Consider the following 57,671-nt stretch of genomic DNA (forward strand, 5'->3'; position numbering starts at 1 on the left):
CTTAATATAATCATTTGCTAATTCTTCTACTGGTTTTGAAACTTTTGGAACGCCATTTAAACATTTTTCATACAATGTATTAAGAATCTGAACACCTTTATCACTTTTATTTTGTTCCTCCATAATAATCTCCTTTTAAATATATTTAGCAATCTTTATTCTGAGTGTTGATAAAAAGTTTTAGCATTACTAAATTGACTGATATAAAATTTTACTACCTGATTCTTTTATTTTTGAAACAATATTTTTCATTTTCCATATTTTCTCCATTATTATCGCTTTCTACTCGTTATATACTTCATTGTTGAATCATTGAAATAGTTTCTTTGATATCTTTACGAAGTGAACGTTGTACTAAAAATCTTTTTAAAGGGCGATATTTTGGAACTCCTAAAACTTCCCAGTGATTTTTCAAAAGAAATCTTGCAATTATACGAACATTTTCTTGAACATTGTTCTCTGATAAACAAGGTATTGATGTACCCTCAATTAAAGAAATGTTAGTTATTCTATTGCAATAATTAATAGCAGTTTTTGTGAAATTATCAAAATTATATTCTTTACCTTTAGGTGAGCAGTTCGTACATAACAAATCTTTAGAACGTTTTTTTGGAGTGTACCTTAAGGTTGTTCTTAAAGTATAAACATCTTCCAATTTTATTTTCTCTTTTGAAGCTACTTTAAACAGCTCTTGCCGCCACTCAGACTTAGTATCCAAAGCATCCTGTAAAGTTGCATTTGTAGTAACTAAATCAATGATTGAGCCCATGACAATTGTTAAGAAAGCAACAATGAGACCATCAAAAATTACATTATCTTTATTTGTCTCAAAAAAATTTTGAATCCATTCCAACAATATACACACTCCTAAACACTTTTTTATCAAAATCATATAAAAACATAGACCCTAACCAGTTCAAAAAAGAATCATGTTCTTCTAACTTCTTTCTTGCCTGTTCAAGTTTTTATATGTATCAATTCTGCAATATTCCATACACCTCGTTCTTTTGGGTTATTATAAAAAATATTAAACTCTTTTAAGTGTCCTTCAGCTGTGTGAATTTCATTTTTGTAAGCCATAACAAAACTTCCACTACTACTTTCATAGCTTATTGAAGCCTCATCATCTGTTATGTCCATTCTCTTTCTTACTTCTGAATAAATATCAGCAATGAATAATTTGTCTGGATTGGTAGATTTCACAGTATCGAGTAATACATTTTCAATATTCATGTTTTACTAATTAGTATTTCTTTTACCATAATTGATTGCCTCTTTTCATTTCCTTATCCCAAAGTTTTTTATTCATTTAATAATTCAATTTTCCCATCTAATGGTTGACCATTATTTATTTTCTCAGATAGGTCATCAATAAAAACACGTCTATTCTTTTTGTTATAGAACTTCACACCCATTAATTTTACGGATTCATTTTCACCTATTATTTCAATATTAGTACCATTAATCGCCTCTAACATTTCCTCTTTCCAAGCATCTTCTCTAACTCTATCTTCTCCTTTTGGCTCAATATAAATTTGATAGACAAAGTCCTCATCGGATAAATAAAGAATAAAGTCGGGCATGAAACCTCTTGGTCCATTAAATTCAGTTAATTTGAATCGAGTTGCTTTTTCATCATTTCGAATAAGGTAAATATCTTTGTACTTTACTTGCAATTGGTCTATAAAGTTTCCTAAAAGACCTACCAAATCATACTCCAGATTATTCATGATAGCGTTAGTATAAACAAACCAATCTTTTCCTTTCATAGAATGACTGTCAATTCTTTGAGTAATATGTTGCCCTGTTTCAAATTTTGGCACAACAACTTCATAATCTTTCAGAGTTTGATTGATTGCTACAGGTTTAAATACTTTTAGGCCTATTTCTTTTTTATAATTTCGCCGGATTTTTTCCTCACAAAAAGCCAAAAATTTGTCAACTATCTCTAACTTTTCTTCTGCAAGTAAATCGGACACATTTTGTTCTTTAGGTAAGGATACAGTAATTGAAACACCCTTAAAGTATTGCTCACTACTCAGTAATTCAGTTGTCGATTTTAACATGGGTAAGTATTCCTTCAAATTAGAAAAACGATAAAATGGATTTCGTTGAATGGCTTTCTTGAAATAGCGTTTATCTACATTTAAAGCTTGCTCATGACGTTCAATTTTTTGAACTTGTTCTTTTTCTTGAAATTCCACCTCAAATGTATTTCCTATATATTCCGTTATCCATTCCTTGGAAATAGTAAATTTATCTAACGAAGAGTAATCATCGGGAGTAGTTGGCCGACTCTCATTGACGAATAATTGGCCTTGTGTAAATACTTTTGTGTTCTTAAAACTATTCTTAATTTTTGTAGATAATAAGCGAACTGTTTCATCATTTGCTGTAATCAAGTTGACAGCGTTCATAGACTTCTCAAGATTTGCTAAATACCCTTTTTCATTTATAGTATGGTAATGAAGTGTTTCCAAAAATCTCAAATCATTATTGGTATTGTCAAATCTTCTTGTATAACTACGTTTTTGCTCATATTCATAAGGATAATATCTTGCGCCACGACCAACTAATTGTGCTTCACTATCAGTAGCATTTCTCGTTGTACCAGCACCTTCTGAAATGCGTACAATGTCATAAAGATTGAGTACATCCCAACCTTCATTTAATTTCGCAACTGCAAAAATCACTCGTATAGGATTGTTTGCATTTTCTAAACTGTTTAGCAATACGGCATTATCCACACTTAGCATATTTTTTTCGTTAGCATTTAAAATATTTCGAGGTTCAAAATCCTCTTGTATTTCTCGAATGATTGAATCTAAATCTTCTTTTAAATAATAAGTAAAAACAATGTCCAAAGTAGAATTTGGAACCACACTTGCTTTTCGTTGCTTGATATAGCGCGTTAGTTCTTCAACTGAAAAAGATTCAACAATCCCGTTAAATTCTTGTTGTTTCGATTCTGAAACTTTAATTTTGCTTGACTTAAACATGACAATCGGCTTGAAATAATTGATGCCATTTTCTCGTGCAATTAATTTTCTAAATTGACTCAACAAAATGGCATCTTTTATTTTCATTTCGTCACTATCCGTTGCTTGTAAACGCAAAACATTTTTGGAATATCCATCTGTCATAAACTGACCTAAGTCGTATTTATAGATGATTTTATCCGTATATTTTCCCGAAATTGTTTTATCATCCATATTAATTGTTGCAGAAAATTCTAAGAGTTTATTATTACTTCGCAAATACAGTATTTTATTGATGGTATGCTCCCAAGAAGTTTCTTCTTGTTGTTCTTTTTTCGTGAAAGCATTAAAGTGATGAGCCTCATCACCTAAAATGATAATATCTTCATCCTCTAAGCTTTCTAAAGAAATTCCATTTTCTTTTGGATTGTTTAAATCACCATGAAGTTTTTGAATAGTAGATAATTTTAGATAAATTGTATGTTTATCTTTCACCGCTGGAAAATTTTCTACGGATTGAATAACTATTCTTTCTCCATCAATAAAAAGCCCGTTGGGATTAAAAAGATATTTCTCGGAGCTACTGTTTAGCATGTTTTCTTGAGTTTTTTTGATAATGGCATCTGTATTTACAAGAAAAATAAAATTTTGATACCCTAATTCTTTATATAAATACAGAATTAGACTTGCCATCACCATTGTTTTTCCAGAGCCAGTTGCCATATTAAATAAAAGATGCTTCCGTTGATATCCCGCATCACTAATCCCAATTGAATAGCGGTCATCTTGCATAAATTGAAATCTTCTAAATGCTTCATCTTGATAAAATCTTAGGTCATCTTTTAAATTTGTTTTTACATAATCAGGCACTTCATGGGGATTCATAGTATAGGAAATGGTTCTCATTTCCGCATCTAACCATTCATAAAGGCGTTCTTTTGCCATTATGCATCACCTCTATCTTCATAAAAACTATAGTTAAAATTTTTTTCATTTTCAGAAATAGTAATGTCTTCATCTTCGATTTCAGAGAAATTCACATATAACTGATTTTTATCCAAGGCCTTTTTGAAAATTTCTTTTTGTTCTTCAAAACTTAAGTCATTAAAAGAAATTGAATCTTCCACTTCATCTCGTTCTTTTAGTAATTCACTTGTTAGCTTTTCCTTATCTAATTGAAAATTTAAATCAGCATTATTGTCTAATTCATTCCACAATTCAATTAAATCTTCTTTAGTAGTAGTTTGGTCTATTTTATCCATATATATTTGGTTTAGTTCCATTAGTTCAGCATATACAAATGAACCTCCACCTTGCCAATTAACATCTTTAGAAATCCCACCCTGTTCACCATCAATCACTTTTTGAAGTCGAGGAATTGAAACAGTATTAATGTATTCCATCTGTTCAATACCAATAAATTTTCTATTCATTTTCATTGCTACAGAAGCTGTAGTTCCAGAGCCTAAATGAAAATCCAAAACTAAATCATTGATATTTGAACCTATTTCAATAATATTTTTTATAAGATTTTCTGGCTTAGGAAAACTAAATACTTTACCTTTAAATAGGATTTGCATCTCTTCAGTTCCTCTTCGGTTTGAATATTTCGACTCTTGCCAAATAGTTCGAGGAATTTGCTTTTGGGGGCGCATTTTTTGAGCTATCCTATAATGGCCATCTTTTTTCAACTGTCCTACCAATTCTGTATCGCCAATTTCTTGTACTTTATTTTTCCCCCATCTCCAAACAAATTGTGTTCCATCAGTTTGGGACAAAGGTGGAAATACTTCAATAGAATGAATATCATCTTTAGCACAGGATACGCTTCTATACCCGCTGTCATCATCTTCTGTAGAAATATACATTGGATAATATAAATTAGGACGATTTTCTTTGTTAAATGCTGAATTACTATTGAATAAAGGATGTAAATAGTAACTACTGATAGAATCATTCAATTTAAATTTTTCTTTACTTACTTCCAACGAATAAGTAATTGACTTTTCAATTTTTTTTCCATAAACATGAATGTAATCATGCGTTTGGGCAAATGCCCCATAGTCTCGTCCATTGGGAGTAGAGGTATTTATTATTGTACCTAGGTATGCAGAATTAAAAATTGAGTCCATCAAGATTTTAAGCTCTGCGAATTCATTTCTATCAATACTTACAAATATCACTCCATCATCTGATAAAAGTTCTTTAGCTACTTCAAGCCTATTTTTCATGAAAGTTAACCAACTAGAATGATTAAATCTATCGTTATATCCAAAAGAATCACTACCTGTATTATATGGCGGGTCAATATAAATTAATTTTACTTTTCCTGAATATCTCTCTTTTAATGAATGTAGAGCTAATAAATTATTTCCTTTTATAATCAAGTTGTCTTCATCATTAAAAGAATCTATTTCATGTTCACCATCAGAATCATACCGTTTTGCATTCACAAATGCTTTTGGGGCCAATAGAGTATCAATCTCATCACGGGCAATCACTTCATTATAAAAAACTTCATCTTTACCTACATCTTCTTTAGTCATTCCACCTTCAAGAACACAATCTTTATAAGGAAAGTCTAAAACTACATCAGTATTATATTGTAAATATCTTCCTTCACTCGTTAATCCAATTGTATTAGAGTATTTAGTATAGCTATCCGCCCAATAATCTTTATATCGTAATAAATCGATAAACTCTTGGACTTTAAAAATGAGAACGTCACCAGCTTGTATAGTGTAAATCTCTTTTATTTTTTTATTTTTTAAGAGAGAAGCAATCAACATAGCATCGTATCGTTTTAAATCTTCTATAACAATAGTTCGTTGTAATTCTTCTCCATTCCAATACTGAGGAAATTCTTTTAAAATATCTTTAATTTGCTTCATCAATTTAGTATCCATAAAGTTCAAAATCTCCTTTTATATTCTAATTCTCATTTTATCAGTTTTTTACATTTTGAACAGGATAATTCTAAATCTTAAATCAGGACTAATTCCTATACCTTATAGTAAATTTACTTATAATTTTCTCAAATCCACATATAGAAAAAGACCACATGAAGTGGTCAAAATTTGAACGCTTTCCTCTATTGGATATTCTTTTCTCTAATTAGATAACATCTTACTTTAGTACTACTGGTTTCTTTCTTTAAAATATCTGCGAAGTGTTCTTTCCGAAACACCAAGTTCTAATGCTATTTCTCTTTGAGTCATTTTGCCTGTTTTCCATATTTCGTAAGCTTTTTCAACTTGTTTATCTGATATTTTTTGAGGTCTTCCGACTTTTTCTAATGTAGTTTGCAAACTTTTTGAAATGTTCTTATTTTTAATAACTGATTTATAGCAATCTAACAATTCCTCCCCTGCGATTTGACTATAAATGACTTTAATCTCTTTGTTCATTTCTTCCATTTTCTTGCCTCCTATATAAACCTTATATCCACAGATTTTATATAAATCATGAGGACATAAAGCTAATTTTTTATCACCTCTAACATCACCTCTACTATCATCTTTTTTTAAAATTCTTGATGACATTTAAGAAATCAAATCTAAAAAGTTTATGGGAAATGCTATTTTTAAATGTGATTTTGTTTAGTTTTCGTTGCACACCTCTTTACATAATTAATAAAATAAAAGGACAAATCGTTGCCCTTTTATTTTTTTAATCCGCAACTATTTGTCCTCTTTTAACACTTTAATTAATAGCTGAATTAAAAAAGAATTGACTTCATTTTGTTCAGATAACTTGTTTACTATGTAGTTTATTTTATGTTTATCTGTTTTAGTTAATTTCATTTCGCTCCCTCCTAAAATTTTATAAATGGTACCATGTAATCCATGTCTAACATCTTTCTAAACAATAAAATTGTTTGATGATTGAAATCATTTTGACTAGTTTCATCTAATTGGTAATCGCTATCTTGCATCAATTCTATTAATGCTCGCATGATTTCTTTTTCTTTATTCGTCATATCCTCCCTCCTATGATTATTATCTTATCTTGTTGATTGAACTCAATATCTTAAATTTGGTTGTTTATATGTATATAGAAATTTTGGTTTAATTTTTATGTTTAATTAAGTTCAAAATAAGTATAGCATCATATTTATAATCATGTTCGATTTTATTATCATCTTGTATCGTTATTTTATTTGTGTAAGAATAGCACGAACCTTGAGATTTCATTTCATGTATTATCACTGATTTTAAAATATAGAAAGTCAATAATTTCAGCTAGTTTCATTGTAATGCTTTTGTTAAAAAATTTTTAACAGCGCCAGTATCGCGAAAAAGCAGTTATTTAATTTTTCTATTTTTAGAAATGTTTTTAGATTTAATTCTTCACTGCAAGTTGTGTTGAAATAAATTTATAGAAACACCTGTCGCCACCTGTCGCGTTGTGTGAGATTTTAAATTTAATTTGACACAATTATACCTTTTGATGACAAAAGAGCTTAAAACGCCTCCCAGAAGTTTTGATGAAAATAAAAAAAGGTAGCAAGCTTAATCAGCTTTGCTACCTCATCGAATCTATTTTAGATTTATTAGTTTAAAGAATTTACAGCATTTTTTAATGCTTCTGTTGCTTCATCAACTTGTGATTGAGTTGCATTATTATTGTCGTTCACTGCTTTTGCATCTGCAACTGCTAGCATCAAGTTACTCCAGCTGTCGGCTGTATAATTCTCTTCTGACAAGCTGATTGCGATATTATAAGCTTCGACTAAATCAGTTTTATTAATTGTTACTTCACTGCTCTCTGTCGACTCTGTACTTGACTCGCTTGTTTCTGTTGACTCTGCTTCTGTTGAAGTGGTGCTTTCGCTCGTTGTTTCTGCTGTATCGCTTTCTTGCGTTTCTTCCGTTACGCTTGCAGGTGCTTCAACTTGGGCTGAACGAGTTGTTGTTGGTACATCTAAGTCATAGTTCCATACCCCTTGGAATACATAGGTTAAACCGTATGTTCCATTTCCTAAGTCGTAAATTGCTACACCTACACCACCACTAGTTGTATCTTCACTTACACCTAAGTAAGCATTATGCCCAGATGATGCAATCCAACTGTCTAACATCGCTTGTGCTAACGTATCCAAGTTGTTGTTAATATATTCTAATGAATAACCAGTTGTGAATTTACCAATGTTTTCACCATTCGCTGAACCGTTATAACCTAAGTCAGACAAGGCTGTTCTAATTGAACGTCCATCAGGTCGGATATGTTCATATAACGTTTCAATTTCCACTGCACGTGTATTTACAGCTTGTTGAATTTTACTATCTGTTGCTAAAGTAAACGTATTGAAGTTTGATACTCGGTAAGAGTTAATCAAGCTAAACAATTTAGTTGAGATGGCACTTTGCATCGTTCCGATTTGACCAGTTAAGTCTTCAGAAGTTGATTTGTAATTAAACGTAATTGTTTTATTTCCATCTACCGTTACTGTTTGAGTTGCATCACCGACTAATTCATAACCGTCAAAGGTTTCAGAATTTGCTGTATATGACGTTCCTTCATCAACTTTTACACTTGATTGTTTTAATACTGTATTATCGTCAGTATTTAAGTGAACTACTTTAACAGTATATTGAGTTACTGGTGTTGCGTTTTTAGTATAGTTAAACGTAATTGTTTTATTTCCATTTACTGTCACTGTTTGAGTAGAATTACCGCTTAAAGTGTAACCATCGAATGTTTTAGAGTTGGCTGTATATGAAGTTCCTTCATCAACTTTTTCTGATGTTGTTCCCAATACAGTTCCATCACTTCCTACATGTTTTACTGTTACAGTGTATTGAGTTACTGGTGTTGCGTTTTTAGTATAAGTAAACGTAATTGTTTTATTTCCATTTACGGTTACTGTTTGAGTAGCATTTCCACTTAAAGTGTAACCATCGAAAGTTTTAGCATTCGCTGTATAAGAAGTTCCTTCACTTACTTTCTCAGTTGATGTTCCTAACACAACTCCATCGCTACTTACATGATTTACTGTTACGTTATATTGAGTTACTGGTGTTGCGTTTTTAGTATAGTTAAACGTAATTGTTTTGTTTCCGTCTACTGTTACTGTTTGAGTTGCATCACCACTTAAAGTATAACCATCAAAAGTTTGAGCGTTAGCTGTATAAGAAGTTCCTTCATCAACTTTTTCTGACGTTGTTCCTAATACAGTTCCATCGCTACCCACATGTTTTACTGTTACAGTGTATTGAGTTACTGGTGTTGGCACAACTTCTTTTTCTTTGTAGTTAAATGATACAGATGAGGTTGTTCCAAAACTTACTGTAGAAGTTCCTTCACCATCTAAAACATACGTTTTACCGTTGGCAGTGATTTCTAAATCCGCATTGACTTCTTCAGTTGTTCCTACTTGACTACTTACTGTAGTTGTTTTTAATACCGTATCTCCAACTTTTGATTGAATTGCGACTGCACGAATATCTTTTGCATACGTGAACGTTACCGTTGTATCCTTACCGAACTCAGCATCTTTTGTTTCGCTATCCGCTAACTTAAATCCTAAGCCATCAATTGTTAAAGTTTTTTCTGCTGTTAAAGTTGCAGAAGTTCCTTCTTCACCGCTCACTTGACGAGTTGATAACGTATTGCCATCAGCATCCACATAATTTACAGTGATTGTTTTAGTTTCTGCTACATCTTTTTTAACTAAACTTTGAACCGCATTATTTAAAGAAATTGCTGAGTTAATCACAGTTGATTGACGAGAGTTTTCATCCGCATAAACTGCTTTGGCATCGATTAAAGCATTTGTCATTGCTAAGTAAGATTCCGCAGTATAACCATCTGCTTCGATTGCTTCTGCATTTGCGATTGCCATTTCTAATGAAGATTTATTTACTTCGTCACCCTTTGCAATCGTCAATCCATTAACCGCATTTTGTAAGTTTTTAACAGCTGTATCAACATCTGCTTGTGTTGAATTTTTATTATTTAAAACAGTTAAACCAGCACCTGATGCATCTACTACTTTCATATAAGAAGCTAAAGTATAATCACCTTGCCAAGACTCATACCAAGTATCTACTAATGCTTGTAAAACTGATTTGTCTACCGCTACTGGTACAACAGGGTCTACTGGTTTTTCAGGATTTACTGGTTTTTCAGGTGTTACTGGTTTTGTAGGTGTTACACTTCCACCACTTGTTGAACTATCTGTCGTTCCACTTGTTGAACTATTGTTTGTAGTTGATGCTGTAGAGCTAGATGCATTATTTGTAGTTGTTTGAGTTTCAGTACTGTTTGAATTGATTGTTGCATTGTTAGTCGATGTACTAGAATTGTTAACCGAATCTTGTGAAGTACCGACATCAGCATTGGCATTTACTTTTTGTTCGTCTGTAACTGTACCTCCACCAATTTCCGTTCCGTCTGATGAGGTGATGGTTACTTGATTACCATCCCATGAAATTGTGGTGCCTACGCTGAGGGTATACTGTTGTCCATTCACAAATCCATTATCATATAATAATTGCATTGGGTCGGCAATATTAATAGCCATTCCAATGTTCCAAACTGTATCACCTTCAGCCATGGTTAGCGATGTTTGACCTTCACTAATTCTGCTAGAGATATTTTCTACTGAATTTGCAGTCCATTCAGCCGCCGAAGCTGGTTCGCTAAACCCTATTACACCTAAACCTAATGCAACAGTCATACCTGCAACTACCCAACGTTTTTTGGCTTTATACATGCGTTTTGTAGTTTTAACTTCCCCACGCATCATTTCTTTTTGCTTGTTTGTTTTACTCATTTTTCCACTCCTGTTATTTTTTATATTTTCACAAATAATGTGTAAGTACCTTATATAGAATTATAATTCCAATTATTATCAATAAAATCGGTAACCAAAACTGTAAAATGAACAAAAAAATTGCTATAAGCACTCCAATTCCCAAAAACCAGCCTAGACAGCCACAGCCACTGGGCTCATCAGGAACTTTTATCATCTCAACAAAAACCCTTCCTGTTTCTTGTAACACCCCTTTTCACTCCTCTCATAACGTCATGAAGATAATTATCATTTCATGCTTATTCTTTCCGTACTTATTTCTCTATAAATCAGTTGTTTTATAGAAATCGAAAAAAAGGGCAAAAAAAGAAGCTCATAAGAATTGGGACCCAACTCTAACAAGCTTTAAGAACTGTCTATATTTTTTTATGTAATAACTCTATAAAACAACTGATTTATGCACTATTGGTACACGATGACCGCTAACATGTTTATTTTAACATCTTATTCTAATTCTTCAACAACTTTTTACCTTCTTCGCTGAATATTTGCTTGTCTCAAGTATTTGTATGCTGTTGAAGATTTAATTTTGCAACGTCGCGCTATCTCATCAACCGTAAGTGAGTTCAATTGGTACAATCGAATTAATTTGTTGAATTGAGATTGCGAAATTTTTGGTCTTCCTAATTTTTTCCCCTTCATTTTCGCACGTTCCAAACCAATTAAAACTCTTTCTCGAGTATTATTAACTTCATATTCATTAAAACTTGACAGAATTTGAAAAAACATCATTCCTCCAATACTACTTGTATCAATATTTTCTACAATACTAACATAGTTTACACCCGCATCAATTAAATCATCTATGTAAGTAATTAATGTTCTGAATCTTCTTGAGAATCTATCATTTTTAAAAACAATTAGATAAACTTGATTATTTTCATCCTCAGCTAAATCAAATACACATTTCAACATTTTTTTAAATTCGGGTCGATTATCATTTCTCCCTGAGCCATTTTCACTAAAAATATAATCGCAATTGCGTTCTTTCATCATTGCTATTTGATTTTCTAACGACATTTCTTGCTTATCATCAGTGGAAACTCGACAATATCCCACCTTGATTATTTTCCTTTCTATTTTCTTTTTCTTAGTCATCTATTGAAACCTCCCTTTATTGATACCTTATATTAAACGTTTCAATAAAAGGATAGTTTCAATAATCGTTGTTCGATTTAATTTGTCACAATTGCCTATCCATTCAAATAATTTTGAAAAAAAAGCAAAGTTATCATTTTAATTAACTACTCTTCATAGTTCCAAACAACTATGGAGAATTTTATGGGTACTACTTATATTTTAGAAGCTTTTCAATCTTCATTATGTTTCAATCTTTGTTCGGATATTATTGTATTTATTGATTAGTGTTAATAGTTCTTTTTGGTTTAATCCGTCCTCTAACAATTGTTTTTCTTTAGACATTTCAGTTAATTGCTTTCTTTGATTCATCTCTAACATTAGATTTTCAAGCTTTTCATAATTTAAATCAAATCTCTTTAGTTCTTTCTCAATGTTTTCCTTAGTAGCTTTCCTCTTCAATTGTGAGAGAGCTTGCTTACTATCTCCAATTATTCCAATCAAATTTTTGTTTTGTCCTCTGTATTTCTTTATATACTGATACTTTGCTAATTTGATTAAGCAATTCTTTATTGTTTTGAAGTATTTCTCAAATTTAACGTTTATATAATACTCCTCGGATTTAAAAGTATTTAACTGTTCTGCTTCTTCATTAGTTATTCCTAACATTGAAATAATTTTATCTTTTGCAGGCATGATATAATAGTTACCTTTTTTTCGCTGGTTTTCATAGTTTTTAACAATTGAATCTAATTCGTAATCTTCTAAAGCAGGTTTTAACAATTTGTTGATTTCGTAAATATTTTGATAACCTTGTTGCATTATTCTAAGAAATACATTTCGTTTGCCTTCGATGTTAAAATCCCTCATCTTTAACCATTCTAATAGTGCTTTGACACGATTAATAGTTAAGCTCCATTCTTGCGTGTTATTAGCAGTTTTTTTACTAGTTTTTTCTTCCGTTTTTGATTTTTCATTTTTTCCGTTTATAGAATAAATATCTTTCCAATACTTTTTCCATTCTAGTTCTTTTTTCAAATAAAAGTCAGTAATGTTATAAGAATTATGTGGTTGGTACTTAACGATTGAACTCATACACACATCTTTGCCATTCCTTTTATTATTAACAGTAAATGGTAAACGAAGATATTTTTCTTCAGAGGTTGCGTTACTATCAGCACTTAAATCATTGCTGATGTATTCAATAATCCGCTTCCATTTTTTTAGAAAAGAAATTTTGTAGTTTTTGCCTAATATAATAAAAGGACGGAGCTTCCAAATGATGTGGTAACCATGGCCACTATTAATTATAAAAGAGGGCTCAGGCAAACCTTTTTCGGCTATTCTTTCTTCTAGTTCTTCAGCAGTTAAATCATCCTCATCTACATCTGCCCACAAACAATTCAAAATAGCGGTGTTATCTTTGCTCTTACTTGTTGCAGTAAGCTTAAAAATGTTTGGCGTATAGTAGATGTTCTCTAAGTTGTTACTGAACTCATTTTTTAAATAATCTTGGAATGTTCCCTTTTTTAGTAGTTCTGCAATATTAATATTTACTTGGATTAGTTCTTCTTTGAATTGTATATTTTTTGCTAAATAAATTTTATGTCTGTCAATCCCATCATATAAGTCAGCAAAGAATGTAGAGATTACTTTAGTTACCTTTTTTTGGTCTATCAGCGTTTCAGTAGTATAGTTTTGGGCAAGTTGATTCATTTCGTCGATTAACTGCAAAATATTATTTGCCCGAAATGGTTCGTTAGTTAGTATTTTATCTGTGTTTGAGTAATCTCGTTTTGGTAAAATATCTGGTTGATAATCTTCATCGTGTTTTGCAGGGTCAACTATAAATTTATCTGGAATTTTATTATTCCCCGTAATTATTTTCATATAGTCCTCATGACTCAATTCTCCTTTATCCATTGTTATCCTAATCACTTCCTTTCTGTCTAGATATTCGTATTATCAAAATTTTGCTTATCAGAATCTAATGACTAACACTACGTGTTTAGTTGCTATATATAAAATACTTATATCAAAATGTTGACTCAGTTTGATATGTAATCTAAGTATTTTTAAGTTTAAATCCAACTTTCATGTGTATCATTGATGATAAAATTTTTAAAATAATTATTGTTGATAAATTTAATTTGAAATACAACGTGTCGCAACCAGTAGCCTTCTGGGTGGTTTTGAAATAACTTTGGTATAATTGAACCTTGTTATCTTAAAACGACCCAGAATGGCTCCCTGAACTTAATATCTCTGTTTATGCTTCTTCTACTTCAAAAAAATGTTCATATGTTTCTGAATCTCCATGTTTTTCAATAAATTTTTTTGCATCCTCTTCATCAATTAAAACAATTTTTTCTCCTCCTGAAAAAGTTGTTGAGCCAACTTGTTCACCATAAATGGAACCTGAACCCCCTTCACCGAAAATAAACCAATTTCCTTTTCTTGTTAAATATAATTCTTCACAAATATATCTATAATCACTACTATTCCCATAGCTCCATTCTGCAATTAATTTTGCTGTTTCCGTATCATATTTTTTTCCATCAATAATTTTTTTCATTTCATTTTCTCCTTTTTATTTTGATTTTTTGCTGATAATAAATTTGTATACCTAATATTCATTCACTTCATATTGATTAATTGCTCTTACTGAAAATATTTTTTGGGTATTATTTTCATTGAGCTTTCATTTTTTTGCTGGCTTAATATTATTAGAAACCCATCTTTTGTATTTCTTTGTCCCCATTCTCTTTGCCACTACTAATTCCTTCTTTCTTTTTATTTTTGACGACTGTTTTCATAGCTTGTTTTCATTTTATTGCAGCATAAATAGACCTCCAGTTATAAAATACTGCTTAATACATTTTTCCTCCCTTTTATATTATTGGTTTAAGCTTAACAGCTATGATTGCTCTAACCTATGTATATATGTATCAGGTAATTAATATTTGGTGCGAAGGTTGAGTAATTGTTTTATTATTATAGATTATTACTCGTGTATGGCTTTTTATATTTTTCTGTTTGTTATCTTATCTACGTCCAGACTGTAACTCTCATGAAACTTATTTTCAAGTCTTTTTTTCAATTTTTTTCGTAAAATTTATAAGAAATGATACCGCCAATTTCAGCGATTTGTTTAACAGATTGCGGGACTAAGCATATCAAACATATAATTCAAATAAGATTCTTCTTTAAAAATTTGAACAGTTGAAAAAATTTGTAAATTGCTAAGATTTTATTATTTTTTTATGGTGAAGAGCTTTTCAGATGCCTATTTCCCAAAAAAATTAAAACTGGTAGAACATTTGTTTTGTTCTACCAGTTCCTATTTTATAGTGACTGACTACTTCTTAGCTTTTAACCATTTATCAGACTAATCTCTTTTTGTCATTGAGAATAGTCTGATAAATATTCCTACCTATTCATATATCTACTTAGATGATTTCTTTTTTTCATCATTTTTTTTAATTTCTTGAATATCTAAATATATGGTTTGAGCAGTTACATCTAATTCCTTGGCAATTTCATTTACTTTCTTTCCTTTCTTAATTAAAGATTTTACCATTTCCCTTCTATTTTTTATTCCGCTTTTAATATCGAACCCAGTCCGTTTTTTTGTTCTTTTAATTCTTTTTTAATTGATTCGTTTTTATATTTTTTGAATGAATTATCTATGAATTTAAAATATTTATTTTTTAATTCTTTTTCCGACAAATCATTTGGGTTTATATTACTCGATTTGTTATCAATTTCATATATCGTTCCAAAATGTTCAGATAAAACATGCCTTACTGTTACTTTATCATTCTTTTTGTCATTATATATTAACAAATCCCTAATGTATGCTAAATCAAAATCTGGATAACACTTGATTGTTGTTATTTTTTTTAATACCTCTATGAGCCCCAGCTTAATCGCAATTTTAACGGTAGGATTCAAGCCTTCTACTAGTTCTTCATCTTTCCATGATGCTTTTATTTTTGCATAATCAATACCAGATTTTCTTTCAATCTTTTTAAACAATTCTGCCTTGTCTTCATCATCTAGAAAGTATAAAGCATAATGCCTAACTAAATTATATTCTGATATAAAATTAGGGTAAAACTTTTCTAAACTTTCCTTATCTTCTACTACATCTTCTACTATAATGTTTTCCCATTTTTTTGCTAAAAAAACTTTATAAACAATGATTTGAGTTAGTAATGAATAATAGTTTTTTATCAATTTTGTATCTCTTCCAAGCTTATCACCTAAATACTCAGGCTTTTTAGACATTACTTTTTGAATATCTCTCTCAGAAAGAAACAAGCTATTTTGCAAACTATTTAAATAATTGATATAGGACTCAATTGAAAATTTTTTACTCCACTGGTCTTTATTTTTGTAGTTTTTCAAACTCTTAGAAGATAAATAGTCATCTAAAATTTTTTTATATGGGATATTCCATTTAACGAACTCTCGATAATAAAATCTTAATGCTTTATCAATCGGAAACTTAGGAAAAACCTTAAAGAATTGTTCAATATTCATTCTGTTCACTCGATAGAATTGTTCAAACTCTAAAGGTCGTTGATAATGAGTAGTAAAACCTAATAGAAAACCCATTTCCTCATCCGTTACGGTCTCAATGTTTATTAACTTAGTTGGATACTTGTTAAAAATATTTATTAGATTTGTTATGGTGTAATTTTTTCTTTCTTCGATAGTCATGACTGATAATGGATTATAATAGTTTTCCATTATCCAATCTTCGTATTTTTTATACATATAACCTTCTTGAAAATCAAAGTTGATGCTGATTTTAAAAGGGAAAGGCCTTTTTCCAACCATTTTTTTAAATCTATCAAGCCTTACTTTTGAAAGCTGATACATATATTTATCTCTCTCAGAAGCTAAATAATATCTATCGTTTTCATATGCACTTAGCGCAATAGCTCCGCTTCCAGAAAAATTGTCTAATACTAAATCACCAGGCTCTGAAAATCTCAATATCAATTCATTTAGTACTTCTGGATTTTTTGTTGTCGAATGTATCCTTCCATCTACTTCCCTCACTTGAGTATCAGCATTTACCCTCTCAAATATTTCCCTTGAAGAAGATAAATCTTTAAAGTATTTGTAATAGTCTAAATCTAGTCCATATTTTTCAAAATCCTGAACAGTTATTTCATCATAACTTTGATTAACACCAACTATAAGATACTCACTTTCATTATAAAAACCAGCAAAATCATAAATACTATTCAACTTTCGATAATGGATATATTTTTTCTTCAGTCTTAAGTTATTCCAATTTTTAAAAATTCTCTTTTTTATTTTTAACATATCCAATTTTTTCTGAATCTGTGCTTTTATAACAGATAATGGTTTCAAATTTTGAATAGCATTATGTACCTTCTTTACCCTATCTCCTCTTTTTTTTGCGTTTTGCGGATTTTGTTTTACCCATTCAATATAACTCATAATTTTAAGATTTATATTTTGATAGATAAGGTCTTCACTGACATCCTTCATGGCCTTTTCAATAATACCAATATTCATATAGTCATTAAAAATAAGAACACAAGCATTCTCTTTAACTACACAATTTAAACTTCTAATATAGTCCCTAAAAAAAAGGAATCTTTCTTCGGTTGTCATAGGTTTGTCCCAATCCTCATTGTATCCAATAAAATATGGTGGGTCAGTAAGAACTAAATCGACTTGCCACTCCATTCCAGTTTTTCTATTGAAATCTTCGTAAGAAAAATTCACAATTTCATTTACGCTGCCTGTGCCCTCAAGATAAGCTTCATTCAAATTTGCATAGTCATCGTTAGACTCTAATAGATAATACCTTGTTAATTGTTCGATATCGTAATCTAAATTTTCATAAATAATACTGAAAACTGGTGTCAATTCAAATTTAGCAAATTGTTTATACAATGATATGCGCTTTTGGATTTCATGCTTAATTAGCTCAAAAGCACTCTCTTTAGTAAGATTAATATTTTCACCTTCAAGCAATTCTACTTCAGTTAATCTTAATCGGTTATCAATTTGTTTTCTATAAGTATCAAGTGATTGATATATTAACTCTTTCAAGAGATTGTAATTTTCTTCACTAGAAATTTCTAGTCTTTTTAGTTCGTTAGTTAAATACTCATTTAATGCCTTTTGTTTTACTTGAATAAAAATACTACTATTAAATACTTCTTCCAACAAATTCACCCTCTTCACATGATTTACCCACAACTGAATTATATCTTTTATTTAAATTATTGTAATCTGTTTCTTCATAATATCAGTAATTTTTCTTCTGACAAGAGCATAAGGGATACCTCTTATCAACTGCTATATAGATAATACCTATATCAACCTGTTGACTTAGTTTGGTATGTTTTGTCTAAAATTCATTAGTTTATTCTTTAATATCTTATGAATAGTTTCTGATTTTTTAATCAATAAAAGCGGATAATATAAGTTGGATTTATTAATAGAAAGAGAACAATTGGCATAAAGAAATTTGGTTGTTTTAACAGATTAATTTGAGGTCGAAACTAAACTTGCTTGATTTCTTATTTTGCAAAAAAAGAGAGCCATTAGGCTCCCAAATTTACTTTTTATTCGCTTGCTTACTATCTTTTACAACAGGCTCCGTTTTATATTCCTCAATCTTTCCGTTTTTATCCAATGAATCGACTAAAAATTTTAATTCCACTTTGATTTTAGCTAGTTCATTGCAGGCAGTTTGAAACTTCTCCACTACTTTTTTATCTGTAACAGAAAGCTCATCTTTTTTTAATTTGACTAATGATACATCTTTTAAATAGCCATCTGTCAGTTTTAAAAGAATATCAGCTTTGTTGATAGAATAAACCATTAAAGTTTTACCATCTTTTTTGACAATCCTAAATCCCTCTTCTTTTCCTTGTTGAACTCGAGTAAAAATGCCACTTAAAACGCCTTTCCGCTCTGTTCCATCAAATTTAACAAGTTGACGTTTAAGCTTGTCAATACTAATTAATTCTTTCCACAACTCACCATGTGTTCTGCCTTTACCATCACTTAAAATCCCTTTTAGTGCTACTTTTACTTCTGTTGTTGTTGACATACTTTTTCATCCTTCCACTTTTAAAAATTACTTTTTTAACGTGTCTGAAGGATAACTCTGTACGTTATCTATAGCAAGTTTTTCTTTCTTTTATTTATGGTTAAATAAGTATTTTTAATTTTATGAGAATGTATCTAACGTTATTTAATCACCCTTGAAATTCACTAAAAAGGGGGAAAGTCTACTCAAATGTCTACTCATACACTTTTTATCTTAAAAATATCTACTCTCCTTTTATGTTCCTATTTAAAGTTTGTCTTACTGTCCCAAAGAATTTCGATTTAGTTGTTTTAAAAAGTCTACTCAAATAGTCTACTCAAAAGTCTACTCATTTTTTTTATTTTTAAATCATAAATGTAGAGTTGACACAAAAAATAAAGAAAATTAAATAACAAAACAAAAAATAAAAAAAGTCTGAAAACCCTAATTTAATAAGGTTCTTCAGACTATTTTATAAAGCCACTTAACGGGCTTGAACCGTTGACCTCATCCTTACCATGGATGCGCTCTACCAGCTGAGCTAAAGCGGCGTAGTAATTGAACACAAGATATAGGATAACCAAGAAGGCGATTGTTGTCAATGCTTTTAGAAAAAATATTTTTGAGAAACAATTTTTTTCTAAAAGTTTGGCGTAGTTTAAGTTTTCTTTGTTAAACTTATTTTGGATTTATCTTATCGAAGAGCTTTGCTAAGATTAAAAAAAGGATGTGAAGCGATGTATCCCAAAACTCAAGCGTTGATTCAAAAATTTATGGCAGAAGGGATTTTCCCGGGAGTCGTTTATCAATTTAGAACACCAGAGGCCGTTGAGAACCAGACCCTTGGCTGGCGTCAAATTCTGCCAAGTAAAGAAAGTATGGAGCTGACGACAATTTTCGATGTCGCTTCTTTAACAAAGGTTATTTGTACAACAACGGTTGTTTTGCAGTTGTTGGAAAAGGGAAAATTGCAGATAGATTCGCCATTGAAAGAATATCTGCCGGATTTTGAAAATGCTAGCATTACTTTGCGGCATCTTTTGACTCATACGTCAGATATTCAGACGTATATTCCTCAGCGGGATAAGTTGACGGCCTTAGAATTACGTCAAGCTTATTACCAATTACAGCCGGGAACTAATCTAGGTAAAAAAATGCAGTACACAGATGCGGGCACTATTTTATTAGGTTTTATGTTGGAAAAAATTTTTCAAAAACCGGTAGTGAAGATTTTTCAAGAGGAAGTTTTGCAACCATTAAAAATGGCAGATAGCGGCTTTTTACTTACTGATGTCAGTCTTGTAGCACCGACAGAAAATCATCCACAGTTAGGCATTTTGAAAGGTGTGACCCATGACCCGAAGGCGCGAGTTTTAGCAGAGCATGCTGGCAATGCCGGCCTTTTTACAACGTTAGGTGATGTCAGTAAATTTACGGAGATGTATTTAAATTTCGGTGAAACAAAATCGGGGCAATTTTTAAAAATGGCCACGATTACTGGACTGTTGCAAGATCAGACGCCTTTAGAAAATGGCAACCGTTCATTAGGCTGGGATATTCGTTATCAAGGCACTGCAGGGAAACCAATGTTATTTCACACAGGTTATACAGGAACATTTATCTTGATGGATTTGCTCGCTAGAACGAGTTTCATTTTTTTATCGAATCGGGTGCATCCCGTTGATCAACGAAATCAATACATTGAAAAACGTAATCAGCTGTTGACAGTTTATTTAGCTGAGCTACAGGAAAATAAACCGTTTTAAGAAAAGCTGTGGTATAATTTTCGGGGAAAGTAAAGCGATTAAATGTTTTTTTATTAGACAATGAAGAAAGAGGAGTCAGTCATGGAACCATTATTTTTAAAACCAGTCTTTCAAGAAAAAATTTGGGGCGGCAACCGTCTGCATACGGTGTTTGGCTTTGATTTACCCAATGAAAAAATTGGCGAAGATTGGGCAATCAGCGCTCATCCCCACGGCGTATCTACTGTTGAAAATGGCAAGTTCAAAGGGCAGCGCTTAGATGATTTATGGAAAGAACATCAAGAATTATTTGGGCATTCAAGTGAGCCAGTGTTTCCTTTGTTAACCAAAATTTTGGATGCAGAAGATGATTTATCTGTACAAGTTCATCCAGATGACGCCTATGGAATGGCCCATGAAGGGGAACTTGGGAAAACTGAATGCTGGTACATTATCGATGCGGAGCCTGGTTCGGAAATTATTTACGGACACCACGCAAAAACACGGGAAGAATTGGCTGAGATGATTCATGAAGGCCGTTGGGATGATTTATTGAAGAAGGTCCCAGTTAAAAAGGGCGATTTCTTTTATGTGCCTAGTGGGACAATTCATGCGATTAACAAAGGGATTTTAATTTTAGAGACGCAACAAAGCTCAGATACCACTTATCGGGTCTATGATTATGATCGCAAAGATGATCAAGACAATCCGCGGGAGCTGCACATCCAACAATCAATCGATGTGACCACGATTCCCGGTGACACGCCGATTTTAAATGTCAAGGAAGTGCGCCAAGGACAATCCTCAATCATCACGTACATTGAATCAGCTTTTTTCAATGTCTATGAATGGCAAGTGGCCGGCAGTCTTACCGTTAGGGCCCATGCACCGTATACGCTGATGACCGTAACAGATGGCGCCGGTCAATTGGTAATTGACGGTCAAGAATATCCGTTGACAGCTGGCAGTAGTTGTATTATTCCTAATGGTATTGACGAGTGGAAAGTCGAAGGGGCAATGATTGTGATTGCTTCTGAACCTGGAAAAAAATAATTTTGTTTCAGAATGAATAAAAAAGCAGCACTGGGCTCGGTGCTTTCCAAAGTTGGAAAGTTCCTTGTCCAGTGCTGTTTTTTACTAATTGCTGGTGGCTGCTTCCTCTTGAAATTCTTTTGGTAAATCAAGCGGCTCGCCGTATTTATTTTTTAAAGCTGTTTTAATAAGGCGGATGGCTAATTTTTCATTGCGGGATAAAATCGGTCCGTGGAAATAAGAGCCATACACATTTTTGTAAATCACGCCTTCAGATTGGTCCTCGCCGTTATTGCCTTTACCCTTGACAACATTACCTAAAGGACGTTCACCTTCGCCTAAGAAGGTACGGCCGTTATGATTTTCAAAGCCGTAATAAGTTTCGTTAAACTCTTCGTTGTGAATCACAATATCGCCGATAAAACGATTGTTGTCTTGGCTCAAGGTGTAATGGTCGAGGGCGCTGATGCCGGGGATTTTTTCGCCATTAGCTCCAGTGTAATAATGGCCTAATAATTGATAACCGCCACAGATTGCTAGCATCACCCGATTATTTTCAATATAGCGGATGATATCTTCTTTTTTAGTTTGAATGTCATTAGAAACAATCGATTGTTCGAAGTCTTGACCGCCGCCAAAAAAAACGATGTCGTATTTTTCCGGATCAAATTCTTGGTGGATACTGACAATTTCAGTGGTTAGGGTGACGCCCATTTTTTTAGCATAGTATTGCAGCATCAAGAGATTGCCATTGTCGCCGTAAGTATTAAGTAAATTTCCATAGAGATGGGCGAGGTTCAATTGATAATCAGCCACGGTCCATTCCTCCTTTTATATAATCTTTTTGAGCTAGCTCTTTGCGCAACTGTAAAACAGCGGTGTAGGTCGCTAAAATATAAACATGTTCAGTTGGTAATTGTTTAATATCTTCAATGACTTGGCTTAAGGATTCTTCTTCCTTAATTTTTTCTTCTGGCAGCCCAGCAACTTTTAAGCGCAGCGCCATATCACGATGGCGGTCGCCCCCTGCAATAATTTCTGGAATGTTGCGCTTAGCCAGCGCCTCATAATCGCCATCCCAAATCCAGCTGACATCAATCCCGTCTGCATAATTGGCATTTAATAAAGAGACGAGGGAGAAATCATATGGGGCTAAATTAATCATATCAATCACTTGGTTTAAGCCGACTGGATTTTTAACTAAGACCAATGTGCAGTGTTTGCCTTCAATCGTAAATTCCTCTTGACGGCCAAAAACTTTTTCATCATAGCCTAAACCTTGACGAATTTTTTCCGGGGCCACGTTATAATATTCGGCCACAGCTGTTGCGGCAAGAGCGTTGTAGACGTTATAAAGGCCACCGACTTCAATACCGTATTGTTCATCATCAATCACAAAATCAGCCGAAACATTATCCATCGCTGTCATTTTTGTTAATTGATAATCCAGTTCTGGGCGATGGAAGCCACAGTTCGGGCAATAATATTTGCCGAGATTAGCGTAGGTAATCATTTTATAATGCAAAATGTGATGACAGGTAGGACATAAAACACCGTCGGTATTGTAGTGGGCCATCTGTTCTTGATCAGGCTCGTGATTAAAGCCATAATATTTGCGGGGATTAACAGTCGCCACTGAATTAAAAATGGGCGAGTCGCCGTTTGCTAAAATCGGCGCTGTCGGTGATTTTGCCGCACCTTCGACAATTAAGCGATAAGTCGTATAGATTTCGCCATAGCGGTCCATCTGGTCTCTGAAAATATTCGTGAAGACAAAGAGCTCCGGCTTAATGTATTCAGTAACCTTTGCTAGGCTGGCTTCGTCGATTTCTAAAACGGCGAATTTTTCACCCTTTTGCTTTTTCGCATTTAAGAAGGTGGAGACAATTCCTTGGGCCATGTTGGCACCGGTAGGATTGGTTAAAACCTCAGGGAACTGCTGTTTTAAAATATTTACAGTCAAGGAAGTGGTTAAAGTTTTACCATTGGTGCCGGTGACTACCACGACTTGATAATCCTTAGATAAACTATTTAAAACATCAGGGTCAATCGTCAAAGCTAATTTTCCCGGAAAGCTGGAACCGCCTTTGAAAAAAGTTTTTAAAACCCATTGCGAGGACTTTCCAGCAGCGATTGCCAGCTGACTGCGTAGACTCATAGTGTTCCCTCCATCAAACTTTCATAAATTCAACTTATCTTACCACATTCATTTCAAAAACTTAAATGCTCTTTCTCTAGCTTAAGAAAAAGCAAAAAAATCATGACCGGCTTAACCGATAATGATTTTTTCTTGAGGATATTTGTAGCCACTGTCTCGACGTTCCTTCGGGATAAATAACAGCAAGGTATAAAGCATGCCGATTCGACCGATAAACATCAAAAGAGCGATGACTAATTTTCCCGTCATACTTAATTCTGGGGTGATGCCCATTGAAAGACCGGTCGTTCCAAAAGCGGAGGCAACCTCGACAATGATGGCGATTAAGGATTGTTCCTCGGTGGCGGTTAAAAACAAGACGCAACCAAAACACATGCCTAAAGAAAGCATAAACACGACCATTGATTTGCGGACGTCGTCATCAGGAATTTGGCGACCAAAGGCATTGACATTCTTTTCGCCCCGTAGAAAAGAGATGATGTACAGTCCTAAGATTGCGACCGTTGTGGTTCGAATACCACCGCCGACAGAACTAGGGGAACAGCCGACAAACATCAAAAGAGAAAAGAAAATCAAGGTGGTCACTTGAAAATCACTTAAAGGATTAATTTGCAGACCAGCATTACGGGTGGTCATCGAATAAAACATCGAAGTCATCCATTGTTCAATCGGCCCCTTATCTAAGAAGAAATGGTCTTTTTCTAATAAGAAAATCGCAATGGTGCCGGCAATAAATAAGACAAAAAAAGCTAGAACGGCTAATTTGGTAAACAAAGAAAAACGAAACGGAATTGGTGTTGGCTGCTTTTTATAAGACAGCCACTCGCGAAACTCCATAAGCACAGGAAAGCCAATGCCACCGATAAAAATTAAAAACATAATAATACTTAAAAAGAAATAATCGTGGGCAAATGGAGTAATTGATTGCCCCGTGACATCAAAGCCGGAGTTGGTGACCGCCGAGATGGCTTGATAAAAGCCATAGAAAACGGCATCCCAAAAATTTCGGTAATAGCCTCTAAAATAGAAATACAACGAAAAAATGAGGCCGAAAATAACTTGGAAAAAAACAATAATCCCAAAGGTGATGCGAATCAGACGGACAATGCCGCTAAGCTTCGTTTGATTCATATCGGTCATAATCAGCTGCCGTTGCTTTAAAGATATCCGGCGTTTGGAGACGATAAAGAAAAACGTCGAGATCATCATAATCCCTAGTCCGCCGATTTGAAAAAGGACTTCTAAGAGGACTACGCCATTTTGATTAAAAACATCATTAATATTAAAGGTGGTCAAACCAGTCACGCTGACAGTGCTGACAGCCATGAAAAACATGTCAATAAAAGGCTGGTGACTGTCCGGTTCCCGAAAAATTGGCAGGTAAAATAAGAGTAGGGATAACAAGGTCATCACCACATAATACATCACAATTATTTGGATGGAGGTAAAATGTTTGGCCGAAAAAAGCTTTAAGGCTCGTTGTTTTTTGCGAATAAAAGTCGTTACACTCATCTTTAAACTCCTTGCAGGTTCTTGTCACTAGTATAACAGATTTGATAAAAAAATTTAGCGGAACACAGTAGCAACAAAATAAGTCGAATTGTTTCAAAAAATTGCTGGAATACGCTAGTATTTAATTGTGATAAGAAGAATTGCATTATAAGAGTTTTTCTTAATAAGATTCAAAAAATAGAAAAGGAGTTTGAGAAACATGAGAAAATTTAATTTAGGTTATTTCATTTTGGGGTTATTATTCATCTTCATCTCCATTATTTCCTTTAGAGATCCGGCTAGTAATTTAGTGGCTTTGGTGATCTTTTTTGCGGTGATGGCAATCTTGAAGGGAATTTTTGAAATTGCGATTCGCCGGCCACTGCAAAATACTACTGGCGGCAAAGGAACTTTCGTTTTAGTGATGGGGATTATCGATATTATTCTAGGAATCTTCCTTTTGTTCAATATGTCAGCCGGCGTATTGGCCTTACCAATTATTTTCGCTATTTGGTTTATCATCGACTCCATCGGTGAATTGATGATTTCCAGTGCCTTTAAAGAAGTTAGCACTGGTTACTACTGGTTTATGGTAATTGTCAACATTCTGGGTATTATTTTAGGCTTTATCCTACTCTTTAATCCGCTATCCGCTGCCTTGACGTTAGCCTTTTTAGTCGGAATTTACTTTATGATTACCGGCATTACTTATCTAGTGGCGGCCTTTTAATCGATAACAGCGCAAATCTTCAGCAGGGATGTTACAATCCTTGTTGAAGGTTTTTTTATTTTAAACTAGATTTAAATTAGATAAGGAGCAGTTTTATGAAAACTATTTTAGTCATCGGCAGTTCCTCAACGGATTTTATAGTCACCACCAAACAATTGCCCGCAAGCGGTGAGACAGTTTTTGGAGAAGCTTTTGCTACGCGCTTTGGTGGCAAGGGAGCCAATCAAGCGGTGGCCGCCAGTCGTCTGGGGGCAAAGGTCACCATGATTGGTAGTGTCGGCGCAGATTCCTTCGGAGAAAAAATCACAGAAAATTTACTGTCTAATCAAGTGGATGTCCAATATTTTAAGCAAACAGCCCAACAGTCTTCTGGTTCAGCGCATATCACCCTTTATAAAGGAGATAACCGAATTGTTGTCGTGCCGGCTGCCAATGATTTATTGACGGTAGCCTATTTGAAACAATACAGTTCAGTGCTTAACGCAGCGGATTTTGTCATCCTGCAAAATGAAATTCCCCAAGAAAGTAATCTTTGGGTAATTGATTTTTGTGCAGAAAAGGCAATTCCTCTACTGTATAATCCAGCACCGGCTCGGAAAATTTCTGCTGCGAGCTTAGCAAAAACGACTTACTTTACACCGAACGAGCAAGAAATGCAGCAGCTATTTCCGAAAAATAGTTTGTCAGAAAGTTTACGACAATTCCCCAATCAATTAATTATCACAATAGGGCAAAAAGGGGCAATCTTTTTTGATGGAGAGAAAGAAATTATGGTGCCAGCTTTTGCGACAGAAGCTGTCGACACAACAGGGGCGGGGGATACCTTTAATGGGGCCTTTGCGGTGGGAATCCTGCAGGGCTTGCCGATTGCCGAAGCAATTCGCTTAGGCAATTTAGCTGCCAGTTTTTCGGTCCAAGGATTTGGAGCCCAAGGCGGTATGCCGACCCTTGCAGATTTAAAAACTTCTGCTGATTTTACATTTAAGTTTTAAGGGAAAGTGCCATCTAAAGCACAAAAAACTGCCGATTCGGATTGCAGCTAAGCTAGCTGAATCCCAAAATTGGCAGTTTTTTTGTGGAGGTAATCGGTAGAAAAAATTAGTTTACAACGGTCCATTCATTGATACTCTTGCCGTTTTCATCAAGTAATTCTAACCAGCTATTGGTGCCACCGAAATATAAAAAGAGGCCGACTTCATTGACACTTTTTAAAATAATATCTTCAGTTGTTGTAAAATCTTGAAACTGGTGCTGATGTTCTTGCCGTAACTGCTCGCCAAAACGAGCGGAAAAGCCCAGTGAGCCATCTTTATTTAATGGTGCTTGCGGCAGCATTTTAGCGCCGGCTTTAATCAGCATTTCATTGCGTTTAATCCAAAAAACTTTTGCTTGTGCGTCTGGTCGGTCAACGGAAAATTCAATTTCACTGACTTCCTTCGTCCATTTATGGCGGGGCTTACCGCCCTTTGCTTTACTGGGCTTTTCCTCAGCGGCTTGAGGACGGGTCAAAGGATAGCCAAAGCGTTCTAAAATCAAAAAGCTGTCTGCGAATGCGGGGATAATAATTTTTTCGATATTTTCCGGCAAAGCTGTCTTTTTCAATTTGACAGCATAGGGTTGGCCAGCAGTATGCAGCACATTATTTAAATAAGTGCTGTAATAATCTTTTTCTGTTTCTAACGGGAAATCTAAATAAATTAATTGGTCAAAGGGGACATCTGGATCTTCAAAGGTATTTGTGGTGGCCAAGGCCACAACTTTTCCAGCGTTTAAAAAGAAGAGAAAACCAGAATCATGTTCGCTTTGAAAAGAAAAGCCCCTATTTTCAGCATCAGTAGCAACTGGCTTGGTAATAAAAATGGTTAAATCATTAGCTCCAAAAATTTCAGTGTAAACTTCGTATAAATTCACTTTTAGTTCCTGCAATAAATTATTTGTTAAATGGGTCATTTTAAATCCTCCTTCAGTTAACTGTATCAGTTATTTTCTATTAAACCTTTTTTCGATTTCCTTGTCATGTTTGCGGATTAAATTTTTTTAGTTTCGCGTTAGCACTCTCTTGACAAGAGTGCTAACTAGCAGTAAAATATAAACATCAGGAAAGGTCAAAGATAACTTTCCCCTTAGAGATTATGCCAGATTTTTAAGGTTCTAAATAATTTTAGTGAAAGAAGATGGAGACAATGGCAAACTTAACAACAAGAAACAATAACTGGATGTCAATGGGAGACAATTTTTTCGATAATTTTTTCCCAAGTAATTTTAGAGCGAATGAATTTAAAGTCGATATTAAAGAAACTGAAACTGCTTATGAAGTCAAAGCTGATTTACCTGGCTTTGACAAGGAAAATTTGAATGTTGTGTACGATGATAATATTTTAACGATTGATGCAAAACGAGATAATACAGTTGAAGATAAGGATGAAGACGGCAATTTCTTAAGACGCGAACGTAGCAGTCAATCCTTCCGGCGGCAATTTATGCTAAAGGGCATCGATGAAGATAAAATAACTGCCAACTTTAAAGATGGCGTTCTGCATTTAGAATTAGCTAAAGCAGCAACTAATGATAAAGACCGTAAACGGATTGAAATTAATTAAAAAGTTTTATGCCATAGAACCTGGATATTTTCTGGGTTCTGTGGTTTTTTTGTTGTCTCTAGCCAATCTGATAAGTAGTGAAGATTTCAGATGTATACAGAGAGTTTATGCCAGCGGAATAATTATCATGGTTTTTTGAAATTTATTGAGTGGTATAATTATTTACAAGCTTCAACAAAATAAGCATAAGTGGTATAACAGCGATAGTTGCAAACTGACTAGGTCTGCAAAAATGTTGAAACTGGATGAGAATAAATGGACAGAAAAGCCTAGATTAGGCATCGAAATAAACTTTAAGAAGAAGCGAGGTAGTCAATGGAACTCATTTTAATTCGTCATGGAGAATCTTTGTTCAATCAAGCTAACCGGTCAGCTGAGACTGGGCGCTTTTTCTCAGGTCAAAGTGATACTCCCTTGACAGAAAAAGGCCAGCAGCAGGCACGAGAACTCAAGAAATTAGCAATTTTTTCAGAGGTCAATCAAATTTATACTTCTCCCCTCAGTCGAGCTTATGAGACCGCCAGATTGGCAATGGGGCGGCAGGACATTATTTTAGACGAGCGGCTAAAGGAGCGATCATTAGGAATTCTCGATGGGAAAAACACCAAGGATTTGCCGCAATGGCAAGATTTTTTGCAAACTCAGTCACTTGGCCATAGTTTTATTGATAAACCTCCAGGCGGAGAAAATTATGCTGATGTTGAAAAGCGGGTCGGGGAATTTTTAAGAGAACTAACAAAGAATTCAGCTGCTGACAAAATTGCGATCTTCTCCCACTTTGTTGCAATCCGACTGATGATAAAATTGTTGCTAAACTTAGATGAGGAACAAACGTTAACATTAAAAATCAAAAATAGTCACCCGTTGTCTTTTAGAGGCGACTCACTGGGAAATTTTATTGGTGATTTTAATTAATAACGCTCTCACTTAGCAAAAATTACTTTTGAGGGAAATTTGCCATACATCAGAAAAAAGAAAGTATCAAAATTAAATTTTTAAATTTTTCTTCAAAAATCAGTATCTCAAGAGAACTAACTTTTGTTTGGGCACATATAACTTTTGTTTGGGCACATATCTGTTGATATTTTATGGGATTTGATAGTATCATATGACTATTAATCTGAAAATAAAATGTCAAAGTTTTACGTTTGGGGAAAAATAGGTGGAAAAGTGAAAAATTTCGGGAAATTTTTGTTGGCAGTCACAGTCTTTTTAGGAATTAGTTTTTTTAATCCCGCATCAGGGGAAGCGGCGGCAACGGATAGTACACCGATGTATCGTATGTACAATCCTAATTCCGGTGAGCATTTCTATACGGAAAATCGTTTAGAACGAAATGATTTACAAAGTGTCGGCTGGAATTATGAGGGAATCGGCTGGTATGCGCCTGTTACAGGTAATCCAGTGTATCGCTTGTACAATCCCAATAATGGTGATCACCACTATACTTTAAGTGCTTCGGAACGAGATAATCTGGTGAAAATCGGTTGGCGAGATGAAGGGGTTGGTTGGTATTCAGATCCGAATCAAAGTGTACCTTTGTACCGAGCTTTTAATCCTAACGTTAATACCGGCAGCCATAACTATGCGGTGACTTGGACTGAACAACAAGATTTGATAAATAGAGGCTGGCATAATGAAGGAATTGGTTGGTACGGTGTAGAGGCGGAAAGCTTTCAAACGACTTATGTCAATCATCGGGGCGATACTTATAACGCACCGGAAAACTCCCTGCCAGCTTTTCGACAAGCTAATGCTCCTGCCGTTGAAACGGATTTAAAATTGACGAAAGATCGTCAATGGGTTTTGATGCACGATGATACTCTTGATCGCATGACCAATGGAACTGGTGCAGTTAGCGATTATACACTGGCTGAATTAAGCAATTTTAAAATTGACCAAGGAACTAATGTGGGAAGCTATGCCGCTGCAGAATTGAAAATTCCAACGTTAGAAGATTATTTAGCCATCTGCATGGTCGCAAATAAAGTACCATTTCTTGAATTAAAAGATGCAACAGCAACTACGGAAGATTTGCAAAAAGTATTTGAGGCACTGGCGAAGTACGGCTTTTCAAGTGACAATGCAAAAATAATTTCCTTCAACTATGAGCAACTGCAATTGGCCAGTCAGATTAATCCAGATTTTGCTTATCTGTATTTAGTTTATGAAATTAATCAGGAAACAATTGATGCGTCGCTGCAACTAGGTAATCAGCCGGGAATTGATTCTTATTACCCGCAAGTAACCAGTACCGCTGTCAGAAAGGCTCGTAATGCTGGTTTGACCGTCGGGACGTGGACGGTTCCAGAGAGCCAATTTTCAGATATGCAGGACATGCGGGTGGACTATGTGACGACCGACCAAGCGCCCCGCTAAAATTTTGAAAAATTTTTTCATTGTCTATCAATAAGAATTTTCCGCTATGAATTGATTACAAGTAGTCTGTCAAGCAGCGCTTTTCAAAGCAGATAAATTTATGAAAATAATCAAATTGCCCTTAACCCGCCTGTTGTCATTTTGAAAGCAGCGACATAAGGGCAATTTTTTTTACAATAAAATAAGGACGCCCCTGATTTTTGCTAAATTTTTTCTCTGGGGAAATCTCCCTCTGTAATTTTTTCTGGTTTTCAGCTATAATACCAAAGGAATGTTGACGAAGGGTGAGCAGAGATGGCACAATTATTTTTTAAATACGGGGCAATGAATAGCGGTAAGACAATTGAAATTTTAAAGGTGGCCCACAACTACGAAGAGCAAAATAAACCGGTTGTCCTATTGACTAGTGGTCTTGATACCCGAGAAGGTGTCGGGGTTATCTCCAGCCGCATTGGTTTAAAGCGGGAAGCGACACCGATTTTTGCGGAAACTAATTTATATGAGCTGATTGTCAATTTAGATTATCGGCCCTATTGTATTTTAATTGATGAGTCGCAATTTTTACAAAAGCATCATGTCTTGGCTTTGGCAAATGTTGTTGATAAATTAAACATCCCAGTGATGGCTTTCGGTTTGAAAAATGATTTTCGCAATGAGCTATTTGAAGGCTCAAAATATTTACTACTTTACGCCGATAAAATAGAAGAATTAAAGACAATTTGCTGGTTCTGCCATAAAAAGGCGACGATGAACCTGCATTATATTGACGGCCAGCCTGTCTATGAAGGCGATCAGGTTCAAATCGGCGGTAATGAAGCCTATTATCCTGTCTGTCGTAAACATTATTTTGAACCGGGAAAAATAGTTGAGAATTAAAGCTACATTAGTTTATACATTGTTTAGATGTTGCATTCTACTGGAAAACTAGCTAAAGTATTCAGTGAGAGTGTGCTATTGCATGAAGAAGAGATAAAGGAGCGAATCCATGTACGATCAGTTACAGGCGATTGAAGATCGCTATGAAGAGCTTGGAGAACTATTAAGTGATCCCGCTGTTATTACCGACACCCAGCGGTTTATGAAGTTGTCAAAAGAAGAAGCCAGCACCAGGGAAACGGTGGAGGTTTATCGCCGTTACAAAACGGTTGTTCAAGGGATTGCTGACACCGAAGAATTATTAGGTGAAAGCTTAGATGCTGACATGGCAGAGATGGCCAAGGAAGAATTGTCTGAGTTAAAAAAAGAAAAAGAAGTGTTAGAAGACCGGATTAAAATTTTGTTGTTACCAAAAGATCCCAATGATGATAAAAATATTATCATGGAAATCCGCGGAGCCGCAGGTGGCGATGAAGCGGCCTTATTTGCCGGTGACTTATTTAATATGTATCAAAAATATGCGGAGGCGCAAGGCTGGAAAGTCGATGTGATGGATGCCAATGTCACGGGCATCGGTGGCTATAAAGAAGTAATCATGATGATTACCGGCGACAGTGTCTTTTCAAAACTAAAATACGAAAGTGGCGCCCATCGAGTTCAACGAGTGCCTTCAACAGAATCGCAAGGACGGATTCATACATCAACAGCAACAGTTGTTGTGATGCCGGAGGCCGAAGAAGTCGAAATTGATATCGCCGATAAAGATATTCGGACTGATATTTACCACGCTTCTGGAGCTGGTGGTCAGCACGTCAATAAGACAGCTTCTGCCGTTCGTCTGACCCATATTCCAACAGGAATTGCTGTAGCGATGCAGGATGAGCGTTCACAAATTAAAAACCGGGAAAAGGCGATGAAAATTTTGCGGGCTAGAGTCTATGACCAAATTTCTCAAGCGGCACAAAGTGAATACGATGCCAGCCGTAAGTCAGCTGTCGGAACCGGTGACCGTTCTGAACGCATTCGCACCTATAATTTTCCGCAAAATCGTGTTACCGATCACCGCATTGGTTTGACGATTCAAAAATTGGATCAAATTTTGGCAGGAAAATTAGATGAAATTATTGATGCCTTGGTGATGTACGACCAAACATCAAAATTGGAAGAATTGCAAAATGGCTAAAACCTATCGAGAAGTCCTCCAGCGGGCTTCTTCTTTTTTGGAAGCGGCGGGCAAGGAAGGCTATGCTATTCAGTTTCTTTTTTTGGAGCGCAAGGGTTGGAGTAAAACGGATTGGTTATTACAGATGAATGAAGCAATTTCAGCTGCGGATGAGACTCAAATTGCAGCGGATATGAGAGCTCTGATGGAAAATCAACCGCCACAATATCTTTTAGGCTATGCTGATTTTTATGGTCGCACTTTTTTTGTGAATCAAGATACGTTAATTCCTCGGCCAGAAACTGAGGAATTAGTTGAGCTATGCCTTAAGGAAAATTCGTCTGAGAAAAATTTGCAGGTCGTCGATATTGGAACGGGAACCGGAGCAATTGCAATTACTTTAAAGGCTGAGGCTGACAGCTGGCAGCTTTTTGCCAGTGATATTTCCGAAGGTGCCTTAAGTGTGGCTAAAAAAAATAGTCAGGCGCTACATACAGCAATTGATTTTCGCAAAGGTAGTGTGCTGGAACCCTTTGCTGAAGAAACATTTGATCTTATTATTTCGAATCCACCGTACATTAGTCAGGCAGAATGGGACTTGATGGATGAAAGTGTGCGCACCTATGAACCAAAGTCGGCGCTTTTTGCGGCGGCCGACGGGTTAGCTATCTATCAAATGATTGCCCAGCAGGCGCCAGAAAAATTAAAAGCAGGCGGTAAAATTTATTTAGAAATTGGCTTTCAACAGGGGCAAGCTGTCAAAGAAATATTTGAAAAAAATTTTCCCGCAGCACAAATTACAGTCAAAAAAGATTTAACTGGTTTGGATCGATTTGTGGTTATTCACACTTAATGTGGATAAGTCTGTTATTAAATTTAATTAATTGAATGAAAATAAGCTTTCATTTTGGACAGTTTTCAACAAGCTTGTCCACAGTTATAAAAAAACTTATCCACAAAGTTGGGGATAAGCTTGAAAAGGTTTAAAAACTAGTCATTTACAGATAATTAAAGGTGTGGATAAACTGTGGAAACAAAAATTTTTACTGAAGAATCAATTGATGAAGCCGCTGAAATTTTAAAAAATGGCGGATTGATTGCTTTTCCAACAGAGACAGTCTATGGTCTAGGTGCCAATGGTCTCATGACTGAAGCTGTTCAGCAGGTTTTTACCGTTAAAGGTCGACCTGCCGATAATCCCTTAATTTTACACGTCAATCAATTTTCAATGGTGGAAAATTTTGTGGATAAGTTTCATCCCTTAACTGAAAAAATTGTCGCAAAATTTTGGCCGGGTCCTTTAACTTTAATTTTTGCAGTGAAACATGGCAGCTTACCATTGAATGTCACCGGCGGCTTATCCACAGCAGCTTTTAGAATGCCAGCAAACGAAAAAACTTTGTTATTAATTGAAAAAACAGGTGTGCCGTTAGTTGGTCCCAGTGCTAATACGTCCGGCAAACCGAGTCCAACGACAGCGGCCCATGTGTTTCACGATATGAAGGGAAAGATTGCTGGCATTTTAGATGATGGACCAACTGCAATCGGAGTCGAGTCCACTGTCCTGGATTTAAGCGATCCTTCAAAGCCACCGATGATTTTGCGGCCCGGAGCAGTCACTAAAGAAGCTTTGGAAAATATTTTGGAAACGGAAATTTTAATTGACCAGCATCTTGTTACAGAGGGAGAGACACCAAAAGCTCCTGGTATGAAGTATAAACATTATGCCCCTAACGCCGAAGTACGCATGGTTCGTCAGGCTGAATGGCCAGAAGCAGCCAGGTGGAGTGAAAATCAAAAAGTTGGTGTAATTGCCAGTCCGGAAATTTTGAAATTATTTCCTCAAGAGATAGAAAAATATTCTTTGGCTGATAACTCAATTGAAGCCGCCACCCGTGGCTTATTTGCCGGTCTGCGGGCACTGGATGAAACCGGCGTTAGTCTTATTTTAGCGCCGGCCTTTGAGGAAGCCGGCTTAGCGGTGGCCTATATGAACCGTTTAAAAAAAGCCAGTAACCAAAAATTTTGGAAAAACTAGTTTTCTTGGTGCCGGAATTTGCTAACTTATGATACAATTCAATAAAAAATAATGTCATGAAGGGTGTTGTCAGTATGGATTTTAAAGAATTTGATCCGGATTTATGGAATGCGATTAATCATGAATACCAACGGCAGGAAAATAATTTGGAGTTAATTGCCTCTGAAAATATCGTGTCCAAAGGTGTCATGGCGGCACAAGGCAGCGTGCTGACCAATAAATATGCTGAAGGCTATCCAGGTCGCCGGTATTATGGCGGCTGTGAATTTATTGACGTGGTGGAAAATTTAGCCATCGAGCGGGCCAAAGAATTATTTGACGCAAAATTTGCCAATGTTCAGCCTCATTCAGGTTCACAAGCGAACACAGCAGCCTATCTTTCATTAATTGAAGCTGGGGATACAGTTCTCGGGATGGACTTATCTGCTGGCGGTCATTTGACCCACGGTTCTCCGGTCAATTTCAGTGGCAAAACGTATCATTTCGTGCCTTACGGCGTGGATCCAGCGACTGAAGTGATCGATTATGATGTGGTAAGAATTTTAGCCCGCAAACATCAACCGAAATTAATTGTAGCTGGAGCAAGTGCCTACAGCCGCACCATTGATTTTAAAAAGTTTCGGGAAATCGCTGATGAAGTTGGCGCAAAATTAATGGTGGACATGGCGCATATCGCTGGTTTAGTTGCAGCAGGTCTGCATCCAAATCCAGTGCCTTATGCTGATATTACGACCTCAACGACTCATAAAACTTTAAGAGGCCCTCGCGGCGGTTTGATTTTAACCAATGATGAAGAATTGGCTAAAAAAATAAATAGTGCAGTGTTCCCGGGCATTCAAGGGGGACCTTTAGAACATGTGATTGCCGCAAAAGCAGTCGCCTTTAAAGAAGCCCTTGACCAAAGCTTTACTGAATACAGCCAGCAAGTGATTGATAATGCCAAAGCAATGGCAGATGTCTTTAATAAAACACCGGAAGTCCGCTTGGTCTCAGGTGCCACTGACAATCACTTATTATTAGTAGAAGTGACCGACTTAGGAATGTCTGGTAAAGAAGCTGAAACAATTTTGGATTCTGTTGGCATCACCGTCAATAAAAATTCGATTCCTTTTGAAAGCTTGAGCCCATTTAAAACCAGCGGCATTCGGATTGGCACACCAGCGATTACCTCCCGTGGCTTTGATGAAGCAGCATCACGTCAAGTGGCAGAGCTAGTGGTTAGAGCGCTGAAGGCCCAAAACAATCAAGCAGCATTAGAAGAAGTTCATCAAGAAGTATTGGCTTTAACAAATAATCACCCGCTTTACGCTTAAAATTATCCAGTTAAATTTTCTTTAGGAAAGTTTAGGACATAAAAAATCAGATAGGAGATTTTAAAAATGGGAAAATTCCAAGTAATTGACCATCCACTCATTCAGCACAAGTTAACTATCATTCGGGAAAAGGATACCGGCACGAAAGTTTTTCGGGAAGTTGTCAATGAAATTGCCATGCTGATGGCCTACGAAGTTTCACGGGATATGCCATTAGAAGACATTGAAATTGAAACACCAATGACCAAAAGTGTGCAAAAAACTTTAACCGGTAAAAAAGTTGCAATCGTACCAATTTTACGAGCTGGCTTAGGCATGGTTGACGGAATTTTAGAATTGATTCCTGCAGCGAAGGTTGGTCATATCGGAATGTTCCGGGACGAAGAAACTTTAGAGCCCCACGAATATTTCTTAAAGCTGCCTGAAGATATTGCAGCTCGTCAGCTGTTCGTTGTTGATCCGATGTTAGCAACTGGCGGTTCAGCAATCATGGCAATCGATGCTTTGAAAAAGCATGGCGCTTCTAATATCAAATTTGTCTGCCTAGTTTCTGCTCCTGAAGGCGTCAAGGCCTTACAAGATGCCCATCCAGATATTGATATCTATACCGCCGCTCTTGATGAAAAATTAAATGAGCATGGCTACATCGTTCCTGGTTTAGGGGACGCCGGCGACCGTCTCTTCGGTACAAAATAAAGTGAAGCATGAGATTGTTTCTAAGTTTACTTCTGGCAAACGAACAGAACCATTGCGGTCGGTTTTAAAAGGCTGTGCTGTAAAAAATAGCGGAGTATCCGCCGCTTTCCTTGTGTTCAATGCTAGTTGGCTAAACTTAGAAGCAGTCTCATTTTTTGTTAGGACAATTTTTTTAATTGTCCCTGATGCTAGAATTCATTTTGAAGGACGTTGAAAATCATTCACTAAAAAAACTAGGGGGAATCCATTTGCGAAGTCAGGAATTATTAACCGCCTTAATGAACGGCCCGCAGCGGGGAGATTTTGTGGGAATTTATCAGACAGAACATGATAAATTAGTGGCTTTCACCGGGCTTCAATTAGATGAAGCGGGGGACTTAGTGTTGTATTCAGCAAAACAACAGCCGCCAATGGCGATGAAGGATTTTTATACCCAGCTGATGCTTCACAAAAATCGCTATTTAATGCAGTGGCAAAAGGGACAAAAACAACCGATTTACGGCTTTAAAGAGGTTGACCGTAAAATTGTCATTTAAAAAAAGCGCCAAAGCTAAAGACGCCGCTGAGGAAAGCTCAGCGAAATGCTGAATTTTTCCTTTGATAGCTGTCTAAAACTTTGACACTAGTTGCTTAGCTATTTAATTTACGAAGTTCCTTGTAATTGATAATAACAACACCATTGGACTGTGAAATCAAAGAACTGTTTTCTGATGTTTCATCCATTCTAACGACGGCTGAATTTTTCAGCTGTTTGGTAATGGTACCAGTTTGACCTTGATTTCTAAAGATAAATGCGACAGGGGTTCCAGTTGTAAACGACTTGCCAAGTGCGGACGGGTCGATAGTAGCTTCAAATTTTCCAAATGTTCCCATGCAATAACCCTCTTTCTATTTCTATTCTAACAAATTTTGGTCAATATTTCATATATTTGACTTTTGCGGGGTTTGAGCTTTACAAAATATACTAAAAGTTCTATAATTTTCTTTGTTATTCTAAAGCCAGCTTAGCTCAGTCGGTAGAGCAACGCACTCGTAACGCGTAGGTCACAGGTTCGATTCCTGCAGCTGGCATCTTAATTTAAAGCCGTCACATCAACGTTTGTAGATGATGTGACGGCTTTTTATTTTACAATAAATTGCTGTTTGGGGCAGAGAATGGGGCAGAGATTTTTAAAATATTTTTTTAAATAACGTATTAATCTCTTAATAGACTTGAGAATCTATCGCTTGCTGCTCTTTTTGATTCCTCCAACGCATGTCCATATATGTTCATTGTCGTCCTGTAATCTTTGTGTCCTAGAAGTTCTTGTACTGCTTTAATTGGGATGTTTGGATCGGCTAGTAAAAAAGATGCTGAGGTATGTCTAAGGTCGTGAAAGCGAATCTCGCGAAGTCCAGAGCGTTTCACAAATCGAATCCAATTTCTATATAAAGATGTTGGGAGTTCGAAGTTTCCTTCTGGTGAGCCGAATACATACTTGTGTTTTGGGTTTATACAAAGCTTCTTTCTTGCTTCTTGGTTGATTAAGATAAAGCCTTGCATGAAATTCATATAGTTCTGAGGTACAGGGATAATTTTAGAATCGGAAGCTTTAAGACCATCTCGTCTTAAATATTGCTTCTTGTCATTTAAAACAATCCGTTGATGAAAGTGTACAGTGTTGTTGATAAAATCGAAGTCGGTTTCTTCGACAGCTGCTATTTCTCCTTCTCTAGCTCCAGTAAAGAAAGCAGTCAGGACTATAGCTTTCGTTTTTTGTGAAGCCGCATCATCCAAAGCTGTTAGTAATCTGTTTACTTCTTCAATAGAATAAGGTTCAGGTGTAGACTTCTTTTTAAGGGCTTCCTTGGGTAGTTTAACGTCGGAAACGGGATTGTGGCTAATTATCCTATATTGGTCTTTTGCGACGTTAAAAACGCTACTAAGGGCGTTTAAAAAACGTTTCTTTGTTTTTCTCGAAAGAACCTGACTTCTTTTTGAAAGTGGTTGTGCAGCCATGACAATGTCTTTAATTTGATATGGTTTTATTTCTGTCATCTTTTTATTGGATAATGAAGATAAGAAACGTTTTTCGATTATGTCGGAGTATTCACGTATTGTTCTGGGCTCCAATGTTGTAGTTACTTCTTTTTTCCACATATTGTTATAGAAATGTGAAAAAGTGATAGTTGTCACATCTTCATAACCGTGTTCTTCCAAGTCCGCTATCCACTCATCAAGTTCGAGATATGCTTTTCTAAGTGTTAACGAATCAGCAGTTTTGCTAAGTCTAATTGGATTGCCGTTCTCGTTATAACCAACAGTAACACGAAGCCTGAATTTATCTCCTCTTTTTTCAACAGTCCCTTTCTCTACAGCCATAACAAAGTAAGCTCCTTCCCTAACTACTTCCTATCTCTAATTCAAAAAAAGAATGTATGTTCGTTTTTTTGCTAAAAAATAATAAGCTTAATCTAGTAAATATCTTTCCGATTTCAAAGGAACACCATAAGCCGTTTGCAAATGTTCAAATTTTCTAGGATATGAACCTGTATCTTCTTTGTGACAACTAAGCAAAATGTTTGTGGCAAAACGATCGGCTTCACTTTCCATTTTACTCCTAGTTGTCCTGTTTAGTACGTAGTAATTGGATATCCCTTCATGCAGCAGTGCATGACCTAACTCATGAGTGCACACATAAAATCTTTCTGGACTTTCCATTAATGAATCGGATAAGAAAATAACTTTCCTGTTTAAAATCTCTTGAAATTGGCCTCGAGGGTTATCTAGAAACGGAACATACCGAATATCAATATTTAAAAAGGCGCAAATAATAAAGGGATTGTAACTCCCGCTTAAAGATTTTAATTTAGCAATCAGTTCTAAATAATCCATACCGCTACCTCTATTTTTTCAGCTTCTTATCCTTCTCAGCATATTCCCAAAATACCCCAGTCAAAATATCTTTTACTCGTTGTATTTCCTCTGGTGTCAAATTCTCGCCATTATAAGCCATGTTCACGTTTGAATCTAACAATTTATCTAACTCAATTAAATCGTCTTTGTTCGCCCATTTAGGGGCTTGATTTCTGCCTAGTAGGTAATCAGTTGTTACATCAAAGTAATCTGCCACCGCTTGCAATTTCTTTATACCCGGAGGCTGTTTATCCCATTTTCGTATGCTTCCTTGACTAAAATCGAGAATCCTTTCTAATTCAGTTAAAGTGATGCTCTTGCGACTTGTAAGTTCTTTAATCTTATAAACTAAACTCATTCTTTCCACCTCAAAAAACCGTCACAAAAACACATTGGAATAAATGCTTGACACTTGGAATAAATTCCAATATACTAAGTTCATAGGTTAGATTCCACGGCACACTAAAAGCTATCTAGAAGTTGTTATTGTCTCCCCAGACCAACAAAATAAAGATGATGTGTGCTGTAATTGTATGCCTATATTATGGAATAAATTCCAATATTTGTCAATAGTATAACGTAATATATTGGAATTTATTCCGATTGAATGGAGGTGGAATTAGTGATTTACGACAAAATTAAAAAATTAGCCGATGCTAAAGGTATTTCGATTAATCAACTAGAACGTGATTTAGACTTTAGTTCTTCTTCTATATCTAAATGGAAAAGTTCGAATCCAACATCCTCTAAGCTGAAGCAGGTGGCTTCGTATTTCGGAGTCACGATGGATTATCTAATTGATAATGAAAAACAGGAGGTGTAAGTGGTGACCAATCTTGCATTAGTAAATTTAGATGATTTAAAAATTCTTGTTGCCGAGAATGATATACCGAATGAAGAAAGAACAATGGTGAAAAAACAAACAACGCTCCGACTACCAGTTGACCTGTATGAAAGGATTCAACAAGAAGCGGAGCGAAAGGGCCATGGCATCAAAAGTTTAATCGTCTTTGCCCTGTGGGAGTATTTCGATAACGCCGTTAGCTAATTCATATTCAGATATTTTTTTTTCAATCAATAACTCTATTTCAGCAGCCATAGAGCGTTTTTCTTCATCAGAAATATGTTTAATCTTATCAAAATTTTCTTGTTGCATTCTCATAGTAAATTGTCTTTTTGCAGTAGCCATAATATCTCTCCTTTGATTTCAAAATGAATTCACTTTGATTATATAAAGCATAGTAAAAAAAATCAAAAGAATTTAAATGACTTCACTTGACATCTATATGAATTCACTATATATTTTGTATGTAAAGTGAATTCACTTAGAAACCACTTAGGAGGTATGGAAATGATACAACGAAAAATTACTACTTTAAGGTTAGTTGATGAATTAGACGTTTTAGTCAATAAGGCTGCTAAGAAAAAAGGTGTTTCCAAAAACGCTCTGATTATTGAAGCGTTATGGCAATACATAGAAAAGAAACCGAAACAGGAGGTGTAAGTGGTGACCAATCTTGCATTAGTAAATTTAGATGATTTAAAAATTCTTGTTGCCGAGAATGATATACCGAATGAAGTTTGGAATTCTAAACAAGCATCAGAGTATCTGACGACTAGTGTTCCTACTTTAATCAAAGAAGTCGAACAAGGAAAAGTACCTGGGGTTCGTATTGGCAAGGATTGGAAGTTTAGTTCTCTGGCTCTATATGAGTATGTAGCCAATAAATCAACATAAGGAGGCAACGACATGAACGAAAAACTAAATATAATTTTAGAAGAACAAAAGAGGCAAGCGGAAATACTTCAAACAATTATGGGGTGTCTTGAACGAAAAGTCTACGTCAACGGACATGAATCAGCAAAAAGACGCGACATGAAAATAGAAAAACTTAGGAGAGAGGTTTACAGGCAAAGTAGTAAAGCGACTATAGTAATAATCCTTGCTTTACTTACTAGCATACTCTCTATAGGACTGACTTTCGTTTTTCCAAGTATATTTATGTTTTTTGTAAGTTTAATTGCATGTGGAATTACTGGTGCGATAATTTCAAAATTTATTACTTTTTAATTTATTTTTTGTACCTGTCACGATATTGAGGAAAATTTTCAAGAAATATCTCGTCTAGTTCCTTTAAAGAACAAATAAATTTGTAATCTTTTCGAGTAGTTTTTATAAGTACTTGTAATTTATGAGAATGTTTTTTATTCAAAACGAAATCATCAAAGAATGGTAAATAAATACCAAATCTTTGGTAATCAAAACTCTCAACTTTTAACGGAAATTGTACTGATGGAAAAACACTGTATGAAACCATTACGCCACTAACTGTATGATAAAAAAGATATTTAGAAGGTATTTTGAAGCCTTCCCAATGTTTCAGTTTTTTTTCATTTTTACCATTCAATTTAGTTATACAAATAGACATTATAGTAATTGGATACACAGAACGATTTACAAATTGAAGCGGTATATACCCAACAGTATAGAGGTCGCTATACCCAGGAAAAGGATTCTCATTTTTTTCTTTGTAAGAAGATTTATTTAAAAAAAACGGAGTTTGATCCTCTGAAAAATTGATTGTAAGTTTGGGTCTAGTTAAAAAATAATCTCTTAAAGTAATTGCGAAACTAGCAATACCAGTAGTTGCACCGAGTACAGCAATGGTAAAAGTTATCCATCCGATTATGTCCATCTAATTTCCACCTTATCAGTTATTTCAGCAGACCACTTGCTGATAAGGAAATTATACCAAAGGAGGAATCCGACTACATGGAAAAACGTCAACTAGCATTATTCGTGATTTTAATCTTATCTGGATTATCACTAGGACAACTGCTCAACCTAGAAATTATCGGAGTGATTCTTGCCCTATTAGGAGCCGTAGCTAGCGCTTTGTGGGTTGATTATGACGTAGAGGATACGGAGGGCAAAGATGCTAAAAGCGTATAGAGAATGGCTAAAAATGTACAAGCAGATTGTGTTAGAAGAAGGGAGTTTTGATAAATGATTTTAACGAATGAATTAATCCAAGCAAACATGAAAAAAGGATACCAACAAAAAGTAAGAGGCCAAATTTTACAAGCGGCATTAGATACAAAGAAACATCTGACATTACCTGAAATTGGTTTTGATGCTGATTTTGAAGATGAACTAATGGATGCTGGGATAGAAGTAAGGCACGTTGATGATGAAGTGATTTTAAGTTGGGATTATGGAAATGTCTACTAAAAAAGACACAACCGCCTGCAAGCATAGTTGTGTCCAATGGAATGTTTATTTGTATGTATTTTACCATATAAATAACAAAAAAGAAACGACTAAAAACAGCGAAATAATCAATCTTCAAAAAACGCCTGTAAACCTTGCTACAACAATGTTTCTAGGGTGTTTAGGTTAGTATTGATTATATAATGTAATCAATAGTCGCGCAGGGGGCCCAGCATGCTTGATTTAACAGCGTATAGAAACTATTTACTTGAAAATGAGACGGAGAAAAATACGATAAAAAATTACATGGTGACTCTAAAGCAGTTGGATAAATTTTTAGTGAATCGCCGGTTAGATTTGTCGAAAGAAGTCTTAATTGAGTACAAGCAGCATCTACAAGAAGACGAGTATAGACCGGGAAGAAAATACCAGCTAAAGACAATAAATCAAAAAATTGTCATCCTGAACATCTATTTCAATTGGTTAGATCGACACGATTTGTGCTTGAAATATTTAAAAGTACAAACGAAAGTTCACAGAGAATCAATCGATAAAAAAGAATACCGTCAACTGTTAAAGCATGCCGATGAAGAAATGTACTTGTTCATTCTGCTAATTGGTAGTACTGGCTTACGAATTTCAGAAGCTTGTTCCATCCGGGCCGATGAATTAGAACTTCGAATTGTAACCATAAAAAATAAAGGAAAAACAAGGTATATATCAATTCCTCAATTTGTAAAAAAGAAGTTGAAGAAATTCTGCCGTAAAAGACGAATCTCAACCATTATTTTTCATAAGTCGCAAGATTTTTACCGCAAACGTTTGAAGACAATTGCCGGTAAAGCGAAGGTAAAAAAAGAAAAAGTTTATCCGCATACTGTAAGACATTTTTTTGCAAAAGAATTTATCGCAAACGGTGGCGATTCAACAGATTTACAACAAATGCTTGGACACGAAAGCATAGCAACTACCACGATTTATACGAAGCTTAGTACAAATGAATTAAGTGAAAAATATCGTGAAATTAGGAATGAATGAGGGCTCTATTATGTCAGACAACAAAAAATATTATTACCTAAAGTTAAAAGATAATTTCTTTGATAGTGATGAAATGATTGTATTAGAAAGTATGCCTGACGGTTATGTTTACTCTAATATATTGCTGAAATTGTATCTTAGGAGTTTAAAATATGAAGGACGCTTGATGTTTAACGAAAGAATCCCTTTTAATTCAACTATGTTAGCTAAAGTTACGAGGCATAGTGTGGGAGATATCGAAAAAGCTATCACTATCTTTCGTGATTTAGGACTAATGGAGATTTTAGATAACGGTGCTATTTACCTTGCTGATATTCAAAACTTTATAGGTACTTCCAGTACGGAAGCTGATCGCAAAAGGGAATATCGTATGAGGATAGAAAACGAAAAGAATAATTTACTAAAAATAGACGGACAAATGTCCGGACAAAAGTCAGACAAAAATCCACCAGAGATAGAGTTAGAGAAAGAGATAGAGTTAGAGTTAAAGAAAGAGACAACAGCAACTGCCGAACCTGAAATTTGGAAGTCCGTGGTTTCTTATCAGAAATTATGGAAGTTTCCTAATGCATTTCAAACTGAAGACTTAGCAGAACTAATTCGATCTTATTCAGATGACTTGGTAAACGAAGCAATCCGTACAGCTGGCACAAATGATGTGCCAAAGAATAAATCAATCAACTTCCTTGAAGCGGTTCTTAGGAATTGGCAGAACGCGAATGTCAATACTGTTGAACAAGTAAACGAGTACGAAAAACAGTATAGGCAAGATAAGAGTCAATCAAATTATCGCCAGAGTCGCAAGAATAAAAAAGAAAAAGTACCAAGTTGGATGAAGAATAAAAAAGAAATTGAATCGGTAGCGTCAATTTCTCCAGAAAGGCAAGCTGAACTCGATGATATGTTGAAAGATTTTGTGAAGGGACCGGGCTGACAATATTAAGCGCCTTTTGACAGTTACTGTGAGAACAGAAGGGGAAAAGTATTATGAAAGACAAACTAATCCATGATGTTTTGGCTAATTTGAACCATGAATTTAATAGTGAGCAATTACGCAAAGTTAAACTAGTAATGACCTTAATATTAAAAAAATATGATATAGCAGAGAGCAAAAATGAACTCATGGTTTATGATGCAACAGGAGATACAGCAGCCTATCAGCAATATTTTATTTCCCTCAAGTTAAAAGGGTTAGCTGAGGGCTCAATCAAACTCTATATGCGGACAATCAATCATTTTCTAGCGACTGTTAAAAAGTCATTTGACGATGTTACAACAAATGATATCCGATTTTACTTAGCTAATCGAGAATTAATCGATAAGGTCTCAAAGGCAACAATCGCCAGAGAAAGAGGCTCTATATGCAGATTTTTTGAATGGCTTCACATTGAAGAGTTTATATCTAAAAATATAGATAACAGAGTGGAAAAGACTAAAGTTCCAAAGCGGTTAAAAAAAGCATTCACGAATTATGAGATTGAAATGATACGAAATGCTACTCAAACAGTAAAAGAAAAAGCTGTAATAGAGCTGTTTCTATCAACTGGCTGTCGAGTTTCAGAGCTTTGTAGCCTTCAATTAGGTAATTACAATCGACTACAAGGATCCATAACTGTCATTGGAAAAGGGAACAAGGAAAGAACTGTTTTTGTGAACGCTAAGGCTAAGTTGGCCGTTGAAAATTATTTAAGGGAAGTTCCGCACGATTTAGGGCCTATTCTTTTAGGTAAAAATCAAAATAAATGTAGTATATCCGGTATTCAGAAAATTATTAAAGCTATTGCGTATAGAGTGGGTATTCATGCGCACCCTCACAAGTTTCGAAGAACTGCAGCGACCTTAGCGTATAAGAAAGATCTTGATATTAACAAAATCAGGCTATTTCTCGGTCATGAAGACCTCGGAACCACACAAGGTTACATTGACACTAGTGACACCGATCTTAAAGTATTGCATGAAAAATATTTTGGTTAGGAGGTTTATATGGTTATTTCAAAACAACGCATTGAGGAAAAAAGGCAAAAACGCTTAGGGTTGTATTACCTTATCCAAGAAGATGATTGGGATAAAAACCCGGAGAAAGCGGCTGAAGTTGTGAAGTACACAGAAGCAACAGGGCTAGGCAATGTAAAACATGAAAAAATAACGAGGCAACGCCCACCGCTTCCCAGGATGTGGCTAAATTCATTAACAAGAGGAAACTTTTTATATTTGAAAAGCAAGGGTTATACCAATGCTGAAATCGCCAAGAGCCTTGGAATTAACAATTGGCGAATGTGCGCTTGGGTCAAGGAATACAATGTTGTCCACAATACAGTTAAAAAAGAGTTAGCTACGATTCATGATTTTTCGGAAGAAGACATGAAACTGCCGTTTATAAAAAAAGCTGAGTAGATAAACTGTGGCTTTAGTGGACTGGAGTGTGCATGAAAATAGATATGCTAATTGAACAAGTCAAGTCGGATATTGTGTTTAAAAAACAAAATAATCAAAACCAGCAAATTGATGATGAATTTCTTGCTTATGTATCAGTTTTTAAACACGGTAATGCTATAGCCAGCGCAATGGCAGGAAATTGGATGAAATATTTTTTTGTGAATGCTGGCTATGTGCGTAGCTTAAGAGATATTAAGTGATGGCGGCATTAGCCCACTGAGAGGAGGAGCTGTTTTGGGAGATGTGGGTGAATATTGGCGAGATGTAAAACCATTTTTAAAAGAGCGCCGACAGCGACATGTGGAAAAAATGGGAACCAATGCTAGTAGAAATATCACGAAGCTAGGATTTCCTTTTACAGAATATCCTGAAAACAAACAGTTCACCATTGAGACTCCAAAAGGTATTGTAGATTATTGGGGAACAACGGGGACTTGGATTTTTAGAAAATCTAGAAAAAGAGGTAAGGGACTGCATAGCTTGAAAAAATGTTTGTAACTTTAGCAGACTCAGGAGGAGAACAATATGGCAGAAAGAAAATTAACCATTGGAGAATTATTAAGCATAAAAATTAAGCTTGATACTGGAGACGAAGATGAAGCTTTACAATGGTTCCCAGTTTTTTATCTAAGACCAGACGGAACAATTCATTGCCAATTCTTTGAGGATGAAACAGCCTTGGACAAAAACCAAGAAATGAAGATTGATTTGAAGGCTTAGGTCATAAATAAAATTTCAGGAGGAACACAATGAGTAAAAATGAATTTACGACTCTAGATGATTGGAAAGTAGGCTGGTGGCAAAAGGGCAATCAAATTAGATATTGCTATGGCGTTCACTGGTTTGGACTTACTCCAATGGTTAAATATCGAACTAAAGCAGCACATTTATCAAATACGAGAAAAGTTACTGCTTTAAATCCAGTAGTCGATGAGTGGTTTCCTAAAGCTGAATACTTAGGACTTGAACTTGTCGAGTGAACAAAAGTGGGGTTTAGCCCACTCAAAGGAGGTAAATAATGACAGAGTTTGAAACAGAAATGTACCGCATTCAGAATGACTTTGTAAAAAATGTTGAGACTACACTGAACAGACGTGGAGTCCTAACTGATACGAAGCTGATTGAATCAATTATTTTAGATTATGCAATTTTAAAAAAAGAGGAAGAAATTGCAATGAAAAAAGATAGTCCAGAGCTATTCGATTAACGGAAGCTTTAATGCACTAAAAAGTGAGGTGAGATTTTTGATAATTTGGGGATTATTTGACAGCGGAAATGGGTGCTATTCTCAAGCAGCTAAAAGCTTTGAAGATATTGAAATCTACAGCATTGGGATTGATCGTGAAAATAAACATGAACATTTTATCAATTTGAATTTGGCAGATTATTCTCAGCTTTTTGGTATAAATGAAATGTTCTCTGCTCTAGATCAATTACCTCAGCCAGACTTGATTATTGCGAGTCCACCATGCGAATCGTGGTCTGTAGCAAGCGCTATGGCTGATGGTAACGCCTCTTGGAAACAGGAACAAGGAGATAGTCTGTTTGCACCACAAAAGCCTTTATCACGCTTCACGATTAGAGATTATGTTGATTATGTTGGGTATCAGTTTAAACCAGAAAAATCATTGCTTAACAGGATCAATGGTGAACTTTGTGCTTTTAATACGATTCAAATTATTAAGCGTTATGAGCCGGAATTTTATGTAATTGAAAACCCAGCAACGAGTAAGATTTGGGATTACATTGATAAGGTTTTAGGGTTTGCGATACCTTTTGATAATCTAACTTATTACAACAATTATGATTACCCAATTAGCAAACCAACAAAATTTAAAAGCAATGTGAACCTTTCTCTAAAGGCTGAAAAGCTACCAAACGAAGTTGAGTTTAGAAAACTTGATAGAAGTGGCGGCGCATATAACGCTAGGTCTAACATACCTTTGAAGTTGGTAAAGGATATTTTTAACAAATTACTGCACTGTAAAGTGAATTAACTCACGCTTTGATTTACTACGTTAAGAAAATAAATACTGTACCAGAAACAAAATTCCTAAGACCAGAATTGTTGCAGCAATAGCAGATAAAAGAAACTCTATTAAGAACCACAAATATTTTTTCATAATATCTTCCCCATTAAGATTTAATCTGTATGAATAATATACATAAAGTGTGAAGAAAATGTGAAAGTGGTTTTCAGAGTAAACTAACCACCCCTTTTGCATACTAAGAGAGGATGATATGAATGAAAAATGAATTAACAACAGCAGAATGGTTAGCACTGGCTGAGGCACTAGATTATGTAAATGAGGTTTATTTTTATGAACTTCGCGGAGATATGGTTCCGGATTACGAAAACGTAGTGGAAAAGGTCAAAAATACAGCTGAGAAAATTAATGAGCGAAATATATGAAAAAGAAGATTGTGGTAATCATTATGGCATTCCTCAACATAGAATAGAACTTTTATCTTTGTTTATAAAGTATAGTGAATGGATACTATTCACTATACTTAAGATAAAATTCTTCGATTTTGTCTTTAAATTCTTTTGTTGGGATGGTTCCTCGTAAATCAAAGTCATAAACATCCCCATCGGTAAACTTAATTTGATATTTATATAATAATTTTTCGGATTCTTGTTTGAAGCAACCAACATCTTCAAATTCGGACCAATTTTTTATTTTAAATTCTTTTGTGTCAAAATTGTAAAATTGTATTCCCTTAGTGTCCATATAGAAAAGAATACCTTGGTATTTCACTAAAAAAATTATATCTCTGAGACTTTGAAAGAAAAAAATACTAGAAATCCAGAAAATCACACCCAAACATACTAAAATCGGTATAAAATTCCATGCGCTAAAAGACTTAAAAATCCAGAAAAGAGTTGCTGAACCATCAAATCTGAATGATTTGTAAAGTAAGTAAACACCAAAGCCGATAATAACGATGATGCCAGCCATTACTGACGAACCAAATAGCAACATTTTTAGCACATCTTGTTTAGTTATTTGAAGTTTGAAAAATTTGTCATTCATTTCCATGGCCAATGTCCTAACTATTTATCGATTGTGAATTGATGAATAAAAGCGCCAAGCTCTCGCCCGGCGCAAATGAATCAGTCAATTTATTATAACACGGAGGGCGCTAATGGAGCTGAAAAATATAAATCCCGCTGACATTGAAAAGTTCAAAGGGAAGAATGCAGTAATAATTATTTCTAATGGCCAAATGAAAGTAGCAGAGTTACCTGATTTTGGAACAGTGAACATCGTCTGTAAAGATAATAAAGTGAAACGAGTTAAAGAAGAAAAGGAATTACTATTTCAATAAAGTCCTACCAGACGACTGGCGGACACAGATTGACAGACTATCTGTTAATTTGTGTCCGCCTTTTTACTTTTTAAAGGGGGTAACAAACATGGACCAAGAATTAGCCAAAGAATACATAAACGATTTGAAGCCGCTGAAAGCCATTTTGAAGCACCTGAAAGCGAGGCGGGATATTTATCTTAAGCTAGTAACCGAATGCGAGGAGAATCAAGAATGGGAACTTGCAGCTGATTTTGAAAGTGACTATCAAGATTATAAGCTTCGTGCTTCTCAGATTAGTTCAATTATTTCAAGTAGTGAATTTTCAATAAGATGGTTGAAGACGGGACAGGAACCGAAAAGCTACTCCGGTGAAAGCAAATTACCTTATGAGAAAAGAACAGTTTCAGTTTCTGATGTGGATCAAGCGTTAATTTTTATGAACCAATTCAAGTATCAATATAATCAATTGTCTGAAGATGACCTAGCTAAAGTAAATGACTATCTAGCACGACTGACACCGCAAGAAAAAGCAGTTTACATTTCAATTAAAGGCCAAGGTAATTCTTATAAGCAAACAGCTATCTACCTGAAAGTTTCTAAGACAACCGTTCAGGAGTATTTGAAACGTGGAGAAGCTAAAGTTAAAGAAAACCTTAAGATTGGTGTGCAAACTACCTTGTTTTAGCTGAAATAACTCAAAAATAGCCATTTTTGTCATACGGCAGCAACCTATATATAAGGAGAGTTTCACTGTAGATGCTTAACTTAAAATTTGAAGGGAGGAAGTCTCCTTTCTCGTAAAGTTCGCTTCGATGTGAAATACAATTCAGCCCGTAATGACTTGCGGGCTGTGTTGATTAAATGAATGTTTCACGTACATAAATTAGTTGTCAGCCACGGAATCTCAATTACTACATACTAGTTAAAAGCGTTCGTCGGTGCGACTGATAACTGATTACAGTAGCCAAGATTGTACATCAGCGACTTTGGTTACTATAAAAATAAAACAGGCTGCGGAAACGGTCTGTCGGAGATAGCTACTATTAAAACTCATTTAATGTTAAGGAAGTGACGTTCACTATCATTTCCTTTAGTCTGAGCTATCTCCATTACATAGCCAGTCAAGGGAGATAATGCTTGATAGACTTGTTAGACATACGACAGGTTGCCTTACGCAGGCTTTGTTAGCGGTCTGTAGCGAATGAATGAGTAACTACAGTTCAACGAGTTGGTTTCGTAATGGATAGGAACGGTATTCTATCCCAGTATGTTGTCAGAAGTGACGGAAAATACTTAACCATAGCAACCGAGGGCGAGGCGTCCGAAGTACAAGGACAAGGAGACAGCCCAGATCACGGCGTTGTCTGTGTAGGTTGTTATTAGCATGGTAAAGGCAATGGCCTGAGGTCGTTCGATCTTTATCGTGCTTTAAATTGGATATAACCCGCACGCTACTCGATGATGTGGCAAGCGGGGACATTACATACAGATCGCTTCTGCGGTCTTTTTATTATGTGTGAAAGGTGGAGGTATGAATAAAAATTTCAAAACCATACAGTGACGATGAATATTACACAACAGAAAATAACGCAGTTTTGTTTTTTGAAAAAGTAGTGGAGCCTTCCGGCATTCTTCAACATGACACGTTGCTAATGCCATTCTCAAACAGTGAAAGCCCGTTGTATAATGTGGCCACAAAATATCATGAAAATGTTGTTCCTTTTGAAGGAAATCACGAAAGTTGGCTGCTGCTGGATAATTATCAAGATGTAGCAGTGGTAGATAATCCACCATTTTCAATGTCTGCGAAAATTGAACAAACTTATTTTGATAAAAGAATCCCATTTGTTTTATTTAGAAGTGCTGTAGCATACCCTAAATTTATTTTTAAGACGAAACGAGCTGGTGTCATATACGAGAACAGTGCAAAAGGCGTTGATTTTGTTTGGGGTTTAGAAAAGCATATAAAAAACGATTCCTACATAACCGAAAATTACCCTAATATAATTGACAATATAAAGGCTATGGGTGGTCTCGAGAAAAGAATACCTGTGGGCTTCTCGTTCTATAAAACAAATTATGATTTTAAGGTAAAGACAGTGACTTTTAGCAGATTAAAATACCCTAGTAAAAAGGATATTTTCCTATATTTCAATCGAGGAGTATTCGATGAATCATCTACTATATACGAGGATGAAGAGGATGGGAGAATACACATAATATCAAATTAAAATTATGACCAGAAACCTACATGTTCGATGGCCGATTAATTAGCAGTCCTTGTGGCTGTTTTTATTTTGTACAAAACCGGTAGTTTAATAGATTCAAATAGAGTAGCTCAATCCTAAGCACTACAAGGGATAGAGCTAATTTGTTTTAGTATTGATTATACTATGTATTCACTACAACAACATAAGGAGGATTTTTTATGAATGTTTTAATTAGAAAGACAATTGCTGGAACAGAGTATTGGGATACAGAAAAGAAGCAATCATTGTTTGTACCCAAAGGGAGTGAACCAGATTTTGAAGTGATTGAAAATCCTAATTCGATAATCACACCTGAAGGGGATAAGGTGATTATTGCTTATGATGAATCAGACAGAAAAGATAAAACGGTTGTTTCCGAAATGATCCAGCATAAAGATGGAGCAATTGATGTACAAGATATTACGATTGTTGAGAATTCTGTTAAAGATGAAGAACCATCGGAACTGGAAAATATGAGCATCAAGGATTTACGGGCATATGCGAAAAGGAACGGGATTACAATTCCGGCTGCTGTTCGTGCCAAAGGGGACATTGTAGAAATTATCAAAGAATCAGAGAAATGAAATACTGTGGGTTTGATAGCTGTCAGGTCAAGGTAGAACGTGGGACCTATTGTAAGGAACATGCACCAAGGCGAAAGAAAAAGGCTAAGAAGAGCGCATACCACCATGAGAACAAACCATTCTATCGGACGCAAGCATGGCGTGATGTTTCTGATTTTGTTTATGAAAGAGAAGGTGGCTGCTGTCAAAGGTGTGGTCGCTTTGTATTCGGGAAGCAAGCGCATCGACACCATGTAGTACCAATCAAGAAGAACGACATGCTTAAGCTTGACCCAAACAACATACGGTTATTATGTCCAAGTTGCCACGTAATTGAAGAAAATGAAACAGACGAGAAAAAAGTTTTCCCGTCTTATTTTGATTAACCCCCCCTATCCTTTTCGAAAATTTTTGTTCGCCGGGAGATAGGTCAGAGGGAGTTACGCGCATCGTTTTTTTAAAATTTCAAAAAACAAAAGGGGGGTACGTATAAAAATGACGACAAAGGCGCAACGTAAAGCGATTATTGATGAAAAAATTACTGCAGAAAAAGCGCGGATTTTGCATATAATGCAACTGTCCGATATCTATACGATTACCCTTGATCCATTAATTGAATCCTATTTAGATATCTTTGAAATTTATCAATACAAGTTTATTGCATGGAAAGAAAAAGGATTTCCAGAAACTCAAAAGCATACCAACAAATCAGGCGCGACAAATCCAGCAAAGCATCCACTAGCACAACAAGTTGAAACTTGGGCTGATAAGAAAATAAAGGCACTTGATCTCCTAGGCTTGACAAACAAGGCGACCACGGGTCGAAAAGTAACAGGAGGATCAACAGCAAGCAAGGACGAAGAAATAACTCGTCCTGAAGAAAAGCCAGTAGATGAATTAGCCAAACATAGGAATAAATGGCGTAAAGCAGGTGGGGAGCAATGATCGAACCCGGTGTAAATTATGCTGATTTATTTGCTAAACAAGTAAGGAAAAATCCTAAAAAACACACTAAATCTGAAAGAATGGCTATCGACCGCTGGTATCGGTGGAAAAAAAGGAAAGATATTTGGTTCGATGTTGATCGCGCTAATGAAATGATGGATTGGGTAGAATCTTTTATCGTCCATACAAAAGGGGATTTGGTTGGAAAGCCATTTTTATTAGAGCCATGGGAGAAATTCATTTATTCATGGATCTATGGTTGGGTACATGAGAATGAGAATGGTGAAACTGTCCGCGTAACAAATGAGGTTTATGTACAAATACCCAAGAAAAACGGAAAAACATTGATAGCAGTGGGTGCGCTTGGTTATGCCATGTATGGCGAAGGAGCTTTATCAATTGACTGTTATGCATGTGCTTCTGATTATACACAAGCACAATACGCTGCTAAACCATTTGCCGCAGCAATTCTAAATAATCAGACGCTTCTTGAAGGTACAAAAGTATTTAAAGGACCAAAAGGAACAGTTGCAGGTATTACTTATGATTATTTGTATGACGATATGGCTTATCAGAATCGTTTCATTGTTCAGACCAAAAATATTGAAAACATCGAGGGATCTAATCCCTATTTTGTCTTAAATGATGAGTTACACAAACAAGAAAAAATGGAACAGTATGACAACTTTAAATCTGCACAAGTTTCATTAGCTGCTGTTGGTCAACCGCTAATGTTTAACATTTCAACTGCAGGTAAAGGAAGTAGCTCAGTCGGTATGCGAGTTTATCGCGAAGCAAAAGAAGTCCTAAAGAATGACGATAATGACTCTTCTTTTGTATTAATCTACGAACCGAACAAAAACTACGATTGGACTGATCAGAAAGTTTGGGAAATGTGCAATCCAAATTGGGGAGTATCAGTCAACTTTACTGCTTTAAATAACGCATTCAAAACAGCAAAGCGATCCGCTCATTCTAAAGCCGAGTTTCTAACAAAACATCTAAACGTGTTTGTAAATAGTGCAGATAACTTTTTCGAACAAGATCAAATAGAAACTTGTCTAGTTCCGTCAAAAGAACTAGGTAACTTACAGAATGAACCTTGTTACATAGGATTGGATTTATCCAAAACACGGGATTTAACATGCGTATCTCTTAATTTCCCGACATGGGATGAGAGCGGAAAGTCCGTTTTAAAAGTTAAACAATTATATTTCATTCCAAGTGAAAATCTCGATTTTAGGGAAAAAGAAGACAATGTTCCGTATCGAGAATTAGAAGAACAAGGATTTGTTGAATTCTGTGATGGCAAATTTATAGACCAAGAACAAATTATTCAATTTATTCAGGATTGCATGGATTTGCATGACATCCAGCAAGTTAACTATGACCCGGCGATGAGTGACAAAATTGTTGAGAGGCTTGAAAATTTAGGGCTTGAATGTGTCGAGGTTCCTCAGTATGGAAAATATCTTAACTCTGCGTTTGATGATTCAGAAAGGTTATTCCATGAACAAAGAATACTATTTGATAATCCTTTGTTTCTTTATTGTACCTTGAATGTGGTAGCATTCACCAATACTCAAGGTCTAAAAGTACCTAGTAAAAAGCAGTCTAAAAAGAAGATTGATGGTTTCGTAGCGTTTTTATGCGCCCACAAAGAAACAATGGATCAAATGACTGATTTTGATGACGGTCAAATGAAAGAATACCTAGGAAGTATTTACAGATAAAAAATTTGAAAGGCGGTGAGACTTATTGAGATTAAGAGATAGGATTTCAAATGCAGTATTTTCATTCATGGAAAAACGAGGCTATCTTGAAGAAATTTTTGGCAAAACAACACGTTATGGCCAAAGGTATGTTACTGATAATTCAATCATGGAATCCTCTGACGTATATGAATTGGTTCAAGATATTTCAAATCAAGTAGCTTTAGCCACGCCAGTCGTCATTGGTCCAAATGGTCAAGAAGTAAAAGACCACTTTTTACTTAATATCCTAAATAATCCAAACGACTATCTAACGGGTTTCGAGTTTTCAAAATTAGAAACAAATACACTTCTAATTAACGGAGAAACATTTCCTTTAACAGACCGTGATCAACTACATTTAGCTTATGGTGTTACTACTAAAATCAATGAACGATTGCAAGAAGAATTTAGTATGAATGGTCAAGATATACCCGGTCAAATGATTCGACATATTAAAAATATCGGCACGGATTCACTAAAAGGTGCCGGAATTATCGACCTAGCAAAAAACACACTAGAAGGTGTTTTAAGTGCTGAAAAGGTATTGACAGATAAATACTCAAAAGGTGGATTACTTGCTTTTATGCTCAAATTGGATGCGCACATCAATCCGAACAACAGTGCGCAAACTCAAATTGTTACGAAGATTCTAGACCAGTTAGAAGGAACCCAAGATGACAACAATCATACAGTTAAAATGATTCCTTTAGGGAAGGGATATTCAATCGAGACGTTAAAAAGCCCGGTTGACGATACAGCAATTTTAAATTATTTGGGTGTATACAAGAAGGACTTGGGTAAATTTTTAGGGATAAATGTAGATACTTATCAAGCATTGATGAAATCAGATATTGAAAAATCGATGATGTATCTGCATAACAAAGCAATCAAACCAATATTGAAGAACAAGGGCGAACATTACACCGCTCTTTTTTTTATGCCAAATTCTGGGTACCGAGTAGAATGGAAAATTAATATTTTGGACTTCGTTCCTTATTCAACCAAAACCAATATTGGGTACAACATTGTTCGTACCGGTATTACTAGTCCAGATAATGTAGCAGATATGCTTGGCTTCCCTAAACAAAATACGCCAGAAACACAAGCCATCTATATTTCAAATGATTTATCAAGAATTGGTAGGAATCAAGCTACAGATGATTCGTTGCCTACTGGCGATAATCTGAAGGGGGGTGATGGAAATGAAAAAGAAGGAAATTCGTACATTTGATATCACCAACTTGAGTACAAGAGATGATAGTGACAGTAATAGTCGAATCGTTACTGGTTATGCAGCAGTTTTTAATAGCCGCACGCTTTTATGGGAAGGGCTAGAAGAAGTGATTTCTCCCGGTGCTTTTTTAAGAGCATTGTCTGGTTCAGACGTTCGATGTTTGTTCGACCATGATTGGTCCAAAGTTTTGGGACGTACAAAAAGTGGCACGCTTCGATTAGAAGAAGATGATCGTGGTTTGAAATTCGAAGTCGAATTACCGAATACAACGGTCGCTAACGATTTAATTGAGTCGATGAATCGAGGAGATATCAACCAGTGTAGCTTTGGTTTTATTCCAACTGAGGAAACTTGGGATTACAACACTGACCCAGTGCTACGTACAGTTAACGAAGTGGAATTATTCGAAGTATCAATCGTTTCTCTTCCTGCCTATCAGGATACAGAAGCAGCTCTTGCTAGGAGCAAACAGGAGGTCCAGCAAGACATTGCAAACCGAAAAAAAATGATAAAAAAAATAAATGACGCATTAGCGTAATGGAGGCAGCAACATGAACAAAAAATTACTAAAAAAATTACAAGCTCGTCATGAACAACGTTTAACAGAATTACGTGGAAAGGTAGAATCGGGCGAAGTTCGTGAAACTGATCTTGAGTCAGTCCAAAACGAAATTGATACCTTAATTGATGAATTAAAAGACATTAAGGATGAATTGACCGGAGATACAGATAAACCGGCTGCAGACCCAGATGATGGGGAAGGACGTTCAGCTGAAGATGGTGATGATCCTGATTCAGTAGATCCGGAACCAGCTGCAGACCCAGAACCAGACACAGATCCAGAACCCGATGCAA

General features: G+C 35.4%; 69 protein-coding genes and 2 tRNA genes (2 of these 71 cut by a window edge). 43 read left to right on the top strand and 28 right to left on the bottom strand.

The features are described from left to right. The 17 genes from ORH16_RS10280 to ORH16_RS10360 all read right to left on the bottom strand — a co-directional run. Positions 1-123 carry the 5' portion of an EcsC family protein gene (locus tag ORH16_RS10280; RefSeq protein ID WP_265458597.1) on the bottom strand. It extends 525 nt beyond the left edge of the window, so only the first 123 of its 648 coding nucleotides appear in the window; the start codon lies at positions 121-123; its stop codon lies beyond the left edge, outside the window. Positions 124-298: 175 nt separating this feature from the next. Then, positions 299-856: a hypothetical protein gene (locus ORH16_RS10285; RefSeq protein ID WP_265458598.1), complete on the bottom strand. Its 558-nt coding sequence runs from the start codon at positions 854-856 to the stop codon at positions 299-301. Positions 857-957: 101 nt separating this feature from the next. After that, positions 958-1,233, bottom strand: coding sequence for a hypothetical protein (locus ORH16_RS10290; RefSeq protein ID WP_265458600.1), 276 nt, complete (start codon positions 1,231-1,233; stop codon positions 958-960). A 68-nt stretch (positions 1,234-1,301) separates the two neighbouring features. Then, positions 1,302-3,923: a DEAD/DEAH box helicase family protein gene (locus ORH16_RS10295; RefSeq protein WP_265458602.1), complete on the bottom strand. Its 2,622-nt coding sequence runs from the start codon at positions 3,921-3,923 to the stop codon at positions 1,302-1,304. Further along, entirely contained in the window at positions 3,923-5,884 is a 1,962-nt protein-coding gene (locus tag ORH16_RS10300) for a site-specific DNA-methyltransferase (RefSeq protein WP_265458604.1), read from the bottom strand. The genes ORH16_RS10295 and ORH16_RS10300 overlap by 1 nt, the downstream gene beginning before the upstream one ends. 231 nt (positions 5,885-6,115) lie before the next feature. Continuing rightward, positions 6,116-6,394, bottom strand: a complete 279-nt coding sequence (locus tag ORH16_RS10305) for a helix-turn-helix domain-containing protein (protein ID WP_265458606.1) — start codon at positions 6,392-6,394, stop codon at positions 6,116-6,118. A gap of 264 nt (positions 6,395-6,658) precedes the next feature. Further along, entirely contained in the window at positions 6,659-6,781 is a 123-nt protein-coding gene (locus tag ORH16_RS10310) for a hypothetical protein (protein ID WP_265458607.1), read from the bottom strand. 11 nt (positions 6,782-6,792) lie between these two features. Next, positions 6,793-6,957, bottom strand: a complete 165-nt coding sequence (locus tag ORH16_RS10315) for a hypothetical protein (protein ID WP_265458609.1) — start codon at positions 6,955-6,957, stop codon at positions 6,793-6,795. A 573-nt stretch (positions 6,958-7,530) separates the two neighbouring features. Beyond that, entirely contained in the window at positions 7,531-10,755 is a 3,225-nt protein-coding gene (locus tag ORH16_RS10320; RefSeq protein WP_265458610.1) for a MucBP domain-containing protein, read from the bottom strand. A gap of 28 nt (positions 10,756-10,783) precedes the next feature. Further along, positions 10,784-10,984, bottom strand: coding sequence for a preprotein translocase, SecE subunit domain protein (locus ORH16_RS10325; protein WP_265458612.1), 201 nt, complete (start codon positions 10,982-10,984; stop codon positions 10,784-10,786). Positions 10,985-11,262: 278 nt separating this feature from the next. Beyond that, positions 11,263-11,892, bottom strand: coding sequence for a recombinase family protein (locus ORH16_RS10330; protein ID WP_265458614.1), 630 nt, complete (start codon positions 11,890-11,892; stop codon positions 11,263-11,265). Between the two features lie 222 nt (positions 11,893-12,114). Next, on the bottom strand, positions 12,115-13,794 hold the full coding sequence (locus tag ORH16_RS10335; RefSeq protein WP_265458616.1) for a hypothetical protein: 1,680 nt from the start codon (positions 13,792-13,794) through the stop codon (positions 12,115-12,117). A 346-nt stretch (positions 13,795-14,140) separates the two neighbouring features. Beyond that, on the bottom strand, positions 14,141-14,446 hold the full coding sequence (locus ORH16_RS10340; RefSeq protein WP_265458618.1) for a hypothetical protein: 306 nt from the start codon (positions 14,444-14,446) through the stop codon (positions 14,141-14,143). Positions 14,447-15,316: 870 nt separating this feature from the next. Continuing rightward, a complete protein-coding gene (locus ORH16_RS10345) occupies positions 15,317-15,451 on the bottom strand; it encodes an HTH domain-containing protein (protein WP_265458620.1) in 135 nt (44 codons plus the stop codon). Positions 15,452-15,465: 14 nt separating this feature from the next. Then, positions 15,466-18,090: a DNA methyltransferase gene (locus ORH16_RS10350; RefSeq protein WP_265458621.1), complete on the bottom strand. Its 2,625-nt coding sequence runs from the start codon at positions 18,088-18,090 to the stop codon at positions 15,466-15,468. Between the two features lie 391 nt (positions 18,091-18,481). Next, a complete protein-coding gene (locus ORH16_RS10355; RefSeq protein WP_265458623.1) occupies positions 18,482-18,979 on the bottom strand; it encodes a hypothetical protein in 498 nt (165 codons plus the stop codon). A 457-nt stretch (positions 18,980-19,436) separates the two neighbouring features. Further along, positions 19,437-19,509: transfer RNA gene (locus ORH16_RS10360), tRNA-Thr, on the bottom strand. 186 nt (positions 19,510-19,695) lie between these two features. Here ORH16_RS10360 and ORH16_RS10365 point away from each other — a divergent pair. Next, the gene (locus ORH16_RS10365) at positions 19,696-20,724 is read left to right on the top strand and encodes a serine hydrolase domain-containing protein (protein WP_265458625.1); all 1,029 of its coding nucleotides are present in this window, start codon (positions 19,696-19,698) and stop codon (positions 20,722-20,724) included. A gap of 81 nt (positions 20,725-20,805) precedes the next feature. Continuing rightward, on the top strand, positions 20,806-21,756 hold the full coding sequence (manA, locus tag ORH16_RS10370; RefSeq protein WP_265458627.1) for a mannose-6-phosphate isomerase, class I: 951 nt from the start codon (positions 20,806-20,808) through the stop codon (positions 21,754-21,756). Between the two features lie 84 nt (positions 21,757-21,840). Here the strand turns inward: manA and ORH16_RS10375 are convergent, their stop codons facing one another. The 3 genes from ORH16_RS10375 to ORH16_RS10385 form a co-directional block, all read right to left on the bottom strand. Further along, positions 21,841-22,551, bottom strand: a complete 711-nt coding sequence (locus tag ORH16_RS10375; protein WP_265458629.1) for a type 1 glutamine amidotransferase — start codon at positions 22,549-22,551, stop codon at positions 21,841-21,843. After that, positions 22,544-23,893: a Mur ligase family protein gene (locus ORH16_RS10380; protein ID WP_265458631.1), complete on the bottom strand. Its 1,350-nt coding sequence runs from the start codon at positions 23,891-23,893 to the stop codon at positions 22,544-22,546. Before ORH16_RS10380 ends, ORH16_RS10375 begins: the two co-directional genes overlap by 8 nt. Positions 23,894-24,004: 111 nt before the next feature. After that, the gene (locus ORH16_RS10385; protein ID WP_265458633.1) at positions 24,005-25,405 is read right to left on the bottom strand and encodes a TrkH family potassium uptake protein; all 1,401 of its coding nucleotides are present in this window, start codon (positions 25,403-25,405) and stop codon (positions 24,005-24,007) included. Between the two features lie 190 nt (positions 25,406-25,595). On the opposite strand from ORH16_RS10385, the gene ORH16_RS10390 reads away from it, so the two are divergent. Both ORH16_RS10390 and rbsK read left to right on the top strand, forming a co-directional pair. Continuing rightward, positions 25,596-26,114: an HdeD family acid-resistance protein gene (locus ORH16_RS10390; protein WP_416207852.1), complete on the top strand. Its 519-nt coding sequence runs from the start codon at positions 25,596-25,598 to the stop codon at positions 26,112-26,114. A gap of 95 nt (positions 26,115-26,209) precedes the next feature. Beyond that, complete coding sequence (rbsK, locus tag ORH16_RS10395; protein WP_265458637.1) at positions 26,210-27,106, top strand: ribokinase; 897 nt, start codon at positions 26,210-26,212, stop codon at positions 27,104-27,106. 106 nt (positions 27,107-27,212) lie between these two features. Here rbsK and ORH16_RS10400 read toward each other — a convergent pair whose 3' ends face one another. Continuing rightward, complete coding sequence (locus ORH16_RS10400; protein ID WP_265458639.1) at positions 27,213-28,064, bottom strand: hypothetical protein; 852 nt, start codon at positions 28,062-28,064, stop codon at positions 27,213-27,215. A gap of 233 nt (positions 28,065-28,297) precedes the next feature. On the opposite strand from ORH16_RS10400, the gene ORH16_RS10405 reads away from it, so the two are divergent. The 10 genes from ORH16_RS10405 to ORH16_RS10450 all read left to right on the top strand — a co-directional run bounded on the left by ORH16_RS10405 (position 28,298) and on the right by ORH16_RS10450 (position 37,714). Then, the gene (locus ORH16_RS10405; RefSeq protein WP_265458641.1) at positions 28,298-28,714 is read left to right on the top strand and encodes an Hsp20/alpha crystallin family protein; all 417 of its coding nucleotides are present in this window, start codon (positions 28,298-28,300) and stop codon (positions 28,712-28,714) included. A 315-nt stretch (positions 28,715-29,029) separates the two neighbouring features. After that, a complete protein-coding gene (locus ORH16_RS10410) occupies positions 29,030-29,629 on the top strand; it encodes a histidine phosphatase family protein (protein WP_265458643.1) in 600 nt (199 codons plus the stop codon). Between the two features lie 255 nt (positions 29,630-29,884). Next, entirely contained in the window at positions 29,885-31,093 is a 1,209-nt protein-coding gene (locus ORH16_RS10415; protein ID WP_265458645.1) for a glycerophosphodiester phosphodiesterase family protein, read from the top strand. Between the two features lie 294 nt (positions 31,094-31,387). Further along, positions 31,388-31,969: a thymidine kinase gene (locus tag ORH16_RS10420; RefSeq protein WP_265458647.1), complete on the top strand. Its 582-nt coding sequence runs from the start codon at positions 31,388-31,390 to the stop codon at positions 31,967-31,969. Positions 31,970-32,078: 109 nt separating this feature from the next. Further along, positions 32,079-33,152 (top strand): peptide chain release factor 1, encoded by a 1,074-nt coding sequence (gene prfA, locus ORH16_RS10425; RefSeq protein ID WP_265458649.1) that lies wholly within the window; start codon positions 32,079-32,081, stop codon positions 33,150-33,152. Further along, entirely contained in the window at positions 33,145-33,984 is an 840-nt protein-coding gene (prmC, locus tag ORH16_RS10430; RefSeq protein ID WP_265458651.1) for a peptide chain release factor N(5)-glutamine methyltransferase, read from the top strand. Before prfA ends, prmC begins: the two co-directional genes overlap by 8 nt. Positions 33,985-34,158: 174 nt before the next feature. Further along, the gene (locus ORH16_RS10435) at positions 34,159-35,169 is read left to right on the top strand and encodes an L-threonylcarbamoyladenylate synthase (RefSeq protein ID WP_265458653.1); all 1,011 of its coding nucleotides are present in this window, start codon (positions 34,159-34,161) and stop codon (positions 35,167-35,169) included. Between the two features lie 74 nt (positions 35,170-35,243). After that, on the top strand, positions 35,244-36,482 hold the full coding sequence (gene glyA / locus ORH16_RS10440) for a serine hydroxymethyltransferase (RefSeq protein WP_265458654.1): 1,239 nt from the start codon (positions 35,244-35,246) through the stop codon (positions 36,480-36,482). A gap of 66 nt (positions 36,483-36,548) precedes the next feature. Continuing rightward, complete coding sequence (upp, locus tag ORH16_RS10445) at positions 36,549-37,178, top strand: uracil phosphoribosyltransferase (RefSeq protein ID WP_265458656.1); 630 nt, start codon at positions 36,549-36,551, stop codon at positions 37,176-37,178. A gap of 248 nt (positions 37,179-37,426) precedes the next feature. Continuing rightward, positions 37,427-37,714 carry a hypothetical protein gene (locus ORH16_RS10450; protein ID WP_265458658.1) on the top strand — a complete coding sequence of 96 codons (288 nt, stop codon included), beginning with the start codon at positions 37,427-37,429 and terminating at the stop codon, positions 37,712-37,714. Positions 37,715-37,808: 94 nt separating this feature from the next. Here the strand turns inward: ORH16_RS10450 and ORH16_RS10455 are convergent, their stop codons facing one another. Further along, a complete protein-coding gene (locus ORH16_RS10455) occupies positions 37,809-38,051 on the bottom strand; it encodes a hypothetical protein (RefSeq protein WP_265458659.1) in 243 nt (80 codons plus the stop codon). 125 nt (positions 38,052-38,176) lie between these two features. Between ORH16_RS10455 and ORH16_RS10460 the strand changes: the two genes are divergently transcribed. Continuing rightward, a tRNA-Thr gene (locus tag ORH16_RS10460) sits at positions 38,177-38,249 on the top strand. Positions 38,250-38,373: 124 nt separating this feature from the next. On the opposite strand, the gene ORH16_RS10465 is transcribed toward ORH16_RS10460, so the two are convergent. The 3 genes from ORH16_RS10465 to ORH16_RS10475 form a co-directional block, all read right to left on the bottom strand. Then, positions 38,374-39,540, bottom strand: a complete 1,167-nt coding sequence (locus tag ORH16_RS10465; protein ID WP_265458661.1) for a tyrosine-type recombinase/integrase — start codon at positions 39,538-39,540, stop codon at positions 38,374-38,376. 87 nt (positions 39,541-39,627) lie between these two features. Then, the gene (locus ORH16_RS10470; RefSeq protein ID WP_265458663.1) at positions 39,628-40,053 is read right to left on the bottom strand and encodes an ImmA/IrrE family metallo-endopeptidase; all 426 of its coding nucleotides are present in this window, start codon (positions 40,051-40,053) and stop codon (positions 39,628-39,630) included. 10 nt (positions 40,054-40,063) lie between these two features. Beyond that, complete coding sequence (locus ORH16_RS10475; protein ID WP_265458665.1) at positions 40,064-40,432, bottom strand: helix-turn-helix domain-containing protein; 369 nt, start codon at positions 40,430-40,432, stop codon at positions 40,064-40,066. Positions 40,433-40,696: 264 nt separating this feature from the next. On the opposite strand from ORH16_RS10475, the gene ORH16_RS10480 reads away from it, so the two are divergent. Further along, positions 40,697-40,897 carry a helix-turn-helix domain-containing protein gene (locus tag ORH16_RS10480; RefSeq protein ID WP_265458667.1) on the top strand — a complete coding sequence of 67 codons (201 nt, stop codon included), beginning with the start codon at positions 40,697-40,699 and terminating at the stop codon, positions 40,895-40,897. Between the two features lie 3 nt (positions 40,898-40,900). Then, complete coding sequence (locus ORH16_RS10485) at positions 40,901-41,122, top strand: hypothetical protein (RefSeq protein ID WP_265458668.1); 222 nt, start codon at positions 40,901-40,903, stop codon at positions 41,120-41,122. Here ORH16_RS10485 and ORH16_RS10490 read toward each other — a convergent pair. Further along, a complete protein-coding gene (locus tag ORH16_RS10490) occupies positions 41,075-41,263 on the bottom strand; it encodes a hypothetical protein (protein ID WP_265458670.1) in 189 nt (62 codons plus the stop codon). The genes ORH16_RS10485 and ORH16_RS10490 overlap by 48 nt on opposite strands. A gap of 162 nt (positions 41,264-41,425) precedes the next feature. Here ORH16_RS10490 and ORH16_RS10495 point away from each other — a divergent pair, with 162 nt between their 5' ends. From ORH16_RS10495 to ORH16_RS10505, 3 genes are read left to right on the top strand one after another with little or no spacing between them, the layout of a single operon-like run. Continuing rightward, entirely contained in the window at positions 41,426-41,578 is a 153-nt protein-coding gene (locus ORH16_RS10495; RefSeq protein WP_265458672.1) for a CopG family transcriptional regulator, read from the top strand. A gap of 3 nt (positions 41,579-41,581) precedes the next feature. Next, complete coding sequence (locus ORH16_RS10500) at positions 41,582-41,812, top strand: helix-turn-helix domain-containing protein (protein ID WP_265458674.1); 231 nt, start codon at positions 41,582-41,584, stop codon at positions 41,810-41,812. A 12-nt stretch (positions 41,813-41,824) separates the two neighbouring features. After that, complete coding sequence (locus ORH16_RS10505) at positions 41,825-42,145, top strand: hypothetical protein (protein ID WP_265458676.1); 321 nt, start codon at positions 41,825-41,827, stop codon at positions 42,143-42,145. Between the two features lies 1 nt (position 42,146). On the opposite strand, the gene ORH16_RS10510 is transcribed toward ORH16_RS10505, so the two are convergent. After that, positions 42,147-42,770: a hypothetical protein gene (locus ORH16_RS10510; protein WP_265458678.1), complete on the bottom strand. Its 624-nt coding sequence runs from the start codon at positions 42,768-42,770 to the stop codon at positions 42,147-42,149. 77 nt (positions 42,771-42,847) lie between these two features. Between ORH16_RS10510 and ORH16_RS10515 the strand changes: the two genes are divergently transcribed. From ORH16_RS10515 to ORH16_RS10575, 13 genes are all read left to right on the top strand, one after another. Beyond that, positions 42,848-43,027 carry a hypothetical protein gene (locus ORH16_RS10515; protein WP_265458680.1) on the top strand — a complete coding sequence of 60 codons (180 nt, stop codon included), beginning with the start codon at positions 42,848-42,850 and terminating at the stop codon, positions 43,025-43,027. A gap of 54 nt (positions 43,028-43,081) precedes the next feature. Beyond that, a complete protein-coding gene (locus ORH16_RS10520) occupies positions 43,082-43,306 on the top strand; it encodes a hypothetical protein (RefSeq protein WP_265458682.1) in 225 nt (74 codons plus the stop codon). Between the two features lie 213 nt (positions 43,307-43,519). Continuing rightward, positions 43,520-44,323 (top strand): tyrosine-type recombinase/integrase, encoded by an 804-nt coding sequence (locus ORH16_RS10525; protein ID WP_265458683.1) that lies wholly within the window; start codon positions 43,520-43,522, stop codon positions 44,321-44,323. 10 nt (positions 44,324-44,333) lie between these two features. Then, entirely contained in the window at positions 44,334-45,257 is a 924-nt protein-coding gene (locus tag ORH16_RS10530; protein ID WP_265458685.1) for a phage replisome organizer N-terminal domain-containing protein, read from the top strand. 53 nt (positions 45,258-45,310) lie between these two features. Next, positions 45,311-46,297, top strand: a complete 987-nt coding sequence (locus ORH16_RS10535; protein ID WP_265458687.1) for a tyrosine-type recombinase/integrase — start codon at positions 45,311-45,313, stop codon at positions 46,295-46,297. Between the two features lie 9 nt (positions 46,298-46,306). Beyond that, a complete protein-coding gene (locus ORH16_RS10540; RefSeq protein WP_265458689.1) occupies positions 46,307-46,717 on the top strand; it encodes a hypothetical protein in 411 nt (136 codons plus the stop codon). A gap of 32 nt (positions 46,718-46,749) precedes the next feature. Then, on the top strand, positions 46,750-46,959 hold the full coding sequence (locus tag ORH16_RS10545; protein WP_265458690.1) for a hypothetical protein: 210 nt from the start codon (positions 46,750-46,752) through the stop codon (positions 46,957-46,959). A gap of 43 nt (positions 46,960-47,002) precedes the next feature. Further along, positions 47,003-47,257, top strand: a complete 255-nt coding sequence (locus ORH16_RS10550; protein ID WP_265458764.1) for a hypothetical protein — start codon at positions 47,003-47,005, stop codon at positions 47,255-47,257. 27 nt (positions 47,258-47,284) lie between these two features. Then, positions 47,285-47,479 carry a hypothetical protein gene (locus tag ORH16_RS10555; RefSeq protein ID WP_265458691.1) on the top strand — a complete coding sequence of 65 codons (195 nt, stop codon included), beginning with the start codon at positions 47,285-47,287 and terminating at the stop codon, positions 47,477-47,479. A gap of 29 nt (positions 47,480-47,508) precedes the next feature. Continuing rightward, positions 47,509-47,739: a hypothetical protein gene (locus tag ORH16_RS10560; RefSeq protein WP_265458693.1), complete on the top strand. Its 231-nt coding sequence runs from the start codon at positions 47,509-47,511 to the stop codon at positions 47,737-47,739. 38 nt (positions 47,740-47,777) lie between these two features. Further along, positions 47,778-47,966: a hypothetical protein gene (locus ORH16_RS10565; RefSeq protein WP_265458695.1), complete on the top strand. Its 189-nt coding sequence runs from the start codon at positions 47,778-47,780 to the stop codon at positions 47,964-47,966. 37 nt (positions 47,967-48,003) lie between these two features. Further along, positions 48,004-48,756 (top strand): DNA methyltransferase, encoded by a 753-nt coding sequence (locus ORH16_RS10570; protein ID WP_265458697.1) that lies wholly within the window; start codon positions 48,004-48,006, stop codon positions 48,754-48,756. A 248-nt stretch (positions 48,757-49,004) separates the two neighbouring features. Further along, positions 49,005-49,172 carry a hypothetical protein gene (locus ORH16_RS10575; RefSeq protein ID WP_265458699.1) on the top strand — a complete coding sequence of 56 codons (168 nt, stop codon included), beginning with the start codon at positions 49,005-49,007 and terminating at the stop codon, positions 49,170-49,172. An 85-nt stretch (positions 49,173-49,257) separates the two neighbouring features. Here ORH16_RS10575 and ORH16_RS10580 read toward each other — a convergent pair whose 3' ends face one another. After that, positions 49,258-49,800, bottom strand: a complete 543-nt coding sequence (locus ORH16_RS10580; protein WP_265458701.1) for a hypothetical protein — start codon at positions 49,798-49,800, stop codon at positions 49,258-49,260. A gap of 106 nt (positions 49,801-49,906) precedes the next feature. Between ORH16_RS10580 and ORH16_RS10585 the strand changes: the two genes are divergently transcribed. The 10 genes from ORH16_RS10585 to ORH16_RS10630 all read left to right on the top strand — a co-directional run. Next, complete coding sequence (locus ORH16_RS10585) at positions 49,907-50,089, top strand: XtrA/YqaO family protein (RefSeq protein WP_265458703.1); 183 nt, start codon at positions 49,907-49,909, stop codon at positions 50,087-50,089. An 88-nt stretch (positions 50,090-50,177) separates the two neighbouring features. Further along, positions 50,178-50,756 carry a sigma factor-like helix-turn-helix DNA-binding protein gene (locus ORH16_RS10590; RefSeq protein WP_265458705.1) on the top strand — a complete coding sequence of 193 codons (579 nt, stop codon included), beginning with the start codon at positions 50,178-50,180 and terminating at the stop codon, positions 50,754-50,756. 910 nt (positions 50,757-51,666) lie between these two features. Beyond that, entirely contained in the window at positions 51,667-52,302 is a 636-nt protein-coding gene (locus ORH16_RS10595; RefSeq protein ID WP_265458707.1) for a hypothetical protein, read from the top strand. Between the two features lie 197 nt (positions 52,303-52,499). After that, positions 52,500-52,904 (top strand): Rho termination factor N-terminal domain-containing protein, encoded by a 405-nt coding sequence (locus tag ORH16_RS10600; RefSeq protein ID WP_265458708.1) that lies wholly within the window; start codon positions 52,500-52,502, stop codon positions 52,902-52,904. After that, a complete protein-coding gene (locus ORH16_RS10605; RefSeq protein WP_265458710.1) occupies positions 52,901-53,269 on the top strand; it encodes an HNH endonuclease in 369 nt (122 codons plus the stop codon). Before ORH16_RS10600 ends, ORH16_RS10605 begins: the two co-directional genes overlap by 4 nt. Positions 53,270-53,378: 109 nt before the next feature. Then, positions 53,379-53,828 carry a P27 family phage terminase small subunit gene (locus tag ORH16_RS10610; RefSeq protein WP_265458712.1) on the top strand — a complete coding sequence of 150 codons (450 nt, stop codon included), beginning with the start codon at positions 53,379-53,381 and terminating at the stop codon, positions 53,826-53,828. Then, entirely contained in the window at positions 53,825-55,561 is a 1,737-nt protein-coding gene (locus ORH16_RS10615; RefSeq protein WP_265458714.1) for a terminase large subunit, read from the top strand. Before ORH16_RS10610 ends, ORH16_RS10615 begins: the two co-directional genes overlap by 4 nt. Before the next feature lie 67 nt (positions 55,562-55,628). Next, a complete protein-coding gene (locus ORH16_RS10620; protein WP_265458766.1) occupies positions 55,629-56,813 on the top strand; it encodes a phage portal protein in 1,185 nt (394 codons plus the stop codon). Beyond that, complete coding sequence (locus tag ORH16_RS10625; RefSeq protein WP_265458716.1) at positions 56,785-57,354, top strand: HK97 family phage prohead protease; 570 nt, start codon at positions 56,785-56,787, stop codon at positions 57,352-57,354. The genes ORH16_RS10620 and ORH16_RS10625 overlap by 29 nt, the downstream gene beginning before the upstream one ends. Before the next feature lie 13 nt (positions 57,355-57,367). Continuing rightward, positions 57,368-57,671: the 5' portion of a phage major capsid protein gene (locus ORH16_RS10630; RefSeq protein ID WP_265458718.1), read on the top strand. It continues 1,085 nt past the right edge of the window; 304 of the gene's 1,389 nt are visible here — the first part of the coding sequence; it begins with the start codon at positions 57,368-57,370; its stop codon lies beyond the right edge, outside the window.

Source organism: Enterococcus sp. HY326 (assembly GCF_026157065.1).
GTDB lineage: Bacteria > Bacillota > Bacilli > Lactobacillales > Enterococcaceae > HY326.

Coding starts and splice junctions, on each gene's coding strand:
- ORH16_RS10290 (WP_265458600.1), bottom strand. CDS start 1,233: ATGAATATTGAAAATGTATTACTCGATACTGTGAAATCTACCAATCCA.
- ORH16_RS10295 (WP_265458602.1), bottom strand. CDS start 3,923: ATGGCAAAAGAACGCCTTTATGAATGGTTAGATGCGGAAATGAGAACC.
- ORH16_RS10300 (WP_265458604.1), bottom strand. CDS start 5,884: ATGGATACTAAATTGATGAAGCAAATTAAAGATATTTTAAAAGAATTT.
- ORH16_RS10305 (WP_265458606.1), bottom strand. CDS start 6,394: ATGGAAGAAATGAACAAAGAGATTAAAGTCATTTATAGTCAAATCGCA.
- ORH16_RS10310 (WP_265458607.1), bottom strand. CDS start 6,781: ATGAAATTAACTAAAACAGATAAACATAAAATAAACTACATAGTAAAC.
- ORH16_RS10315 (WP_265458609.1), bottom strand. CDS start 6,957: ATGACGAATAAAGAAAAAGAAATCATGCGAGCATTAATAGAATTGATG.
- ORH16_RS10320 (WP_265458610.1), bottom strand. CDS start 10,755: ATGAGTAAAACAAACAAGCAAAAAGAAATGATGCGTGGGGAAGTTAAA.
- ORH16_RS10330 (WP_265458614.1), bottom strand. CDS start 11,892: ATGACTAAGAAAAAGAAAATAGAAAGGAAAATAATCAAGGTGGGATAT.
- ORH16_RS10335 (WP_265458616.1), bottom strand. CDS start 13,794: ATGGATAAAGGAGAATTGAGTCATGAGGACTATATGAAAATAATTACG.
- ORH16_RS10340 (WP_265458618.1), bottom strand. CDS start 14,446: ATGAAAAAAATTATTGATGGAAAAAAATATGATACGGAAACAGCAAAA.
- ORH16_RS10345 (WP_265458620.1), bottom strand. CDS start 15,451: ATGGTAAAATCTTTAATTAAGAAAGGAAAGAAAGTAAATGAAATTGCC.
- ORH16_RS10355 (WP_265458623.1), bottom strand. CDS start 18,979: ATGTCAACAACAACAGAAGTAAAAGTAGCACTAAAAGGGATTTTAAGT.
- ORH16_RS10365 (WP_265458625.1), top strand. CDS start 19,696: ATGTATCCCAAAACTCAAGCGTTGATTCAAAAATTTATGGCAGAAGGG.
- manA (WP_265458627.1), top strand. CDS start 20,806: ATGGAACCATTATTTTTAAAACCAGTCTTTCAAGAAAAAATTTGGGGC.
- ORH16_RS10380 (WP_265458631.1), bottom strand. CDS start 23,893: ATGAGTCTACGCAGTCAGCTGGCAATCGCTGCTGGAAAGTCCTCGCAA.
- ORH16_RS10385 (WP_265458633.1), bottom strand. CDS start 25,405: ATGAGTGTAACGACTTTTATTCGCAAAAAACAACGAGCCTTAAAGCTT.
- rbsK (WP_265458637.1), top strand. CDS start 26,210: ATGAAAACTATTTTAGTCATCGGCAGTTCCTCAACGGATTTTATAGTC.
- ORH16_RS10400 (WP_265458639.1), bottom strand. CDS start 28,064: ATGACCCATTTAACAAATAATTTATTGCAGGAACTAAAAGTGAATTTA.
- ORH16_RS10405 (WP_265458641.1), top strand. CDS start 28,298: ATGGCAAACTTAACAACAAGAAACAATAACTGGATGTCAATGGGAGAC.
- ORH16_RS10410 (WP_265458643.1), top strand. CDS start 29,030: ATGGAACTCATTTTAATTCGTCATGGAGAATCTTTGTTCAATCAAGCT.
- ORH16_RS10420 (WP_265458647.1), top strand. CDS start 31,388: ATGGCACAATTATTTTTTAAATACGGGGCAATGAATAGCGGTAAGACA.
- prfA (WP_265458649.1), top strand. CDS start 32,079: ATGTACGATCAGTTACAGGCGATTGAAGATCGCTATGAAGAGCTTGGA.
- prmC (WP_265458651.1), top strand. CDS start 33,145: ATGGCTAAAACCTATCGAGAAGTCCTCCAGCGGGCTTCTTCTTTTTTG.
- glyA (WP_265458654.1), top strand. CDS start 35,244: ATGGATTTTAAAGAATTTGATCCGGATTTATGGAATGCGATTAATCAT.
- upp (WP_265458656.1), top strand. CDS start 36,549: ATGGGAAAATTCCAAGTAATTGACCATCCACTCATTCAGCACAAGTTA.
- ORH16_RS10455 (WP_265458659.1), bottom strand. CDS start 38,051: ATGGGAACATTTGGAAAATTTGAAGCTACTATCGACCCGTCCGCACTT.
- ORH16_RS10465 (WP_265458661.1), bottom strand. CDS start 39,540: ATGGCTGTAGAGAAAGGGACTGTTGAAAAAAGAGGAGATAAATTCAGG.
- ORH16_RS10470 (WP_265458663.1), bottom strand. CDS start 40,053: ATGGATTATTTAGAACTGATTGCTAAATTAAAATCTTTAAGCGGGAGT.
- ORH16_RS10475 (WP_265458665.1), bottom strand. CDS start 40,432: ATGAGTTTAGTTTATAAGATTAAAGAACTTACAAGTCGCAAGAGCATC.
- ORH16_RS10490 (WP_265458670.1), bottom strand. CDS start 41,263: ATGGCTACTGCAAAAAGACAATTTACTATGAGAATGCAACAAGAAAAT.
- ORH16_RS10495 (WP_265458672.1), top strand. CDS start 41,426: ATGATACAACGAAAAATTACTACTTTAAGGTTAGTTGATGAATTAGAC.
- ORH16_RS10505 (WP_265458676.1), top strand. CDS start 41,825: ATGAACGAAAAACTAAATATAATTTTAGAAGAACAAAAGAGGCAAGCG.
- ORH16_RS10510 (WP_265458678.1), bottom strand. CDS start 42,770: ATGGACATAATCGGATGGATAACTTTTACCATTGCTGTACTCGGTGCA.
- ORH16_RS10515 (WP_265458680.1), top strand. CDS start 42,848: ATGGAAAAACGTCAACTAGCATTATTCGTGATTTTAATCTTATCTGGA.
- ORH16_RS10520 (WP_265458682.1), top strand. CDS start 43,082: ATGATTTTAACGAATGAATTAATCCAAGCAAACATGAAAAAAGGATAC.
- ORH16_RS10525 (WP_265458683.1), top strand. CDS start 43,520: ATGCTTGATTTAACAGCGTATAGAAACTATTTACTTGAAAATGAGACG.
- ORH16_RS10530 (WP_265458685.1), top strand. CDS start 44,334: ATGTCAGACAACAAAAAATATTATTACCTAAAGTTAAAAGATAATTTC.
- ORH16_RS10535 (WP_265458687.1), top strand. CDS start 45,311: ATGAAAGACAAACTAATCCATGATGTTTTGGCTAATTTGAACCATGAA.
- ORH16_RS10540 (WP_265458689.1), top strand. CDS start 46,307: ATGGTTATTTCAAAACAACGCATTGAGGAAAAAAGGCAAAAACGCTTA.
- ORH16_RS10545 (WP_265458690.1), top strand. CDS start 46,750: ATGAAAATAGATATGCTAATTGAACAAGTCAAGTCGGATATTGTGTTT.
- ORH16_RS10555 (WP_265458691.1), top strand. CDS start 47,285: ATGGCAGAAAGAAAATTAACCATTGGAGAATTATTAAGCATAAAAATT.
- ORH16_RS10560 (WP_265458693.1), top strand. CDS start 47,509: ATGAGTAAAAATGAATTTACGACTCTAGATGATTGGAAAGTAGGCTGG.
- ORH16_RS10565 (WP_265458695.1), top strand. CDS start 47,778: ATGACAGAGTTTGAAACAGAAATGTACCGCATTCAGAATGACTTTGTA.
- ORH16_RS10575 (WP_265458699.1), top strand. CDS start 49,005: ATGAAAAATGAATTAACAACAGCAGAATGGTTAGCACTGGCTGAGGCA.
- ORH16_RS10580 (WP_265458701.1), bottom strand. CDS start 49,800: ATGGAAATGAATGACAAATTTTTCAAACTTCAAATAACTAAACAAGAT.
- ORH16_RS10585 (WP_265458703.1), top strand. CDS start 49,907: ATGGAGCTGAAAAATATAAATCCCGCTGACATTGAAAAGTTCAAAGGG.
- ORH16_RS10590 (WP_265458705.1), top strand. CDS start 50,178: ATGGACCAAGAATTAGCCAAAGAATACATAAACGATTTGAAGCCGCTG.
- ORH16_RS10600 (WP_265458708.1), top strand. CDS start 52,500: ATGAATGTTTTAATTAGAAAGACAATTGCTGGAACAGAGTATTGGGAT.
- ORH16_RS10605 (WP_265458710.1), top strand. CDS start 52,901: ATGAAATACTGTGGGTTTGATAGCTGTCAGGTCAAGGTAGAACGTGGG.
- ORH16_RS10610 (WP_265458712.1), top strand. CDS start 53,379: ATGACGACAAAGGCGCAACGTAAAGCGATTATTGATGAAAAAATTACT.
- ORH16_RS10615 (WP_265458714.1), top strand. CDS start 53,825: ATGATCGAACCCGGTGTAAATTATGCTGATTTATTTGCTAAACAAGTA.
- ORH16_RS10620 (WP_265458766.1), top strand. CDS start 55,629: ATGGAAAAACGAGGCTATCTTGAAGAAATTTTTGGCAAAACAACACGT.
- ORH16_RS10625 (WP_265458716.1), top strand. CDS start 56,785: ATGAAAAAGAAGGAAATTCGTACATTTGATATCACCAACTTGAGTACA.